Source organism: Aestuariimicrobium sp. Y1814, from assembly GCF_050113895.1.
Lineage (GTDB): Bacteria > Actinomycetota > Actinomycetes > Propionibacteriales > Propionibacteriaceae > Aestuariimicrobium.
In genome coordinates this window covers 279,734-335,808 of the sequence record NZ_JBNJRW010000003.1, presented here as the reverse complement: position 1 = coordinate 335,808, position 56,075 = coordinate 279,734, and the positions used below count along the sequence as shown (strand labels likewise).

Genomic DNA, 56,075 nt, shown 5'->3' with positions numbered 1-56,075 from the left:
ACTCCCTGGGGCGGTGTGTGCAGCATGCTGGCGGTGCGTCGGTAGGACAGGACGAATCGGGCAATGTCATGGACCCAGTCGCGGTCGGTCCGCAGTTGGATGTGGCCCACACCTGCCCGACGCAAGGACACCTTCACGCGTTCCCGCTGCGCCCTGCTGGCAGCGTTCATCCGCGCCCTGGCCGCGTCGTCCGATGTGTTGACATACCGGGCGAAGTTTGACTCCGGGTCTTTGATAAGCATCTCTCCCACATCGGGAAAATCAAGCTCGCGGGCGTCGACGACCTCCACGGCGAGCACCTGGTTGCGGACCGCGAGGCGTCGCAGGGCCCGCTCCCACTCGGGTTCGACATTGGGGTCGAGCTCGGAATCGCCGGGGGTCAGGAAGTCGGAGACGACCACCCTCATGCCGCGGCGCCGCTGGGTGCGGGTCAGTTGCTCGATGCCGGCTTCCAGGGTCATGTCGCCGGGGGCGTGGTCGGGCACGATCGGTTCGTCCAGCATCTTGCGCAGCAACCCGTACAGGGCGGTGCGGCCCGAGCGGGCCGGCAGCCGGCGGATCGAGTCCTGCCGCATGATCATGCCGCCGAACCGGTCGCCCATCTTCTGGCTGAGGAAGCCGATGGTGGCGATCGCGGCGATGCCGAGGTCACGCTTGGTGATGCCCTCGGTTCCCCAGTTCATCGACGGGGTGACGTCGAGCAGCGCCCAGACCTCGAGTTCCCGGTCGGCCATGGTGTCGCGCACGTGCGGTTCGGTGGTTCTCGCGGTGACCGCCCAGTCCATCTTGCGGACGTCGTCCTGGCCCGGCTGGTAGACGCGGGCGTCGTTGGTGTCCGAGCCGGGGCCTGGCAGCAGGCCCATGTGGTCGCCGTGGAGGAAGCCCTCGAGCCGCCGGACCACGGTCAGTTCCAGTCGCCGCAGCGCGGCCTCGGGGGCCAGCTTCGACAACGGGACCGAGGGGCCCTTGGGGGGCTCGATGACCGTACGGGCCACCCCGAGGTCGGGCTTGGGCCCGAACAGTCCCCCACCCTGCTGGGGTGGCACGAACTGCGGCTGCCCCTGCGGGGGCGGTGCCTGGGCCGGACGACCCTGCGGCGGCGGCGGGCCCTGCACCGGACGTCCCTGCGGGGGCGGCGGGCCCTGGACCGGACGACCCTGGGGCGGCGGGAAGGACGGGTTGCTCATCGCGCTCCGGGTCAGTTCCGGAACTCAGGGGCGTGGCGCTGCTGGCCGTGGCTGGCCTGGCGCTGCTGCTGGTTCCACACGGGCGTGGGCGGGGGCACCATGGCCAGGATGCGTTCGACGACCTGGGTCGGCTGGATGTTGTCGGCGACCGCGTCGAAGCCGAGCACCAAGCGGTGGGCCATCACGTCCTTGGCGACGGCCTGCACGTCGGTCGGCAGCACGTAGTCACGGCCGTGGATCAACGCCAGGGCGCGGGCGGCGGCGGTCAGGCCGAGGGTGGCTCGCGGCGAGGTGCCGATCTGGATGACATTGCCCAGGTCGGGCATGCCGAACTCGGCCGGGGTGCGGGTCGCCAGCACCAGCCGCACGATGTACTCGGCGACCAGGTTGTGGACGAAGACGTTCGAGGCCAGGTCCTGCAGCTGCAGGACCCGGTCGGGGTTCAGGACCGGGTTCGCCGTGGGCGGGGTGACGCTCATCCGGCGCAGGATTTCGAACTCCTCGTTGCCGCGCGGGTAGGGCACGTCGACCTTGAGCAGGAAGCGGTCACGCTGTGCCTCGGGCAGCGGGTAGACACCCTCGGACTCCACCGGGTTCTGGGTGGCGATCACGATGAACGGCTTGGGCGCGGGATAGGTCTGGCCGGCAATCGAGACCTGCTTCTCGGCCATGATCTCGAGCATCGCCGACTGCACCTTGGCAGGGGCACGGTTGATCTCGTCCGCGAGCACGAAGTTGACGAACACCGGGCCGAGCTCGATGTCGAAGGTTTCCTTCGAGGCCGAGTAGATGCGGGTACCGACGATGTCGGAGGGCACCAGGTCGGGGGTGAACTGGACGCGGGCAAAGGAGCCGCCGACCACGGTCGCGAAGCTTCGCACCGCCAGCGTCTTCGCGACGCCGGGAACACCTTCCAGCAGGATGTGGCCCTTGGCCAGCAGCCCCACCATGAGCTGCTCGACCATGTGCTCCTGGCCGACGATGACCCGCTGCACCTGCCCGATGGCCTCGCCGATCAGCTTGGCTGCTTCCTGGGGGGTCATCGAACCCGACGACGGTACGGACGTGCTCAAAGTCAACTCCTGTGGTGTGGGTTCGCAGCCGTTCTGGCCAGAACTTGCCTGTGCGCCACGATACAGTCCCCGTGGTCACCGGCCACACAACCGCGACCTGCTTCGGTGATGTGGTGAACTAGGGGGGATGTCTGACCAGTCTGCCGCGCCCGGCCAGGGCCAGTTCCCGGGTTCACCACAGGGTGGCCCCCAGGTTTTCGCGACTCCGCTGGTGTCGGCCGACCCTCCCCGCATCGACGGCTACTGGTTGGATGCCCGGCTGGCAGCCACCCCGAGTGGGGTCGCCTACGCCGCCCATGACGACGACGGCACCTCGGTGATGCTGGTGGTGCTGGCCGCCGGCGCGGCCGGGGATGCAGCGGCCCGCGACCGGTTCGCCGGCGAGGTCAACATGATGCACCTGGACACCGTGCTCGCCCGCGGCGGACAGGGCCAGGACTCCGGTCGGCTGGCCGAGAAGTACGTCGCCGAACAGGCCCCCGCCGCGAGCCGTCCGCAGGCCCCCTGGGTGGTGCTGGCCTATGACGGCTCACCGGCCGCGGTCGCCGAGGCGAACCGGCTGCTGAGCGCGGTCGACCTGTCCCGGACGCGGCTGATCGGCGCCCCCACCGGCCCCGGCTACCAGTTGCACTGGCTCTCGAACACCAACCCCGGCACTTCGCGGCTGTGGCCGCTGCCGTGGCCTGGTCGCCACGACCGGGCCGGCTGGGTGACCACGCTGGTCTCCTGGTTGCTGGCCCTGCTGTTGGCGGCGATGGCGCTGCTGATTGCGGTGCTCGCCTTCCAGAACACCCCGCCGAGCCAGGCCCCGCCCCCCATCCCCACCGAGAACACCGAACAGTCACCCCAGTCGCCGCAGTCACCCGAGTCGTCCCAGTCCGGCTCCCCCGACTCCCAGTCGCCGTCGAGTGACGGGTCCGACGGGACGCCCTCACACTCGCCGAGCATGGACTCCCCGCAACCATCGGGGTCGGAATCCGGCGGTGGCTCCCCCAGCCCGAACCAGAGGTTGATCCTTGATCAGGGCGATCGCTAGCGACCTGGACGGCACCTTCCTTGGCGCGGACGGCCGGCCGAGTGAGCGCAATGTGGCGGCGGTGCTGCAGGCTGCCGAGCGCGGGGTGCGCACCATCTTCGCGACCGGTCGACCCTTCCGCTGGCTCGAGGTGCTGCGTCCGCTGCTGGAGGCCGACCCACTCGTCCTGGCCAGCAACGGTGCCGTGCGCTACGACCTGCACCACGGCCGGGTGATCTCGGCCGACCTGCTCGACGTCGAGTCCACCCTGGCGGTGATGAGTGACCTGCGGGCCACCGACCCGCGGCTCGTCCTCGGAGTGGAACTGCTCGAGGGCTATGCCATCGACGAGCGGTTCCCGCTCAAGGAGGAAAGTACCCACCTGCTGTTGGACCAGACCGTCGAGGCCGCGGTGGAGACCCGCTCCCCGGTCAAGCTGCTGGTGATGGGGCTGGGGGTGCCCAGCGACATCCTGGCCGCCGAGGTGACCCCGGTGATCGACGACCGGATGACCACCACCTGGTCGTTCAGCTCTGACCACGGCCTGCTCGAGGTCTCCCGGGCGGGGGTCACCAAGGGCTCCGGGTTGGCGAGCCTGCTCGACGAACTCGGCATGACCCCGGACGAGGTGGCCGCCTTCGGCGACATGCCCAATGACCTGCCCATGCTGGAGCTGGTCGGCCATCCCTTCCGGATGGACAACGCCCACCCGCTGCTGGAGCAGGCCGGGTTCCCCAGTGCCGGCGACCACGACGACTCCGGTGTCGGGCGACAGATCGAGGACCTGCTGCGTGGGGCCGGGATCACCCCGGTGGCACCCTGACCCCCCGACCTGGAGGGGACGATGCGGGTCCTGAGCTGGAACATCCTGTTCCGTCGGCGCGACGAGCGAGTGCCACTGCTGGCGGCACACATCCGCGCCAATCGACCCAGATGCGGTGTCGGTGCCCGGCATCCTCACCCGGCTGCCTTCTCGGATTCCCGGGTGCACCTGCCCAGTGAGACCGAGGAGCGCTTCTACTGGATCGTGGAAACCATCGAGGGCAATCGGGCGACGATCCTGCAGTCGAACCCCCTGGTGGCCGGCGGCACCGACGCGTATCGCCCAGGCGCCGCACAGCAGCACCCGGGCACGGCCGGGCCCCTCGACTACACCCTGGACTACATGTTCACACTCCCGGGCTGGTCGTCGGTGACAGTTGGACACTCGGGCGCCCCGTCGACGGCGGTGAGTGGCCCAGCGACCACCTGGGGGTTGCGGTGGAGGTCGACCAGCCGGCCTCCTGACCCGCCGCCAGGAATCGTGCACTCCTTGCACGGATGTAACGAATACACCTCGTCCGGGCCGATCGAGCTGCATTCCTTGCGCTGGCGCAGGGATTGCAGCCAGGCGGCCCCCTCAGCGGTCCGGGGGCGGCCGTCGACGGGAACGACGGGCCAGCACCAGCAGGGTGGAGGCGATCATTCCCGCCGAGACCACCATGCCGGTGACCAGGCGGTTGCTCATCGTCTCGAGCCGGTCCAATGAGGTGGCCAGCAGGTCCTCGGCCATGTCACCCATGGGAATCTGGTCGACCCGCTCGGAACGCAGCGAGGCGGCGATCGCGCTCACATCGGTGCGCAGGCGTTCCTTGTCGATCCGCGCCCGCGGGGGTGCCAGGTTGAGCAGCGCCGACAACAGCAGGGTGTCATTGCCGGACGCGAACGCCGCGACCAGGCGCATCAGCCGGTCCTGCTCGCGGCTGCCCAGCAGGCCGACCATGCCCCAGTCGATGAAGGTGAGCGTGCCGTCGGGGGCGACGACCACATTGCCGGCGTGCGGGTCAGCGTGGAAGGTGCCGAACTCGAAGACCATCCGCATCAGGGCGTCGAGGTAGGTGTGGGCCACGGCCGCCGGGCCCAGGCCGGCGGCGACCAGCGCGTCGGCATCGTCCAGCCGCAGGCCGCTGACCCGCTCCTGGGTCACCACCTGCGAGGTGGTCAGGGACTGCTCGATCCACGGGATGTGCACCGTGGGGTCGTCGGCGAACTTGTCGGCCATGGCGTCGCAGGCCCGCGCCTCGGTGGTCAGGTCGACCTCGGCACGCAGGCTCTTCGCGAAGACGTCGTAGACCTCGACGAAGCCGAACTCCTTGATCTGGCGGCTATGGCGTTCCAGGGTGTGCACCAGGTCGCCGAGTAGCGCCAGGTCGTCCTCGACGAGTTGGACGACGCCGGGCTTGCGCACCTTGACCACCGCGGCCCGCTCGTCGGCGAGGACGACGGGGTGCACCTGCCCGACCGAGGCCGAGCCGAGCGGCTTGTCCCCGAAGGTCGGGAACAGCGTGCCGGGGTCCTCGTCGAACTCGTCGCGGATCACCTGTTTGATCTCGTCGACCGGGGTGGTCGGCGTCGAGTCGGTCAGCGTCGCCAGCGCATCGCAGTACTCCGGGGGCAGCAGGTCGCGGCGGGTGGCCAGCACCTGGCCGAACTTGACGTAGACCGTGCCGAGTTCCTGCAGGGTCGAGACCAGCAGTTCCGGGCGCGGGTTGGAGTCCTCGGGGCCTGCGTCGACCTCGTCGCTGGGCGGCAGCAGCGTGCCGAGGCCCATCTGGCTCGCCCAGGCGCAACCCGTTGCGGCTCAGGGTGGTGGCGACCTGCCGGGAGCGGACCAGGCGACGCTTCAATACAGTCCCACTCCCGCTGGTGACAGGTCCTCATTGGCCATGGCGCCGATGCTAACCGGCCCCCCGACCCGCGGATGTGCCAGTTCCTCACCGGATCCTTCACTGGCGGCGTGCACTCTGCACTGGAACCTGCGCAACGGCGACCACGAGGGCCACGATCTGGGTGGAAGCAATCGAGCGCTGCGGGAACAGACGACCACGGGTTGAGAGGCTTGTCTCCGCGTGGAATCAGGGCAATCGTGGGGATGTCGAGCGCGAAGACGAGGCCGAAGACCCGCTGTTCGACGTGTCGAAAGAGCCAAAGAGACGCGCTCGAACACGCCTCACCGAGGAGGAAGTGGACGCTATGCGAACAGCCCACGCACAAGGTGTAAGCGTGAACGCGCTGGCTCGCCAGTTCAGAGTGCACCGGAGCACGATATGGGCGAAGACGCGGTCAAGGTGAAGATGGTTGGTCGTCACGGGCGACCCCGCCTTGGCTCCACCGTCGATCCAGAGGACGACCCGAATCTGGTGGAATGCGGCATGCCAGCAGGCATGTGGTACCTCAGCCTCCCTGGGGCTCCCGCAGGTCAGGCCCGCCAGCATCGGCGAGTTCGTCAATCACGCTGAATGCCTGGTCAGCGTCCTCGGCTACGTCTCCTTCGATGTCAGAGAACCAAGCCGAGGAATCCTCGGTCTGGAGTTGCGGGTACTTTTCGATCAGCAGACGGCGACGGTACGCGACATCAGCGGCGTCGACGATGGACTCCAACGTGGTCCAGTTGAAGGCGCCACCAACTACGATCCCGATTGCAGGGATGGCCTTCCCGAGGCCCTTCTTGGTGAGGCGGAAGCTGAAGACCTTCGCGACCTGCTGCGAGACCTTGGAGATGACTGACTCATTGAGGACTGCCCAGGTCTTGCCGCGCACGAGAGCCTGAGTGAGGCGGGAGACATCGGCCATCGCCGCGGTCTTCGCGGTCGCGGACATTGCGGTCCCGGCGTTGACGACGGACAAGATGAAAAGCTTCTCGGCAGGATCTTCGGGGTCATACCCGTAGTTCAGGGCGACTTGACCGACGACGCGCGAGGAGAGTCCAAGCACGATCGCGGCATCACCAGCGAACGCACCGACGATCGCGCCGCCTGAAGGTGCTGCCGCAACGCCCGCTGATGGAATGACGGCCAACTCGCTACCTGAGATCACAAAACCAGCGCCAGCCCCGGACAGCGCAGCGAGCGCGGGGTAGTACCAACTTGCTCCCCGCCCGCGCACCTCGTCGATTTGCTCAAGGTCCAGTCGGCGAACGTCAGCCAGCCTAGACACCTCGTGGCCGCGCTTCTTGTGCCGACCTACAACTCGCCTCGGCGAGAGCCCCGCTCGTGAGATGCGCGTGAGTGACCGCTTGGTTGCCTCAATGGCCTCGCCGCTCCAGTCGGGGAGGGCGCTGGCGGCCTTGCGGAACCCGGTGCCGATGGCCTTGGCTCCTTTGGTGGCTACCTCTTTGCCCCGCGAGACAGCCAGCTCGGCTTTGGGGTGACTTTCGAGGAACTTATCGGCGTTGTCGCCGAGCGCCGCGAACCCGTCAGCCGCCTTGTCGCCAGCCCATCGCATCCCTTGGGACAGCGGTCGTCCCTTGAACCGCTGGACGGCTTCCCATGCTTCGAGTTCGTACTCCGAGGGTCCCATGGCTTCCAGAGTAGTGGTCGGGACCGACACGAATCAGGGACCGGGCGGAGTTCGCGGTGAGTCAGATCCTCACTCTCACGGACGCGGAAGTGGACGCTATACGAACAGCCCGCCGGCAGGGAGTCAGCGCGATCGCGCCGACAAGCAGTGCGGTGTTCACCGGGGCACGGTGTGGGTGAGGACGCGCCCGTCGTGGGCGGCCTCTACTCGTGGGGCGAGTAGTCGTAGGTGTCGCGCACCGCGTGGAAGTCGGTCTCGTTCAGGTGGTGGCACCACGGCTGCTGCGTGCCAGGGAAGCGGACGCGATGAGCGCCCGACCACGAGGCAACCTCGACGTGGCACTGCGGCATGCCCCAAAGGACTTCGACGGCGGGCATGAGGTCGTTGTCCGAAGAGAACAAGATCGCGGCGTTCATGTAGCCGGACATGCCGAGGCGGATCATGTCCACGGCGATCGCGACATCGATGCCCTTCTCCGAGGCGCGTGATGCCGGGTAATCCGAGGGGTACTGAAGGTTGCGCCTGACCACAGTGACCCGATCGGAGCGTTCCCACATGGCGGCCTGTCGGTCGTTCGCTGCTGCGGCACCGGGCTGGCGTTCCGGGTTCGGACGGCCCCGGTAGACGCGAACCTCCATCAGTTCGCTCTCACGCCGTCGGCGCCCGGTGAGCAGTTCGCCGATCTTGAGCGGGAACACGTGCCCGTCGCTGGGGTCGGCGCCGAACGGGAGGAACTGGCGGCGTGCCCAGCCGTGGACGTTCTGGTAGTCCATGAAGACCACTACGCGATCCACGTCGTCGCTCATCTGTCCCTCCGTCGGGTAGAAAAATCCCCGCCAATCCCTGAGGACGGCGGGGCGTAATACGCCTAGCATACACGACGATGGGTCGGCGGTTACTCAGGAGTTCCCTCGTCGAAGTAGTCGCACTGGTCATACTCACATGTAGCAACGTCGCAACGTCCGGCCTTGTCTTCGATGCGGAGGGTCAAGTTGCCGCACCTCGGACAGCCCCAGTAGTCGCTCCAGTCACTCATCCTGACACCCTATCGGCACCGCGCGCCCGTGCTGGACCTGATGCGGTGAGCTCAAGTGAGATCGCGACGGGCTTACAGGCAGACTGGACGCCGTAGGGGTCGTCCGTGCTCAGGACTCGTTCGGACGTCCGTCCTCCCTCCGAACAACGTGGAGCGCAAGGCACTCCCCTCATCTACTGCTCTCAGTTCGGCGGCTACCGATGCCCGCGCGATGGTCGAGCGCTTCGGACAGAACTCTGGCGTGAAGGTGGAGACTCTCGAACTTTGGTTGGCCGGGGTCGTACGCCTTGCGGCTGCTGTCTCGCACAAGCGCGGTGAGCGTCCAGATCACTGAGACCATGAGGTCGTCATCAGCCAGCACTGCGTTGATGCAGTCACTTCTCGGATGAGGTACCTCGATGAGGCGCTCTCGCACCTCAGTGACGAGCTTCTCCACGACCTGCACCTTGACCGCACCGTCGCGGTGGGCGCGGCGGTCTTCGTAGGCGGCCTTACGGCAGGCGGGCGAGCAGTACAGGCGCGGCCTGCCCGTAGGCTTCACTTCTTTGAGCTTGGTTCCGCACCGTGCGCAGGTGGTCGGCAGCTCGACTCGGCGCTCAACACGTACCGTTCGGTCGCGGCGGCGCTGCTCCGCCTGCTTCCGTTCACGGAGGCGTGCGGCCTGGTTTGCGTTCATCTCGCTGAGCAGCACGAGCACGCGCTTCCGCTCCGCACGCACCGTCGAGTCGGGCTCGTCGCGATCAACCGCTGCAAGCTTCGCCAGCACGCGCTTGTTAAGCGTCGGGAGGGCCACGGTGGCTTCGAGTAGCTCGGCTTCGGTGCCGGATTCGAGTGCGGCGACCCAGCGCGCGTAGCGGCCGTTGAAGTCGGTCGCTGTGGGGTCGTAGCGTTTGGTGGCCATGTCTTACGGTACGTCGGTTTCGTCACCGACGTAAGTGGCGATTCCTCGATCTGCAAGAGGCGTGTGACCTCAAAGTGGGGGTAGGGTGGACGGGCGAAAGTGTGCATCGCGAAGGCCAGTGCACCTGTCTGTTATGCGAGGCGACGAGAGGAATCTGCGGCTGCGGGTGACGCGGCGTCATGAGCCTGACCTCGGGAAGCTGATCGAGTGGGTGCTGGGCATCGCTGAAGCCCGTTACCGCGCCTGGGTGAGCGGCGATCCCGATCCCTACGGGCTCCCACCGCCCGACGACCTGGCGTCCGCGCGCCACTGAGCTCTCCGGTTTGTCGGGGGTGCGCGAGAAGATCGACACCAAGAAGCATCCCGGCACGGAGGTCCCATCATGAGCACCGCGACACTCGACACAAAGACCTCCGAGCACGCGGCCGACGACCTCCGAGCACGCGGCCGACGCGCCCGTGCTGCTGGCGGTCTCGTACCTGCGGGTGTCGACGCGGGAGCAGGCCGAGCGCGGCGGCACCGACGAAGGGTTCTCGATCCCCGCCCAGCGTGAGGCCAACGCCCGGAAGGCTGACGAGTTGGGAGCACGGATCGTGCGCGAGTTCATCGACGCCGGAGAGTCCGCGCGCTCGGCAGACCGCGACGGTCTACAGGACATGCTGGCGTTCATCGCCGGCGCCCGTACCACCTTCTGCATTGTTCACAAGCTCGACCGGCTCGCCCGCAACCGCGCTGACGACGTGAAGATTCACGAAGCCCTCATCAACGCCGGAGTCACCCTCGTGTCGGCGACCGAGTCCATCGATCAGACGCCTTCGGGGATGCTCGTCCATGGCATCATGTCGTCCATTGCGGAGTTCTACTCCCGGAACCTCGCTACCGAGGTCACGAAGGGGCTGACGCAGAAGGTGTCTCAAGGTGGCACCCCAGGGCGCGCACCCATCGGCTACCTCAACGTGCGCCGCACCGACGAGCAGGGCCGCGAGATGCGCACGGTCGAAGTCGACCCCGAGCGCGCACCGCTCATCACCTGGGGGTTCGAACAGTACGCAGGCGGTGAGACCTCCGTGACCGCGCTGCTGCGCGACCTCACCGCTCGCGGACTGCGGTCGGTGCCGTCGCCCAAGCGTCCATCCGGGCCGCTGGGGAAGAACGCCCTCTACCGCGTGCTGACGAACCCGTACTACGCCGGAGTCATCCGCTACCGAGGTGCCCTGCATCCCGGCGCGCACGAACCCATCGTGGAGCGGGTGCTCTTCGATCAGGTGCAATCTCTGTTGAAGGCGCGCAACGCGCACGCAACCCGGCACGTTCAGCACGCCCACCACCTGAAAGGGCTACTGCATTGCGGAACCTGCGGCTCGCGGATGCTGCTGGACTTCGCCACCAACCCGCGCGGCACGACCTACGCCTACTTCGTCTGCTCCGGCCGAGCATCCAAGCGCACGGCCTGCACTCGACGGGCGGTGCCCGTCCAGGTTGCGGAACGACTCGTAGCGGACTCCTACGCCAACATCACGATCAGCGAAGACGGCTACCGCCACCTCGCCGCCGAGCTCGACACCGCGTTCGACCAGCGCGGAGCGGGACGCGATCAGGAGTTCACCGACCTGACCGCAAGCCGGGCACGCCTGGAAGCCGAGAGCGACAAGCTACTCGCCGCACACTTCGCCGACGCCATCGACCTGCCAACTCTGAAACGGCACCAAGACCGTATCCGCGCCGGACTCGCCGACATCGAGCACCGCCTCAGTGAGCACGACCAGCAACACGTCGGAGGGCGGGCATTCCTCCACGACTCGCTGCGGCTCCTCGCCGACGCTCACCACGCCTACGCCTACTCCGATGACGGGAGCAGGAGGCTCGCGAACCAAGCGTTCTACACGCGGTTAGAGATCACTGAGGACGAGCAGCTACGCCCGCGCCTCGCAGAACCGTTCGCGACCATCATTCGAGAGACGACCGGAGGCAAGGAAGCCAGACGGGAACACTCCACATCTTCCGATGTCGCGTGTTCCCGTAAGACACTCTGGGTGGGGCGTGCGGGGCTCGAACCCGCGACCCAGGGATTATGAGTGCTCAGCCTCTTACCCTTGTGCGTCACCGCTCGTCAGGCGCTGGTTTCCGATCCTTCACCGACCGAATCCCCCTCTGTCGAAAGGACCCATCGTATGACCACCTCACCCAAGACCGCCGACCGGCGTGTCATCCGCATCACGGACACCATCACCGGCCTGCAGGCGGCGTTCACCAACCCGACCGCCGGCGAGATCTCCGAACACCTCGGCCGCTGGTTTGACCAGGCTCACCCCGACGTGGTCGAGGCCGTCGACGCGCTCGCGGTCGCGGTCGTGACCCGCGTCGACACCAGCGAGCTCGAGGCGTTCCTGGCCGTCGACGTGCAGCTGGTCGAGGACCTCGAGGTCGACCAGTGACCCCGACCAACGCGGCCAGGTGGGATGCCGCGCTCACCACGATCACGCCCACCCTGGCCAGCCACTACAGCCCGGCCACCCGTGACCGGCTCCTGAAAGACCTACGCCGGTTCGCCCGTGAGGTCGACACCAGCCCCTGGCTGGTCGCTCCCGGCCACGTCGACCAGTGGCTCGAGCAGTTCACCGGCCGACAGCTGTACGTGTACCGCACCAGCTTGCGGACGTTCTACCGGTGGGCGTTGAACACTGGTCGGGTCACCTTGGACCCGACCGCGCATGTCGACGGCCGGGAGCGTCTCAAGCGGAAGGTTTCGGCCAAGTGGCACGCGAGTATCTCGGCGTGGATCGACTACCTGAGGGCGGCCAGTGCTGCGCCGGCCACGGTCCGGGTACGCCGCAAGCAGCTGCAGGTACTCGCCGCTGAGTGCCCGGTCACGGACCCGTGGCAGGTGAGTGCGGCTGACCTGGTCGAGTGGCAGGCCGGGCACCGGTGGGCCAGGGAGACCGCCCGGTCCTACCGGTCCGCGGTGACGGGGTTCTACGCCTGGGCGCTGCGGTCGGGGTTCGTGCTCGAGTCGCCGGCGGACGGCCTGCCCGTGGTCCGGCAGTCGCCGCCGATGCCCCGACCATCACCGGAGTGGGCTTACGCCAAGGCCCTCGAGGCCGCGTACCCCAGGGAAGCGCTGATGTTGCGGTTGTCGGCCGAGCTGGGCCTACGCCGCGGGGAGGTGGCCAGGGTCCACACCCGTGACGTGGTCGCCACCGAGGACGGTTGGTCGCTGGTCGTGCACGGCAAGGGCAACCGTGACCGGCTCCTGCCGCTGCCGGAATCGATCGCCGTGCAGCTGCACACCCGGGCACCCGGGCACGTGTTCGCCGGGCAGGTCGAGGGGCACCTGAGCCCGGACACGGTCGGGAAGCTGGTTTCCGCGCTGCTGCCGCCGGGCGTCACCATGCACCAGCTGCGCCACCGGTTCGCGACCAAGGCCTACGCCGTCGACCGTGACGTCCTGACCGTGCAGCAGCTCCTCGGCCACGCCTCGGCCGCGACCACACAACGCTACGTCCAACTCCCAGACCACGCCATGCGGCGACTCGTTGACCAGGTCGCCACCCATTCCCCCAGGAGCCCACAATGACCCGTCAGACGATCCCACCGTGCCCCGACTGGTGCTGCTGGCCGGCCGGCCACCCCTACGACTCGACCCTCACAGACGGCCGCTCGACTCCGGTCCGCAACCACGAGTCGGCCGAGGCCACCCTCGACCGCAGCCCCAGACCCGACCCGCGCCACCCCGACCAGCTGGCACCCCGCCAGCTCGGCGTCACCATCTCGATAGAGGAACTGGCCACCCCGGCCGGCCCACTGTCGACACCGACCCAGGTGAACATCTGCGGCCTCGATTTCTGGGACAACGGCCTTACCCCCGACGAAGCCCGCCAACTGGCCAGGCTCCTGAACCACGCAGCCGACCACGCCGAGGCGCACGGCCGGAATTCGACCGCTGACGGCTCCGGAGCCCCTGACCTGACCTGACCCCCACCCCCGCACCCAAACGGCCCAGGATCGCGATTACTCGCGTCTTCTGGGCCGTTCTGTGGTGTTTCGCGGGAGATACCGAACGGAGAGAGATATTTACCCGACGCGTGGGCTGCGGTCGGGGTCGCCCCGCCTGAAAAAACGGCCCCCTGGGCCGGACAAGCCGAGTAGCGGCCAGCTAAGCCGGATAGCGGAGCGCCAAGCCGAATAGCGCTACCAGTCTCGGGATGGGTTGAGCTTGCCTAGCTTGTTGCGGGCCTTGGATCCGGCCGAGCGGTTGCAGAACGGGTGTTCGGGTTCGACGTCGTGGGTTTCGTGGGTGCGGCTGGGGTCGGCATCGGCTGCGTGGCCGAGGTCGTATGGCTCGCCTGGTCGGATGGGCTTCTGGCATCGGCGGCAGGTCCATCCTTGGTTGTTGGCGATGATCACGTTCCAGATGGGTCGGAGTCGTCGGGTGTTGTCGCGGTTGCCCATGGTTCTTCCTGGTGTTCCTCGAGCTCGGCTGCATCGTCGTCGAGGTCGTCGAGCTCGTCGGGGGTGGTGTGGTGCGGGCGAGTTGTTGGTTGCACCAGCGCCAGGCGGCGTCGGCGGTGATGGTGGCGGCTGGGGTGGGGTTGGCGGTGAGTAGTTCGGTGATGGCGGTGAGGGTGGTGTTGGTCTCTCGGTGGCCGTGGTGGTGTGCGCAGCTGGGGCAGATCTGGTGGTTGTCGTGGAGGATGGCGCGGGGTCGGCGGGGTTGGGGTTGTCCGCACAGGGGGCAGGGTCCTGGGTGTCCGGTGCCTGCGGTGAGGTGGAGGGGCTGCGGCTCTGGGGTGTCGGTGTTGGTCAGGGTGTGGCGGAGGGCGCGGAGCTCGGCGCGGTCGGGGTTCACCACTGGTGGGCGGGGTGGCGCTTGAGGGTGAACGTGGTGTGGGTGGTGACGGTGATGGGGTGGCCGGTGTTGTAGGTGTGGCTCTCGATCGGGTCGAGGCGTCGTTGGTGGCGGCCGCTGGTCTGCCAGGTCTTGTTGCAGGTGGTGCATGTGGCGGTGATGCCGGCTGCCTTGATGCCGACCGGCTTGATCGCGCCGAAGCGGACGATGTTGCTGAAGAGGGGCAGGAGGTTTCGGCGGGTGAGGCGCTCGAGGTACTTGGTGATGAGGATGTCGTCGGGGTTCATGTCGGCTCCTTTGCGGGCTGCTGGGGTGGGAGCGATCCCCCGGTGGCCCTTGGGGGATCGCTCCCGGCTTGGGGGGAGGCCCGGCCTCTCGGGCCTCCCCGGTCCCGGGTCGCGGCTGGCGCGGCCGCGGTCTCCGGGTGATGGTGGGGCCTCAGCCCACGTGGGTGATCTGCGCCCCTGGGTAGGCGGGGGCAGAGACGATGGAGACCTCGAGCAGTCGGACGTTGGCCCGCCGGGTGATCCAGATGGTGTCGTTGTCGTCGAAGGTCACGTCCTGGTCCTCGAGGGGGCTTTGGAAGCCGACCGACAGGCCGGTGGCGTAGCCTTCCTCGACCTTGCGGTACGCGTCGGCGGCCGCGGGGTCCTTGTGGTCGATGCGCCAGCTGCCCTGGAGGCCGGTGGTGGCACGGGTGGCGGCGTGGGCCCAGCCGGTGGAGATCCCAATCGGGAGCGCCTGGTAGTCGTGGGCGACGAGCAGGGGTAGCGGGGTCTGGGCGCGGATCAGGTCGGTGAAGGCGCTGGGCAGGAAGCGTTCCATGACTCCGGGGGCCACCTGGCTCCATTCGTCGTAGGGCACGGCGATGCCGGTCATGGTGCTGGTCTTGGTGTCGGTGGCGGTGCGCAGGGTGGCGGTGAAGCCGCGGTGCTGGGTGCCGGTGGTGTAGCGGCGGTGTTGTGCGCCGGTGTTGACCAGGTCGGCGTAGCGCGGCTCACTGGGGCTGAGGGGCCGATCGCCGCGGGGGTTGATCGGGTAGAAGTCGCGATAGCGGGTCATGGTAGGGGTTCCTCGGGGTCGATCGGGACGAAGATTTCACGTGACGGGATCCAGACTTGGCCCGTGGGGCCGATGAATGCGGTGGTGATGAGGACGCGGCCGGTCGGGCAGGTCGGGTCGTCGTACACCTCCGCTTCGGGTGAGGCCGTCGCGGGGTAGCAGCGGGTGACGAATGCGCGCACTCGTTCGGCGTAGTCGGGGTCGTTGAGGTAGCGGTCTGGGTCGAGCTTCCAGACCAGTACCGGGGGCGGGATCGGCTGGAGTTCTGGGGGTTCGTGGCCCGCGGTGGGGACCCGCTCGATGGCGCGAGTCATGCGCTGACCGGTCCGTGCGGCTCGGACGTGGCGACCAGGGAGCCGTAGCCGGCCAGCGTGCCGGTGACGGTGACGGTGACATGGGTGTCTTCGTCGCTGGCGGTGAGGGTGTAGGTCGGGTCGGTCGCGTCATCGATCGGGTCCCCGTCGCGGTTCCACTGGTAGGTGAACACGATGCCGGCTGCTGCTGGGGTCCAGGTGCCGGGGTCAGCGGTGAGGGTCTCCGCGACGGTGGGGGTGCCGGTGATGGTGGGGGTGTCGGCGGTGAACGGTCCGGGAGCGACGTGGACGAGCTGGACAGCGCCGGCCATGCGGAGATGTGCGCGGCCGTAGCGGTAGGCGGCGATGGTCTTCCCGAACGTCGACGGCTCGTCGACCGACATGAACTCAGTGCCGCTGGCCTCGGCCCAGACCGCACCGGTGGCCATGACCAGGGCGATGCCCCGGGTTGCGCCCCCGGTGGCCAGGATCGACGGACGGTCGGCGGGGTCGATGCCCTCGGCCGCGTAGCTGCGCACGATCTTCGGCTTGTCCTTGGGGTGGCACACGATGAGGTCCGCGCCGGCCGGCCAGATGCCGGCGCCTTCCTCGGCTGCGGCGAAAGTGGCTGCGGTCGGGGCGTCGGTGGCGAGGTCGGCCAGCAGTTGGCGTTCCAGGCCGATCGAGGCGACGGTGGCCATCGCTGCTTCGGCGTCGAATGCCGTGGCGGTGTTGTCGAACTGCTGGCTCGAGGCGGACAGCAGGATGCTCGAGGTGTGCCAGGGCTGGCGCGTGCCGGTGACGGTCAACCGTTCGGCGTGGTGCTCGTCTCCCATCGGGGCATCGATGACCGCTTCGGGAAGCTCCCAGGCGTCGGGCACCATCTGGGCCACTCCGAGCTCCTCGGTCTTCGGGGTGGCGTAGGTGTCGAGGAAGGGGGTCGCGACGGGGTACGGGCTGAGCCGTACGGGGCCCGCGGTGGCATCGGTGAACGGGTCCAGGTTGGGCCAGGCTCGCAGCTGCACGGCCAGGCTGCGGTGCTGGGCGTCCTGGTCGAGGCGTTCGCGGGCTGCGAGGGGGTCCCCGTCGCCAATGATCGGGTTGTTGCAGGTGACCAGGTCCGCGATGCGGCTGTGCTGGCGGGACGCGTAGGGGGCCAGGGTGGGCAGGATCGCTCGGATGTCGTGGGCGGCTTCGGCGGCCTTCCCGGCTCGGCTGACTCGTTCGGCTCGGCCGAGTCCGGGTGCGGTGACGGTCGCGGCGAGGTCGGGCAGGGAACTGGCGAGGTCGTCCGCGGTGCGGGTGTCGATGACGATGCGGTTGCTCATCGGGGGTTCCTTCGGGTCGGTGGTGGTGTGGTGGCTGCGACCAGGTAGGCGCGGCCGGGGCGTGTGGTGGGGATTCGTCCGGTCTTGGCCCAAAGTCGCGCTGTCCTGGGTTCGATGTAGTTCTTGCTTGCCCATTCAGACAACGTGACGAGACTCGGTTCGGGCAACAATTGACCCGAAAGTGTTCCGCTAGCGGCAATTGCGCGGTTGAGTAGCTGCTCCAGGTTGCGGATTGGGAGCGATGGGAACGGGGTGCTCCCGGCCGGTAGGTGTTTCTCGGCCTGGAGCTTTTCCCCGAGTCCGACGCCGATCACGTCGGCCAGGAGCTCGAGGGGTACTTCGAGGCCGGCGACGCGCAGCACGGGGCCGGTCATCGTTTTGCCTGCGCTTTCCAGGCGTCGCGGGTGAGGAATGGGTGTCCGTCGCGTCGGCTCATGGTCTGGTGTCGGTTCCCGTGTTCCTCCCCGTGGCAGTAGACGCATTGCGGGCCCCGGACAGGGGCGGGGCCCGCGGTTGGGGTGGCCTTCGGTGATTCTCGCCAGTGTTCCCCGGGGGATGGGATGAAGGCCGGCGTCCGCTGGTCGGTGCGTTCCGTGGCGTGGATCGCGGCCATGGCCACGTCTGCCAGCGGTTTGTGTTCGAGCTTGCGCAGCGCGGCCAGGATCCCTGGTTGGCCCCAGTCGGGGCGGATCGAGGCGACGATGAAGGCGAGGGCTCGGTTCTGCTGCTCGCGGCTCTCGGTGGTGTTCTCGGGGGTCTCGTTCATCGTCGGCCCCCATGGCATGGCATCCGTCGCCATGGCGCGCGACAGCTAAGTGACGATGCCATGCATGACGCAACCAGCAGCCCAGTAGAGAGACCCAGGTTTGGGCAGTGAAGTGAGGTCACGCTTCTTGCTCCTTGCCCTTGTTCCTGTTGCTCCTCTTATGAGACCCGCCACTGGTGGCACACGTGAGTGTCCGATCTGGCACACGTTCGTGTGCCACCAGTGGCACACGTTCACCCTCGGAACGTGTGCCATGGGTGGCATACGTGAGGGTGGTGATTTCCCATTCGGCCGGTCGACCAGGTGACGCGCCCCTGACTCTTCGGATGGCGCCCTTCTCGACCAGGCCAGCCAGTGCACGCTGACAGCTCCGCTGGGGCAGGCCGGTCGACTCAATCAGCGCTGTGGTGCCGGCGTAGTAGCGGGCTGGGGTGGTGTCCCTCTTCGAGCCAGGATCGATCGCCACAGCACTCATGGCGATCAGCACCAGTCGTTCGGGTGCGATCAGGGTCTGGGGCCACGGCTCCCTGAGGGCGAGCTTGACTAGCTGGATGCCCATCATCGCCTGCCCCTCACGGGGTCGACGCGCTGACCAGCTCCCCAGTTCTGTCGGGTCGGTCGCATACACTTGGCGCTGAGCGACACCGTCGCTCCCGGGAAACAAGGCTCGTAGGCCTGTCCTGAATGCCGCTCCGTCCACCCCGGAGCGGCATTCACCTTTCCCGGGGCATTCATGACTTCGCCCGCTTCTCCCTGCGAGCCTTGGACGCCGCCAGGGTCATCCGCAACATGTGGGCCTTCATCAGCTGGTCGACTCGGTAATCAAGTTCGGCCTGCGGGAGTTTCCCCTCGGGGTCGGCTTCTCGCTCGAACTTTCGGCGCAGGCCCTGGCGAGCGGGTTTGGTTGCCTGGGCGCGGTCGGGTTCCTTTGCCCACCGCGTCGAGGCTGCAATCTGGGCGCGCATCACGCGCTCTGAGGCTGGCATTTCGGCCATGACAGGATCTCCATTGCTGGAGAGCGACCCCGCGTAGGGGGTCACTCGACTGTCATGGCCGGCTGTCCAGGGTTTGGCTCACCTACGTTTTGTCGCTGATCGGTCCCCCGCACCACCCCTCGGGGTGGCCGGGACTTCAGCGGGTTGTGCAACCTCCGGCCGCTCTGGGCCTTCGGGGATTTCCCTCGCAGTTGTCCGCCCCCGGGAAGGGGTCGAACCGTGTCCCACCCTCGGACTCCGGCGTCACCCGGATTCCGGCACATGTTCCGTCTCTCGTTCCGGGGCCGTCGTGGCGGCTTCCCGAGTGGTACGCCACGAGAAAGGGCGACTGTGCAGTGCATGGCCGGAGTCACGAGCTCCGGGGTCGACCTGGGAGTCGAGCCACGCTGGGTTCCCCTATGCTAGGCGACCCGATATCGGATTCAAGGCCGCGACGCGCCGGTCAGAATCGATCCCCTGGGGCCATCCGCCTGTGAGCCTCACGAGCTCGTTCGTCCGCGGCGCTGGCAGCGTAGCGGCCCACCATCTCACGGGTCCGCCACCCGGCAAGGCGCATGAGGTCGTTCTCCTGCCCTCCGTCCGCCAGCCACAGATGAGCGAACGTGTGCCTGAATCGGTGCGGGTGCACGTTCGGCACACCAGCATCCTTGGCGCGACGTTCAAGCATCTGCCGGACTCCCGAGTCGGTCATCTGCCCCTTGACCCCCAGCCAGAGGGCCGGGAGCGCGTGGAAGGTGTGGGTGCGCCGGGCCCGGACGTAGCGGCGCAGGGCCTCGGCCGTCTTCACACCGAAGGGGCAGGCGCGGCCGCGGCCCCCCTTGCCCATCACGTTCGCCACCATCGTCTCGAGGTCCAGGTCCTCGACGTCGAGCCCGGTCAGTTCCCCAGCCCGCATCCCTGTGTCGATGAACAGGCGGATGATGGCCTGGTCTCGGCGGGCCTCGAACGTGTTGCCCTTGCATGTCGCCAGTAGCGCGGTCACGTCGCCCTCGGCCAGGACTGCCACCGGCTGCTCAGGAACCGAGGGCGCGGTCATCCGCTCCATGGGTGAGCGCGAGATCTCCCCATCGTCCACCAGCCATCGGAACAACTGCTGGAGGGACCGGTAGTGCTTGGCCGTGGTCGCGGGAGAGACCCTGTCCCGGAGGTCTGCCAAGTAGTGCTCGATGTGCTCGCGCGCGACGCTGGATGCCCCGGTGGGCATGCCCTGGGCGGTCAAGTACTCCACGAACGTCGTCCCGACCCGCAGGTAGGAGTCGATCGTCCCCTTGCTGCGACCCTTCGCCCGCAGGTGCACGCGCCAGTCCTCAAGCAGGCCGGCCAGAGCGTCGAGGTCGACCTCCTGGGTGGCTGGCGGGGTCGTTTTGGTGTCGTTCTGGGTGCTCACGAATCCGAGGATACCCGGCTGTGTTACCTTTGTGCGGGATCCAGTACCAGTGTTTGGCCTAGTGGTGGGGCGTGCGGGGCTCGAACCCGCGACCCAGGGATTATGAGTCCCCTGCTCTGACCGGCTGAGCTAACGCCCCGAGCATGAAATGCCTTGTCACAACACAGTTGTCGGCAGACGTCACGCGCAGGAACATTACCGCGTCGGCTGACCGGTTGGCTACTGCACACCCCGCCCCGCGGGGAGAGCGCGCCCCCCACCGCGGGCCCCGCCGCCCTGCAGCGGACGCCAGAAAACTCCCGACCATCCGGGAATATCCTGCCGGTGGCCGTGTTTGGCCACAGGTAGCGGCCGAGCCCCGCCCGACCCGCACCACCGTTTGCACCAACGATGCTGCCCCGGCGGCACCCCACAGGAAGCGAGCCCATGTCCGACATCACCACCGCCGCCCGCGACGCTGCCTTCGCAGCCTTCACCGGCGGCTTCCGCCTGGTCGACCTGACCGACGTCCTCGGCCCCGACACCGTGCTGTGGCCCGGGGCCCCCGCCCTCGAAGCCACCGACATCATCACCCACGGCCCCGGCGCATACCACGCCCGCGTGTTCACCACCTTCGAGCATGCCGGCACCCACTTCGACGCACCTGAGCACTTCGTCCCCGGTGGCGTTGACGCGGCCGGCGTGCCGCTCGACGACCTGGTCGTGCCGGTGGTCGTGATCGACATCACCGAGCAGGCCGCCGCCACCCCGAACTACACCCTCCAGGTGGCCGACGTGGAGGCCTTCGAGGCCGCCAACGGCACCATCGCCGCCGGCAGCGCCGTCGTGCTGAACACCGGCTGGGCCCACAAGAAGGACTCGGTGGAGAACTACGCCGGCAGCGCTGACCCCGACCAGCTGAAGTTCCCGGCCTTCGGTGTGGAAGCCGCCCAGGTGCTGGTCGAGCGTGGCGTCGTGGGCCTGGGTGTCGACACCCTGGGCATCGACCCCGGCAACGAGCCCACCCACCCGGTGCACCGCAACGTCACCCACATCAACGGCCTGTGGCACCTGGAGAACCTCATCAACGTCGACCAGCTGCCGCCGACCGGCGCCGTGATCGTCGTGGGTGTGCCCCGCATCGCCGGCGGCACCGGCTTCCCCAGCCGCGTGTTCGCCTTCGTACCGAAGAACTGAGGCGCGCATGGGAACCGAGCAGTACTCCCCCATGCTGCCGCTGATCAGCGATGAGGACGCCTCACCCGAGGTGAAGGCCGTCTTCGACGACATCCGCGAGACCCGCAACACCGACTTCATCAACAACTTCTGGCGGGTCCTGGCCAACGACCCCGACAACCTCGCCCGCACCTGGGACGAGCTGAAGAACCTGATGGGGCCGGGCACCTCGCTCGACCCAATGGTCAAGGAGCTGATCTACGTCGCGGTGTCGACGGTCAACAACTGCACCTACTGCGTGCGCTCGCACACCGCGGCCGCCCGCCAGAAGGGCGCCTCGGACGAGCAGTTGGCCGAACTGCAGTCCATCGTGGCGGCAGCCAACAAGACCAACCGGCTCGCGATCGGCCTGCAGGTGCCGGTCGACGAGGCCTTCCAGTAGGTCCGGCCACCAGGCACCACAACACGTACGACCACAGGGACGACTCGGGACTGGGGCTGCTCAGCTCCCCGCTCCCGGGTCGACCTCTGCCAGCCCCTGGGCCGTGCCGTCGTCGGGCACCAGTCGCAACTGCGGACGAGGACGCGGCGCGCCGTGGGTCATCGCCCGGTCCCCGGTGAGCTTGTCGGCCAGGTCGACCACCTCGGCGGTGTGCTGGTTGATCAGCACCCGGTCGCCGACCGTCGGCCGGTACGACGGCAGGGTCGCCGCAGCCCCCGGCCCGGCGAGGTCCGGGTAGGGGGTCCCACCGGCACCGGGGGCCCGGTAGCCCTGCTGGAACTGGTCGAGCCAGCCGGTCAGCCCGGCGGTGGCGGTCCGGAACCGGATCCAGCGGTGGTTGTCCCAGCCGGCTGCCGGCACCACCCCGGGCTGGTCACCGGCGAACGCCGCCACCAGCTTGGCCGCGGCGTCCTTGCCCCGCAGCGACAGGTTGGTCACCACCTCGGGCGCCATGTTGAGGTTCATGCCACCCTCGGCGTCGTCGTGGTGCACGGTGACGATGCGGTCGCGGTAGCCGGCCATCACCAGCTGTTCTCCGTCGACCCAGCTGCGGGTGGTGGCGAACATCAGCAGGAAGAAGTCCACCCACGACCCCGCACCACCGGTGGGCAAGCCGAACCAGGGCCGGGTCATGGCGCTGGCATTGCGGTCGGGCAGGAAACTGTTGCGCGCCTCGTCCGGGCTCTTGGGGTATCCCGGCGGGAAGGCCGCCAGGTTGAAGGCGAACGTCGGGTGCTTCGGCAGCGGCGTGTCGAAGAAGTGCACCGGCAGGTTCGAACACAGCCCACCATCGGTGAACCACACGTCGCTGAACTCGGGCGGCTCCAGGTCGGCCAGGGCCTGTTCGAGGGTGCCGCCGGGGTGCGCCGCCCGCCAGGCCGGGACGGCATCGCGGGCTCGGCGGTTGACCGGCAACACCCAGTCGATCGCCTGCAACCGCACCGCCTGGATCAATACCGGGAAGCTCAGCGACATCCGGGTGGCGACCACCACCGGCAGGTGCTCGGCCGGCGGCCACGGGCGCAGGTGCCCGGCCTGGGCACGCAGCAGTTCCGCGTCAAACCTCGCCGCAGCACTGGTGGGCAGCGCCGGCGGGTGGTCGACCATCCAGGTGACCACCGTCTCGGGGAACAGTTCAGCCATCGCGACCGGGTCGAAGAAGAACTCCTCGGTGCGCCACGGCATCGTCATGGGTTGGTGCCGGGTGAGGTTGGTGGTCATCATCTGCAGGGTGATGTCGTGCTCGGCGAGGTCACCGAAGGTGACCGGCCGGTCGCTGGGGCGCCCGGCCAGCGACTGGATCTTGGCGTCCAACCACGGGGTCAGCGCCGCCGCGTCGCCGGAATCGACCCCGGGCATGCCGGTGCACAGGCCGAACTCCTCGCCGGCGACCCGGCCGGCGGTGCGGGAAATGCCCAGCAACACCGAGGCGACCAGCCCGAACAGGGCCAGCAGCACCCCGGCGACCACGCAGGTGACCAGGGCCGCGGTGACCCAGGGCGGCGAGCCGGACCCGGCCTCACCCAGCCTGACCATGGCCACCACCCCGGTCAGGACGACGCCCACCCCGACCAGGGCCCCCACCAGTGCGCGCAGCCAGTAGCCGCGCAGCAGGGTGGTGACCGCGGCCAGCGCCGCCCCGGCGCCGGACTTCCCGTCCACGGCGTGCAGCACCCGGAACAGTGGTGCCGCGGCGCGGGTCGGTTGGAAGAAGGTGGCCAGGGTGGAACGACCGTCGGGGCCGGGGGCGGTGAGGTCCTGCGGCATCCGGTCGAGCTCGGCGAACCCGCCGGCACCGGCACGCGGGTCCTGGCGGGCCAGTTCGGCGGCCGCAGCCGCGGCGGCGGCGATGGCACCTGCCGAGGCCCCGCCCACCTGCCGCAGCCGGTAGGTGTGGGCCAGTTCGGCGATGGCCCTGGGGTAGATCACACCGCTGGTGATGCCTCCCTTCATGACGATGTCGCAGTCGAGGGGTGGGGTGGCTGGGGTGTTCATGGCGGGCTCCTAGTCTCCGAAGAGGCGGCGGTAATAGGCCGTGACGACCTGGCGGCACATCGCGGCGTACTTGTCGTGGTCACCGAGGTACTTCTTCACCTCGGCGAGGTTGCGTTCGTACTGGGTGACCAGGCGCGGGTCGTCGGGGTGGGCGGCGATGTTCTCGACAGCTTCCCGCACCCCTTCCAGCGCGCCGAGCAGGTACTGCAGGTGGGCCCTGCGGTTCTCGACCAGGCCGCGGCGCTGCAGGGCGCAGACCTCGATGGTGGCCTGTCCCTTCGGGCTCGGCCTGCCACGGCTGGACGGGGTGGGCACCACCCAGCCGTCGTCGATGGTGCCGGTGTCCCAGGTGAAGGTGAGGTGCTTCTCGGGGTGGTCGAGGTAGGGGTGCAGCACCAGCCGTTGCTCGTCGCGTTCCTGGCCCGGTTGGGCGGCGCGACCGGTCTCGCCCTTCGCCAGTGGGAACGCGTTCGCCTTGCCGGCGGTCCTGGTGCCGGTGGGCAACTCCTGCCGGCGGGGGCTGTTGCAGTCGGTGCAACTGGGCAGCAGGTTCGTCCATTCACTGGCCAGCCAGTAGTAGCCGGGTGGGGTGAGCGTGCCGTCGATGGTGACCCCGCCCTTGGGCCGGTAGTGCTCGATGGCGACCGGCTGGGTCGCCCCGTAGCTCGACTCGCAGTAGGCGCACTTGCGACCGAAGGCGAGCTCCAGCGCAGCCCGCACGTCGGGGTTCTTGTAGGCGGTGTACTTGTCGTACTTGCCGGTGCCGTCCCAGGTGGCGTAGAAGTCCAGCGCCGCCTTGCGTTCGGCCAGGGTGCGCTCCGACGACAGGCTCGCCGGGGCTTTGGGGGTGGCGACGCGGATCATGGTCCCACTCCCGGCAGGTGTTGGGCCCACAGCTTCTTCAGGTCGGCGGTGACCTGCTCGGGGGCCCGCACGGCGGCATCCCCGCGCTGGCGACGTTCGGCGATGTACTCCGCAGCGGCGTTCAGGGTGAGCCGCTCACGTTCGGTGGCGCCGAGCTGGTCGAGTTCATCGAGCCGGGCGCGGACCCGGTCGAGTTCCTGCTGCTGGGCCCCGGTGCGGGTGGCCAGCGGCTGCAGCGCGTAGTAGCTCTCCCACAGGTCGGCCACCTCGGGGTCGTCGGTGCTGCCCAGCCCGAAGTGCTCGGAGGTGAGCAGCTGGTCGATGCGCATTCCGGTCACCGGGGGCAGGTCGGTGATGGCGACCACCTCACCCTCGCTGTTGCGGCGCACCACGACCACCTCGCCGTCGAGCACCCCGCGCAGGCACAGCGGCTCATGGGTGGTGACCACGAACTGCACCCGCGGCATCAGGCGCCGGATCGCGCCGACCACGCGCATCCGCCAGCGGGGGTGCAGGTGCGCCCCGACCTCGTCGATCAGGACGATCCCCTCGGCCAGCGCGGGGTGCGACCAGGAACCCAGCACGGTCCGCAGGATGTCGCAGCTCATCACCACCATCGACTGGTAGCCGTCGGACAGGGCCTGCAGGGGTGACTCGTCCGACCCCTGCCGCAGGACGACCCGGTCGCGCCGGCGCACCAGTTCGGTTTCGGGGCCCAGCGCCAGCAGGTCGGCGATGCCCTCACTGACCAGGTCGAAGGTGTCCTGGTCGAGCCCGGCCAGCCAGGACGTGGGGTCGGTCAGCGCCAGCAGCGGGTTGAACAGGTTGTCGACCCGGACGAGCCGGTCGTCGCCGGCCGGGCTGCCGTAGCGGGGCAGCAGTCGGGTCGCGCCGTAGCCGAGCAGCAAGGTCGGGATCTGCTGGGGCCCACTGAAGTGGGCATCACCGCGTTTCCAGGACAGTTCCAGCGGCTCGTCCAGCCCGGACAGGTGGACCCGGACCAGTCCCTTCTGGGCGCGTCGGCGCAGGTACTGGCGGGCGTCGATCTCGAGGTCCCCCCGCTGCCGGCCGCCCATCAGGGTCAGCGCGATGGCGTGCAGCACCGAGCTCTTGCCCGACCCGTTCTCGCCGAGCAGCACCGTCCAGGGGCCCTGGTCGCTGGTGGATCGGGTCAGGTCCAGGTCGAGGTCACGGATGGGCCGGAAGTTGGTGATCTCGACCCGCTCGATCCAGCGTGCTGCCGAGAAGTACTCCGGCAGTCCCGGTTCGGCGCCGGTGGTGGTGGGCGGCAGCGTGGGCCCGACGAGCTGCATCGCAGCCTGCGACACCCGGCCACCGAGGTCAGTGGGCAGGGCAGGCCAGGCAGGCCGGAAAGGACCGGCGGCAGCATCGGCGTCGGCGGCGAGCTGGCGGCGCAGGCTCTCAAAACCTGCGGTGGGGTCGTCGCGGTCAGGGTGCCACTGCTGGCGGAGCAGCAGGCGGGCCGTGACCAGGGCGTCGCGGTTCAACGACAGCAGGTCGATGGTGGTCTGGCCGCGCCGCGACAGCGCGCTGAGCCGGCCGTCGGGTTCATGGCGCAGGTGCTGGTCGGCGTCCTCGAGGCCGGGGTCGAGCAGCAGGGGTTCCTCCCCGCCGAGGCCCTCCCCCACCCCAGCACGCGGGCCCTCCACCGGGAACCGGCTGCCGCGGGTGCGCACGCAGTCGGCGCAGGCCGGGTACAGGTTCTGCCACTCGTAGGTGCACCACCAGTAGGCGGGGGCATCCACGCTGCCGTCGGCCCCGACGGCACCCCAGGTGGGTCGGTGGTGGGCGACCACCGCGGCATCCGAGCCCTGGGCCGGCAAGGGGCGCTCACAGTAGGCGCAGCAGCCGAAGGTCATCTCCAGCAGGGCGGCGATCACGTCCGGGTGGTGCAGCACGGGGTCGAGGTCGACCCCCCGGGAACGCTTGTGGCGCCACGCAGCGGCCAGGTCGTCGTAGAGCCGGTCGCGGGCCTGGTTGAGGACGGTCGGCTCGGTTGGTCGTTCCCACATGGTCACCACCCCAAACGGACGGGAATGCCGTAAGCCCCAGTATCGCCCCGAAACCGCGCCGCCGGAAGGTATCGAAACGATGTCAGGCGGGACTATGCTGCCGCTGTGGCACCGCTGCCGCACCCGCCGACCGGGTCAGCGGGGCCCGGGGAGGCAGTCATGTCCACCACAGTTCCCACGGCTTGGCGTCGCCGGGTCGCGGCCCTGGCCACCAGCCTCGCCCTGGTCGCCACCCTGCTCGTGCAGGTGGCCCCACCCGCGCGGGCCGCCTACGACGAACGCAAGGGCCCCAACAACACCAATCGGGTCACCCTCACCTATGACGACTGCCCCACCTCGTTGAGCGCGTTCCGTGCGGTGGTGCTGGCGGCCGAGCAGCTGGACATCGGCCTGGCGCTGCTGCCGACCGGCAACTGCATCAGCGCCGGCCGATTCGATGCCGCCTTCGCGCGGGCCCACGGCCACTACGTGTTCAACCACTCCATCAACCACCCCGACCTGACCACCCTGAGCTTCGCCGGTGTGCAGCGTGAGCTGGGCTCACCTGGGGTGGTCACCAGCTTCGGTCGTCCGCCCTATGGTGCGATCAACTCGACGGTGCGTTCGGCCTACGCCTCGGTCGGGATGCAGCCGTGGCTGTGGAACGTCGACACCAACGACTGGCAGGGCAAGTCGCAGTCTCAGGTGGTCAGCTACGTGGTCAACAACACCCGGGCCGGCAACTCAGTGCTGATGCACATGCAGTGGAACGGTTTCTCGGCCTCGGCGCTCAGCCAGATGAAGGCCGGGCTGAATGCGCGCGGCATCGGGGTGTGCCGCAACTTCCCGGGCACCACCCCGGTGCGCCCGGCGACCATGGACTGTGATGCCGGCGGCAGCACCCAGCCCCCGCCGCCACCGCCTCCCCCGGCCCCGGTGTTCGGGGACGAAAACGGTGACCAGCGCGCTGACGTACTGGCGGTCGGTGCCACTGGGTCACTGCTGCTGTACCACACCAATGCGAACCTGACGCTGGGCCCGGCGCGGGTCACCGGCCAGGGGTGGACCCAGATGAACTGGATGAGCCGGGTGCCCGATGTCACCGGCGACGGCCTGCACGACCTGCTGGCGCGGCGCAGTGACGGCAACCTGTTCTTCTACCCCGGGCGCGGCGGTGGCCACTTCGGTGCCGCCGTCCAGGTCGGCAACGGCTGGGGAAGTTTCTCCAAGCTGGTGGTGATGCCGGACGTCACCGGTGACGGTCGCCCGGAGCTGTTCGCCGTCGATTCGGCCGACCGGCTGCAGTCCTACCGGATCACCGCCACCGGCCTGTCCCACCAGGGCCAGCTGGGCACCGGCTGGGGCGACAACATCCGCTTCCTGACCACGGTGGGCAACTCCTCGGGCGGCACCAATGCCGACCTGCTGGCGGTGGCGTCCAATGGTGACCTGCTCAGCTACACCACCGGGGCGGGCGGGGTGATCGTGGGCGTCAACAAGGTCGGACGAGGCTGGACCACCTTCGATGCAGCCTTCTCGCCCGGTGACCTGAACAATGACGGTCGTCGAGACCTGGTCGGGCGCCGCGCCGACGGGCGGCTGTTCGCCTACCGCCACCTGGGTGGGGGCCAGTTCAGCGCCGCCACCCAGATGGGCACCGGCTGGTCGGCGATCCGGATGTTCGCCTAGCGGAAACTACGGCCGACGGGCCTCGATGGCCTCGGCCACGGCGTCCAGCCAGGCGGCCACCCCCGCGGGCCCGTCGCACAGCACGTCGGCGCTCTCGGCCACCACGGGCTGCTCCCCGTCGGAGGCCGAGGCCACCGCAGCCACCCTCATGCCCCGGCCCTCGAGTTCGTGGAGCCGGTCGAAGGCGGTCACGTCGGCCAGGTCGTCGCCGATCATGACGGCGACCCGGCTGCCGTGCAGGTCGAGCACCGCGTCGAGCGCCTGGGCCTTGGTGCCGGGGGTGGCGCGCAGTTCCCACACCAGCCGACCCGGTTCGAGGTGAAGGCCCAGGTCGGCGGCCAGCGCCACGACCGGTTCCCGGAGTCGTTCCAGGGTGGCGTCCGGGGTGGCGGTGCGGCGGGTGTGCACGCCCAGCGCCCGGCCCTTGTCCTCCAGGCCGATGCCCTCGACGTCGACCCCGTCGGCGGCCCACTGCTCCAGCAGGGCTGCCATGGCCTCACGGGCCTGGGCGACCTGCGGCGGCAGCGGGGGTTCGGTGATGGTGTCGGTGCTTGCGTCCCAGGTCTCGACCCCGTACTGGGACTTGACCAGCAGCCGTTCGAGGCCGGGGGTGTTGTCGAGTCGTCCGAGCCGGCGCACCGAGGCGAGGCCGCGTCCGGTGATGATGGCCGGCTGCCCGACCAGGGCGGCGACGCGGGCGAAGGCCCGGTGCGCCTCGGGGTGGATGTGGGCGGCCTCGGGGTCGTCCACGATCGGCGACAGGGTGCCGTCGAAATCGCTGGCCAGCAGCGTGCCCGAGGGGTCGTCCGCAATGGCCTCGATGATCGTCTCGCCGCGTTCGGTGATGGGCCGGAAGGGGGAGTTGTTCATGGCTTCACCCTATGCGGCAGTGGGCCCTCGCTAGGGTGGAGGTGGCGAAAGGAGTCCCCCATGCCCGCACCCACACCCTCGACAGCGACGTTCCTGGTGGTGGCCAACAGGCTTCCGGTCGACCGCAGCATCGACGAGGCCGGCAATGTGTCCTGGCGTACCTCCCCCGGTGGTCTGGTGACCGCGCTGGAGCCGGTGATGCGCAAGCACGGTGGTGCGTGGGTGGGGTGGCACGGGGCACCCGACGAGGTGGTGGAGACCTTCGAGCATGATGGGTTCACGATCGTCCCGGTGCCGCTGTCGACCGATGAGGTCGAGGAGTACTACGAGGGGTTCAGCAACGCGACCCTGTGGCCGCTGTACCACGACTCGGTGGCCTTCCCCGAGTTCCACCGGGAATGGTGGGATGCCTACCAGTCGGTGAACCGGCGCTTCGCCGAGAAGGCTGCCGAGATCGCCGACGAGGGTGCCACGGTGTGGGTGCAGGACTACCAGTTGCAGCTGGTGCCGCAGATGCTGCGGGAGCTTCGTCCGGACCTGAACATCGGCTTCTTCCTGCACATCCCGTTCCCGCCCATCGAGCTGTACCTGCAGTTGCCATGGCGCCGCCAGATCCTGGAAGGACTGTTGGGTGCCGACCTGGTCGGCTTCCAGACCGTCGGCGGGTCGCGCAACTTCCTGCAGCTGGTCAAGACGCACACCCCGCTGAAGGTGAACCGTGATGCCGTCGAGATGCCGGACGGTCGCCAGTCGGTCTCGCGGGCCTTCCCGATCTCGATCGATACCCAGGGCTTCCGTGACCTGGCCAATTCCCCCGAGGTCATCGCGATGGCCGAGGAACTGCTGGACGACCTGGGCCACCCCGAGACGATCTTCCTGGGGGTCGACCGGCTCGACTACACCAAGGGACTGCGCCAGAAAGTGCGGGCGTTCGGGGAGCTGTTCGACTCCGGTGAGCTCGACCCGTCGAAGTCGGTGTTCATCCAGGTGGCCACCCCCTCACGGGAGCGGGTCGAGGAGTACGTGAGGCTGCGCAATGACATCGACCTGCTGGTGGGCCGGATCAACTCGCACACCGAGTCGCTGGGGCGGGCGCCGATCGTGTACCGGCATGCCTCCTTCGGGCGTGACACGCTCGCGGCGATGTACCGGATCGCCGACGTGATGGTGGTCACCCCCCTGCGTGACGGGATGAACCTTGTCGCCAAGGAGTACATCGCCTGCCATGCCTCCGACGACGGGGCGCTGGTGCTCAGTGAGTTCGCCGGCGCCGCCCGGGAGTTGAAGCAGGCCTACATGGTCAACCCCTACGACCTGAACGGGTTGAAGAGCACGCTGGTGAAGGCTGGTTCCGATGACCCGGCTGAGAAGCGGCGGCGGTTGCGAGCCCTGCGCAAGCAGGTGAACACGCACACGATTGATGCCTGGGCCGACAACTTCCTGACCGCCCTGACAGCAAACAGGGCCCTGTAAGAGGGCCCAGTCAGTGGTGTGGCTCCCCCGGCTGGACTCGAACCAGCAACCCTTCGATTAACAGTCGAATGCTCTGCCAATTGAGCTACAGGGGATTGCTCCCGGGCCTTGGCCCGGCGCGAGTCACTACGTTAGCAGACCCCTCACCGAGGACACCAATCGACGCCCGCCCGCGTGTGCCGCGGCGCTATACCTCGTAGTCATAGCGCAGTTGGGCGGCCTTCGCACGGGCCAGGTCGGCGACCCGGGGGTCACTCAGGCGGGCTGCGCCGAGGGTGGAGACCTGCCAGACCAGGCCTTGGTCACCGGCCAGCTTGCGTCGTCCGGAGATCACCACGTGCCCGCCCCCGGGGGCCGGGAAGGACTGCTCGACCACGATCGAGGCGCGCACCCGGTCACGGAAGACATCGGGGATGTTGCCGGGCTCGGTGAGCGTGACGAAGGTGGTGGTGTCATCGGCCAGGGTCCAGCGCAGCTTGCTCGCCTTCTGGTTCCAGCCGCCCCGGGTGATCAGGTGCCAGCCGATGAACTCCCACTCGTCGTGGCCCTCGTCGGGGTCGGGGCGGTGCAGGGCCAGGCATTCGGTGGTGGCCACCAGGGTGAGCCCGTCGCCGTGGCCGACGGCCATCACGGTGCCGGCCTGCGGACGACGCCGCTTCAGCTCGGAGGCGACCTCCTTGGCCAAGGCGGGTTTCGACGAGAACAGTCCCATGGGGTCCATTCTCCCCCATCTGCCCGGTCGCCATGACCCCGGCCGGCCCCGGCCTCAACTCGCCCATGCCAGGTAGGCCTCCCGTGCGCGGCGGGCGGCCCGCTCCTCCACCCGGCGTGCGGTCGACAGGCTGAGCCCGAACTCGCGGGCCACGTCGGCCTGCCGCTGCCCATGGGCGCGGGCCAGCAGCACCCGGCGCTCGAGTTGGGACAGCGGCGCCAGCAGTCCCCGCAGGTACGGTTCGTCGTCGTCCAGGTCCGGGTGGGGGCGGTCGGGCACCTCGGGGGTCGTCCGGGCCTCCCAGGCGCTGCGCTCCCGCATGACGTGGGCGAGGTGGTGCTTGACCCAGTGCCAGGCATGGGTCGACAGCCGCGCCCCGCGGGTCCAGTCGTAGCGCATCAGCGCCCCGGCCAGGGCGACCCAGCCCTCCTGGATCAGGTCGTCGACCAGGTCGGGGTCCCGGCGCCCGTAGCGGGTGGCGAGCACCTTCACCATGCCCACATTGGCCAACCACAGCTCCTGCCAGGCCCGGCGCCCGTCCTCGACGACGACCTCGAGGCCGGGTCTGTGACGTCCGCTGGTGATGAGGTGGCCGGCGTAGACCCCGGCCTCGACCTGCCGGGCGAGGTGGGCCTCCTGCGCGGCGTCCAACAACTGTCCCTGGATGGTTCTCATGGGCCCACCCCACCCCGGTCACCGCCGGGCGCCAAGGGGCTGTGGACGACACGACGGCCGCGTGAACAAACAACACTTTCTCGTCCACAGCCCTTGACGGGCGCCGCGGTGGTGTGGCTGGCGCCGGGGTCGGGGCCCTCAGCCGACCAGGCCGGCGCTGAGCTGCTGCAGGTGTTTGCGGCTGGATTCCAGGGCCAGCAGCTCGCTGAACATGCGCTTGTGCTCGGCCTCCTGGTCGACCGGGTTCGTGCGTTGCAGGCGCGACTTGAGGTTGCTGATGTCACGGGTGACCCCGATCAGCTGCAGCCGGGCCGCGTAGCTGGTGGCGTAGGCCTCGTCGGGGGTGACCGGCAACGGTTCGACCAGCAGCTCGACCACCAGGGCCTGGACCTGCTCGTCGTCGATGCGGTCGAGCAGCTCGTCGGTCCAGCGCTGGCCGCTGTAGGGCTCGCGGGTGATGGCCGCGGCGATCATGCGGTAGGCGGGCTGGGTGAACTGGCCGGGCCCCACGGTGTTCCAGGCGTCGTCGAACAACAGGGGGTGCTGCAGCATCAGCTTGAGGGTGCCCCGTTCCACCTCGAACCCACGGTCATCGGCCCGCGGGATCTCGACGCTGCTGACCAGCGCGGGCGCCTCGTCCGCTGCCGGTTCGGGGCCTGGTTCGCGGCGTACCGGTTCGGGTTGCACCGGACGACGGGCCGCGCGGGAGACCTCGCGGCGCACCTCTTCGAGGTCCATCCCGATCAGGGCCGCCAGTTCGCGGATGTAGCCGTTGACCAGGGAGGTGTCGCGGATGCTGCTGACCAGCGGGGCGGCGGCCCGCGCGGCAGCCAGTCGTCCGTCTGCCCGGTCGAGGTCGAACCCGGCGATGGTGTTGCTCATCACGAAGCGGTACAGCGGCACGCGTCGGGCGACCAGTTCCCGCACGGCGGCCTCACCGTGCTCGAGGCGCAGGTCGCAGGGGTCGAGGCCGTGAGGTTCGACGGCCACGTAGGTCTGGGCGATGAAGTTGCGGTCGCCACCGAAGACCTTCAGGGCGGCCTTCTGCCCCGCGGCGTCACCGTCGAAGGTGAACACGACCTCACCGTTGAGGGCCCCCTGGTTGCCCATCAGGCGCTGTAGCAGGCGGGCGTGGTCGTCGCCGAAGGCCGTGCCGCAGCTGGCGATGGCGGTGTCGACGCCCGACAGGTGGGCGGCCATCACGTCGGTGTAGCCCTCGACCACCACCGCCTGGCCCTTCTTGCCGATGTTCTGGCGGGCCAGGTCGAGCCCGTAGAGCACCTGGGACTTCTTGTAGACCGGGGTCTCGGGTGAGTTGATGTACTTCGCGGGCAAACGGTCGTCCTCGAACAGTCGCCGCCCCCCGAAGCCGAGGGTGGACGACCCGGAGTCGCGGATCGGCCACAGCAGGCGGCCCTGGAAGAAGTCGAGACCGTTCTCGCGCACCAGGCCGGCCTTGACCAGCACCTGGTCGGAGAAGCCCTTCGACTGCAGGTGGCGGCGCAGTTCGCGGCCCCCGCGCGGGGCGTAGCCGACCCCGAAGTGCTCGGCAGCGGTCTTGTCGAAGCCTCGTCCGTCGAGCAGCTGGCGGGCGGGCAGCGCCTCGGGGCTGACCAGTTGGGTGGCGTAGTACTCGGCGGCCGCCGCGTTGGCCTCCAGGATCTGCACGCGCATGCCGGGCGGCAGGCCGGGCCGTGAGCTGCCGTCCTCGATGATGCGCAGCTGGACGCCGGACTTGTCAGCGAGGTACTGGACCGCCTCGGTGAAGGTCAGGTTGTTGTGCTTCTGCAGGAAGGTGATGGCATCGCCGCCCTCACCGCAGCCGAAGCAGTGGTAGAAGCCGCGGGCCGGGGTCACGTGGAAGCTGGGGGTCTTCTCGTCGTGGAAGGGGCACAGGCCCTTCATGGAGCCGCCGCCGGCGTTGCGCAGCATCACGTACTGGCCGATCACTTCGTCGATGCGGGTGCGTTCCCGCACCAGCGCGATGTCCTCGTCGTTGATGCGCCCAGCCATGGGATGAATCGTAGCCACTGTGCGCAATGATGGGCCGGTGAGTGTTGACCCGAGCTGGCAGTTGTTGGCCGCGCTGGTGGCCCTGGTGGTGCTGGCGGTGCTGGTCTCGTGGCGGGCCGGCCTCGGCCAGCAGAAGGGCATCGTCGTGGCCGCGGTGCGGGCGGCGCTGCAGTTGACGCTGGTCTCGGCGATCATCGTGGCCGCCATCGCCCAGGTCTGGTCATCGCTGCTGTTCGTGGGATTGATGTTCGGCATCGGGGTCTACACCACCTGCAAACGCACCGGGGTGAGGGCGGCCTGGCCGTGGGCTGCGCTGGCGATGGCCGTGGGCATCGTGCCGGTGCTGCTGGTCATCTTCGGGTTCCGGGTGGCGCCGTTCGAGGGGGTCTCGATCATCCCGATCGCGGGCATCATCACCGGCAACATGATGAGCGCCCACACCCTCACCGGACGACGCCTGTTCCCGGCGCTGCGCGAGGGCATCGGCACCTACGAGGCGGGCCTGGCGATCGGGTTGGTGCGCTACGACGCGCTGCGGATGGTGACCGGCAGGCAGGCGGCCGAGGCCGTGATCCCCAACATCGACACCACCCGCACCGTCGGCCTGGTGACCCTGCCGGGGGCATTCATCGGCGTCCTGCTGGGCGGCGGGTCACCGCTGCAGGCCGGGGCCGCCCAGTTGCTGGTGCTGGTGGGCATCATGGCCGGCCAGGTGTTCACGGTGGCCACCGCCCACGAACTCATCCTGCGGGCCAAGCTGCTGCCCCCGGACCTGAAGCAGCGCCTACGACCCTGACCCCCGAAATCCGCGTCTGCAGCGCGGGGCTGAGTCTGCACGTCGTACAGACGTGCAAACTCAGGTTCGGGCTGCAGACACGAGTTTGGGGGTGCTGGTTTTCAATCGCGGACGAAGCCCTGGGGCAGGTCGGTGGGTTTCCAGTCCAACAGCCGGACCGCCTGCTCGAAGGCGAACCGGTCGGTCATCCCGCCGACGTAGGTCACCGCTTCGCGCACCGGGTCCTCCCCCAGCCGGTAGTCGGCCGGCATCAGGCCGGGGTGGGCGGCGTAGTGCTCCACCAGGGCCCGCAGCACCGCCACCACCGCCTTCGACTGGGCCAGCGATTCGGGACGGGTGTAGATCCGCTCGTAGTTGAATGCGCGCAGCGCCGCCAGGGCGGCGGCGGTGTCGGGGTCCATGCCGACGCGGCCGGTCTCGACGGTGCAGCCGACCACGGCCCGGATGAAGGCCGACAACTGCGAACGCCGGTCCACCCCCACCACCTCGACGATCTCGGCGGGCACCTCGTCGGCGGTCACGATGCCGGCGTGGATCGCGTCCTCCAGGTCGTGGGCGCAGTAGGCGATCCGGTCGGACCACGAGCAGATCTCGCCCTCGAGCGTCATCGGGGCCGGCCGCGACCAGGAGTGGTTGCGGATCCCGTCCAGGGTTTCGGCGCACAGGTTCAGGCCACTCAGCACCACGTCCGCGCCCCAGGGGCCGTGGTCATAGCCCTCGGGCAGGTAGATGTCGAAGGCGTCCTCCGAGGCATGCCCGCCGGGGCCGTGGCCGCAGTCGTGCCCCAGGGCCATGGCATCGGCCAGCACATCGTTGGCGCCGATCCCCCGGGCGATCGAGGTCGCGACCTGGGCCACCTCGAGGGCGTGGGTGAGCCGGGTGCGTTGGTGGTCGCTGGGGTGGACGACGACCTGGGTCTTGCCGGCCAACCGCCGAAAGGCGGTGGCGTGAACGATGCGGTCGTGGTCGCGTTCGAAGCAGGTGCGCAGTGGGTCGGGTTCCTCCTCGACGGCCCGGTTGCCGGCCCCCACGGCCAGGCTCGCCCCCGGACGAAGCAGCATCGCCTCGGCCTCCTCGCGACGTTCTCGTCCCCAGGCCTGTTGCCCGGGTTCGGCGAAGGCCGCGAACGTGTCGGCGTGGGCTAGCACCTGGCGACCGTCCCCATGACCCCGGTGGGTACGGGCCCAGGCCCTGGCCCGCGGGGGGATCGGCCGGTCGTCGGCCGGCTGTTGTGCTGACACCTGGGCTCCTGTCTGGCGTGGTCCGACCGCGCCAGCCTAGGGCCTCGGACGACCAGGGGTGCGGGGGCCTGCACCGCACCCACGTAGACTTGGCCCCGACGAAAGGCAGCAATGAGCAATCAGAATGACCAGTGGGGCCAGCCGCAGCAGGACTACAGCCAGCAGTCCTACCCCTCGCAGGACTCCTACTCCTCGCCGGGCTCGTACTCCTCGCCGGGTTCCTACCCCTCCCAGGACTACGGGCAGCAGCAGGACTACGGGCAGCAGCAACAGCTGCCCTGGGATGCGCAGCAGACCCAGCCCTGGGATGCGCAGCAGCCCCAGCCCTACGCCGCGGGCGGCTACACCCACCCCTACGCCATGGTTCCCCAGCAGCAGGAGAAGGGCACCGGGCAGATCTCCCTGATCCTCGCCTCGCTGGCGCTGCTGATCTCGCTGGTGATCTCGTACTTCAACGCGCAGGCCTACATCGAGGTCTTCCAGATCGCCGGCACCACCGACATCAACTCCGATTCGCTGCCCCCGGGCGCCGAAGAGGCCGTGACCACGGCCGGCCTGCTGATCATGGCCCAGGGCATCCCGACCGTGATGGGCATCATCGCCCTGATCACGGGCTTCATGTCCATGGGCAAGCAGACCAGGACCGCCGGCATCTGGGGTGTCATCATCGCCTTCGCTGCACCGGTGATCAGCTTCATCGTGTTCATGATGCTGATGATCGGCCCCATCGCGGAAATGGGCTGACCCCGGGCTGACCCCGGGGGGCCTCAGTGGGGCCCTCAGCCCCCGCTGGTCTCCAGCTCGGCCTCCGACAGGTCGATGTCGAGGCCGCTGGTGTCCTCGAGCCAGCCCTGCGGCATGGCCACCTTGCCGCGCGGGCTGCCCTGGCGGCCACGCGGTCGTCCGAGTTCGGTGACCGGGAACGGCGCGTCGTGGTCGAGCTGGGCCAGCAGGCTGTCGAGTTCCTCGAAGCTGGAGATCATCGCCAGTGACTGGCGCAGGTCACCGCCGACCGGGAACCCCTTGAAGTACCAGGCCATGTGCTTGCGCAGGTCGGTCAGGCCGTGCTTCTCACCCATGATCGCGGCCAGCAGCTCACCGTGGCGGCGGACCATCGCGGCCACCTCACCCAGCGTCGGCAGGGCCAGCGTCTCCCTGCCGGCGAAGGCGTCGGCCAGGTCACGGAACAACCACGGACGCCCCAGGCAGCCGCGGCCGACCACGACCCCGGCAGCACCGGTCTGCGCCATCATGGCCGTCGCGTCGGAAGCCTCCCAGATGTCGCCGTTGCCGAGCACCGGGATGTCAACGTGGTCGACCAGCCGGGAAATGTGGTCCCAGGTCGAGTGGCCGGCGTAGGCCTCGGCGACCGTGCGGGCGTGCAGCGCCACCGCAGCGCAGCCGCTGTCCTGGGCGATGCGGCCGGCATCGAGGTAGGTGTGGTGCTCGTCGTCGACACCGACGCGGGTCTTCATCGTGACCGGCACCCCGTAGCGGTCAGCGGTCTCGACGACCGCGGTCAGGATCTCGGCGAGCCGGTCGCGCTTCCACGGCAACACCCCACCGCCACCCTTGCGGGTGACCTTGGGCACCGGGCAGCCGAAGTTGAGGTCAACGTGGTCGACCTCGTACTTCTCGCACAGGATCTCGGTGGCATCGGCCACCATCCGTGCCTCCACCCCGTAGAGCTGCACCGAGCGGATCTTCTCCTTGTCGGAGAAGGCGAGCATGTCGTGGGTGCGGTGGTCCTTGTAGACCAGCGCCCGCGAGGTGATCATTTCGCAGACGTAGAGCCCCGCGCCCTGCTCCAGGCACAGTTCCCGGTAGGCAGCATTGGTCACCCCGGCCATCGGCGCCAGGACCACGGGCGTGTCGATGACCACCGGCTCGGTGCTGCTGGGGGCCTTCAGGGTCAGCGGGGCGTACATGAGTCCTCTCAGGGGTCCTCTCGGGGGGGTGCTCCCCGGGCCCACCCCGGGACGAACAGGTGGGCGGGCCAGCGCTCAACTGTACCCGCCCACCCCGTTCGTCCCGGAATCTTGACCCCGTGGGGGTGCAGGGGTCACCCCCCCCGCGAACAACTCGCGAAAACTCAGCAGCCGACCAGGCGCTGGGCGAGCCAGCCTTCCACCTGGTCGAGGCCGACCCGCTCCTGCTGCATCGAGTCACGCTCGCGGATGGTGACCGCCTGGTCCTCGAGGGTGTCGAAGTCGACGGTGATGCAGTACGGGGTGCCGATCTCGTCCTGGCGGCGGTAACGCTTGCCGATCGCCTGGGAGTCGTCGAAGTCGACGTTCCAGTTGCGGCGCAGCTGCGCGGCCAGGTCGCGGGCCTTGGGTGAGAGGTCCTCGTTGCGCGACAGCGGCAGCACCGCGGCCTTGACCGGCGCCAGGCGGTGGTCCAGGCGCAGCACGGTGCGCTTGTCAACCCCACCCTTGGTGTTGGGGGCCTCGTCCTCGGTGTAGGCCTCGACCAGGAAGGTCATCAGCGAACGCGACAGGCCGGCGGCCGGCTCGATGACGTACGGAACGAACCGCTCGTTGTTGGGCTGGTCGTAGTACGACAGGTCGTTGCCCGAGTGCTCACTGTGGGTCTTCAGGTCGAAGTCGGTGCGGTTGGCGATGCCTTCCAGCTCACCCCACTCCGAGCCGGCGAAGCCGAAGCGGTACTCGATGTCGACGGTCCGCTTGGAGTAGTGCGACAGCTTCTCCTGCGGGTGCTCGTAGTGGCGCAGGTTCTCCCGGGCGATGCCCAGGTTCACGTACCAGTCGGTGCGCTCGTTGATCCAGTACTCGTGCCATTCCTCATCGGTGCCGGGCACGACGAAGAACTCCATCTCCATCTGCTCGAACTCGCGGGTGCGGAAGATGAAGTTGCCCGGCGTGATTTCGTTGCGGAAGCTCTTGCCGGTCTGGGCGATGCCGAACGGTGGCTTCTTGCGGGTGGTCTGGACCACGTTGGCGAAGTTCACGAAGATGCCCTGCGCGGTCTCGGGACGCAGGTAGTGCAGGCCCGACTCGTCCTCGATGACACCCAGGTAGGTCTTGAGCATCATGTTGAACTCGCGCGGCTCGGTCCACTGGCCACGGTTGCCACAGTTCGGGCAGGCGATCTCGCTCAGCGGGATCGAGTCGGGGTCGACGTCGTCGCCCTTCTTGGCAGCCAGCGCCTCCTGCATGTGGTCGACACGGAAACGCTTGTGGCAGCTGGTGCACTCGGTCAGCGGGTCGGTGAACTCACCGACGTGGCCCGAGGCCACCCAGGTCTGGCGCGGCAGGATGATTGAGGAGTCCAGGCCGACGACGTCCTCGCGGCTGGTCACCATCGAACGCCACCACTGCCGCTTGATGTTCTCCTTCAGTTCCACGCCCAGGGGTCCGTAGTCCCAGGCGGCGCGGGTCCCGCCGTAGATCTCACCGGAGGGGAACACGAATCCCCGTCGCTTGCACAGGCTGACAACACTGTCGAGTTTGCTCACAGCGGCCACGATCAACTCCAAGTCCTCATTGGTACGCGACACCCGGCTGGTGTGCGCATCAATGGCTCAGCCTAGCCCGCGTGGCAGGTTGATGCCCACGTGGGCCGGGTCGTCGTAGGCGGAAGCCTCGTCGATGGCCAGGCTCAACATCGGGACGATCACGGTCTTCGACTCGAAGCCGTTCAACGCCCGCCGGTACGAGCCGACCTGGTCCCAGTGGCTGACCAGTGCCCAGAGGTCGGGTTCGTCGAGGTTCTGGACGAGGTCGACCGACTGCACCCCCGGTTTGGTTCGCAGCAGTTCGACCGCGGCCTGGGCCTGGGCCAGGAAACCGGCCCGCTGGTCGGCGGGCACCCGGAATCGGTTGAGCACGATCATGGGAACAGCCCCCTCATGAGAACAGTCCCTGCGCCACGATGCCCCCGGGTTCCCAGCCGCCCGGGACCGCGAAGACCGCCGAACCGATCGCGGTCGTCCACTCGTTGAGGGCGTCGGCCTGGTCGAGGCGCTGCTGGACGGGGGTGAACACCTCGGGGATGGAGTGCTGGAAGGCCAGGAAGACCAAGCCGGCGCTGGTCACCGCCACCCCGTCGGCGTACTCGTGGTGGGTGTAGTTCATCGAGCGGCGAAACATCGTCCTGCCCCGGTTCTGGCTGGGGTGCGCGAGCCGGGCATGGGCGTCCAGGGCGATCACCGGTTGGCCGTCGTCGGTGGTGGCCGACAGGTCGAGGTCGTCGGACTCGACCCCGCCGCTCAACGGTGCCCCGTCGGCCAGGGTGCGCCCCATCACCGCCTGCTGGCGGTCGCGGACGAGTTCGTCCCAGGTGGTCAGGTTCATCTCGATGCGCCGCACCACCAGGGTGGTGCCGCCGGCGAACCAGGGCTGCGACCCGTCGGCCCAGATCACCTCGGCAGCACCGGCGACCGTGTTGCCGGTGCCGTCGACCTGGCCGAACAGGTTGCGGCCGGTGATCGGGGTGCCCTCGGCGTCGACGCCGCGCCAGGAGGCGGGTTGGGTCCAGCGCACGGTGGTGAAGGTGCGGGCGTCGCGGGTCAGGATGCGCACGGCATAGGCGACCGTGGTCGCGTCGTCGGCCGAGACCATCAGCAGCAGGTCTCCCCCGCTCCAGCGCGGCTGCAGCTGGTCGTGGGCCATGGGCGGCACCTCGGCGAGCCCGTCGGGCACCAGGCCGGCCAGCCCCGGGATGCGGAAGACACCCGGACCCAACCCGACGGTGACGGTCAACGAAACATTGGCCTGGGCGAGGTCGGGCAGCGGGTCGCCGGGCACGGGACGACCGGCCATCAGGGCCTCAATGTCGTGGCTGAGGATGGTCAGCAGTCGTCGCAGCGCGTCGGGGGTGGTGCCCGGGTTCAGGTCGAGCGCGACCAGGGTGGTGGCAGCGGGGACGGGGGTGATGATGCCGCTCTGGTGGGTTTCGTGGGGGCTGTAGCTGCGCCCACGCGGGTCACCGCCGTCGGGGGTCTTCGCCGAGGCCTGGCCCTGGTTGCCGCCGCGGGCCGCCACGGCCCCGAGCGCGACCGCACCCGCGGCACCGGCGCCGGCCAGCCCGAAGAAGCCGCGTCGTCCGAGCCCGGGGTAGCCCTGCTCAGTCATGGTCGGTCAGGGTGTCGCCATCGGCGTGTGGTAGTGGTCTTCTTCCTCGGTGAACTCCTTGACCATGGCCGTGATCGTCTCGACCTGGCCGTTGTCGAAGGTGAGCACCAGCTCGACCTCGTCACCGATGGGCAGTTCGCGGGTCAGCCCCATCAACATGATGTGGTAGCCGCCCGAGACCAGGTGGCGGTGCGACCCGGCCTCGATGACGATCCCGTCCTCGGCCTTCTCCATGACCTTCTTCCCCTCGACCTCGGTCATCCGGTGCAGTTCGACCATGGTGGCGAAGTCGGCACTGGCGCTGACCAGCGTCACGTCCTGGTCGCCGGGGTTGGTGAGGTCCATGAAGGCCGCACTCATGCTGGTGTCGGTGGCCCCGTCGGTGGTGCGCACCCAGGGCTGGGCGATGAGCACCTTGGGCTGGTCACCGTCAGCGGGAGCGGCGTCGCTGCCGCACGCCGCCAGTGCCACGGCGGCCGCAGACAGCGCAGCGGTGGACAGGAATCGACGTCGGAGCATGCCCGGAGCCTATCGCCTACCATGGAGGCACCATGACCACGCCCATACGCCAGACCCGCCAGCGATCGGCCATCCGCGCCCTGTTCACCGGCAGCGACGAGTTCCGCACCGCCCAGCAGGTGCACTCCGAGTTGGCCGCCGCCGGCGACAAGGTCGGCCTGGCCACGGTCTACCGCACCCTGCAGACCATGGCCGATGCCGAGGAACTCGACGCTGTGCGTTCCCCCGAGGGTGAGATGACCTACCGGGCCTGCTCCTCGGGCAGTCACCACCACCACCTGATCTGCCGCAACTGCGGCAAGGCCGTCGAGATCGAGGCCACCGCGGTCGAGGCGTGGGCCGCGCAGGTCGCCGCCCAGCACGGCTTCCGCGACGCGGGCCACGAACTGGAGATGTTCGGCCTGTGCCAGGACTGCTGACTCAGTCCCCCCGCTGTCAGTCCCCCGACTCGCCCGATTCGTCGGGGGTGGCCGGGCCACTCCAGCTGCGTTCCAGGTAGCCCATCGTCCGCAGCCCGTGGTCGAGGTGCCACTGGGTGTAGGCCGCCACCAGCCCGACCGCCTCCTTCTGGGTGCGCTCGTCGGCGGCGGCGACCGCCGGCCAGTCACCGGTCAGCAGCGCCACCAGCAGGTCGCGGGTGGGCAGCGACACCCGCCCGGCGCCGGGTGGGCGGTGCAGTCGGCAGACCAGCCCACCGGCCATCGGTGAGAACCACATCAGCAGGTCCCCGCCGGTGCTCGCCTCGGGCAGCGCGACCTCGCAGCGGGCGCAGGAGTCCAGCACCGGCGCGTAGCCGGCGATCGCCTGGGCCCGCAGCAGGTAGGAGTGCAGCACCATGGTCGGGGTGCGCCCACCGTCCGGGTCACCGGCCAGGGTGCGCACGGCACCGGCCAGCAGCAGGTACTGCTGCAATGCCGGCTCCTTCTCGACCGGCACCAGCTTGTCGGCGGTCTCCAGCAGCACCTGGCCGGCGGTGAACAGTTCGTAGTCGCCCGACAGCGGTGCGGCCCACGCGTGCAGTTGCACCGCCTGGGTGATGATGTCGAGGCTGCGGCCCTCGGCGAACTGCAGGTCGACGTGGCTGAACGGTTCGAGCCGACCCCCGAACTTGGACGAGGTCCGCCGCACCCCCCGGGCCACCGCCCGGACCTTGCCGTGGACCCTGGTGAACACCGTGATGATGCGGTCGGCCTCACCCAGCTTGTGGGTGCGCAGGACGATCCCCTCGTCACGGTAGGTGGGCATGGGCACAGTCTCCCACCGTCACGCGGACGAGCCCGGCATCGTGGGTTTTTGCGTTCACTTGTTGACTACAACAGGGTCGCCGTTCAGGATTGCTGTCATGGCGCGGCCCAGTCAGTCCCCCCGAGGACACCGCAACCCCGGGTCGCAGCCTGCCCTCAGGCGCCAGAACACGCTGCGGGTCATCGAGGTGCTGGCCCAGGGTGGGCCCACCACGCAGGCCAAACTCGCCCGCGCGACCGGGCTGAGCACCGGCACGATCTCGAACATCGTCAAGGACCTGCATTCCGAGCAGCGGATCAGCACCCGCGCGGTGGTCGACTCCGGCCGCCGGGCGATCGAGATCTCACTCAACGACGACCGGATCAGCATCGGCCTCGACATCGACGCCACCCGGATGCGCATCGTGGCCACCAACATCGACCACGACCTGGTCGGTGAGGTGGTCTCCCCCCTGCCCTACGGGCACGACCCGACCAGCACCCTGCGGACGGCCCGGCGCGAGGTCGACGCCCTGCTGTCGGCCCACGGGCTCGCCTTCCCTGACGTGGTCGCCGCCGGCGTCAGCCTGCCGATCATCCTCGACCAGGACCGACGCCCCCTGATCGACGACCCCCGCTTCCCCAGTTGGCACGACCAGGACCTGGCCGGCATCGCCGAGGCGGTCTTCCCCTTCCCGATCATCTTCGAGAACGACGCCAACGTGCAGGCGCTGGCCCACGTGACCTGGGGCCCATACTCGCTCAACAGCGTGCTGGCCGCCGTCAAGGTCGACTCCGGCATCGGCGCCGGGTTGATCGTCAACGGCAAGATCCTGCGGGGCGCCTTCGGCGGCTCGGGAGAACTCGGCCACCTCAACATCAGCCCGCTGGGTGAACGCTGCCACTGCGGCAACCGCGGCTGCCTGCAGACCGTCGCCTCGGTCGACAAGGTGCTGTCCGACGTGCGGCGCGCCCGGCACCTGCACCAGGTGCCCACCGTCGCTGACATCGTCGACCTGACCCGGCGCCGCGACCCGGCCACCATCCGGGTGCTGGACGAGGCCGGCCAGGCCATCGGCCTGGCCCTTGCCAGCCTGGTCACCCTGGTCAACCCGCACGCGGTGGTGATCTCCGGACCGCTGGCCCCGGTCGGGGCTCCCCTGCTCGACCCGATCAGTCGCGCGGTCTCGCGCCACGCCCACCCGGCCATCGGGCCGCGGACGGTCATCTCGATGTCCCAGCTGGGTGAGCGGGCCGAGGCCCTGGGTGCCTCCGCACTGGCGGCCCACGGCGCCACCGTCCCGATCTGACCTGCCCAAGGTCACGATTGCGACACGGCGACACGATCCTTGTGTTCAAGTGTTGACGACAAGGCTTCGGCTTCCTAACGTGTACCCCGAGGCTGCGCCCCAGCCGACGACGAAGTCACAGGAGGCGATTGATGACCGACCCACATGTCATCTTGTCGATGCGCCACATCACCAAGACCTTCCCGGGCGTGAAGGCACTCGATGACGTGAACCTGACCGTGCGCCGCGGCGAGATCCACGCCATCTGCGGTGAGAACGGGGCCGGCAAGTCGACCCTGATGAAGGTGCTCTCCGGGGTCTACCCCCACGGCAGCTACGAGGGTGAGATCGAGTTCGACGGCCGGGTCGGTGAGTTCCAGGACATCCGGCAGTCCGAGGCGGCCGGCATCGTGATCATCCATCAGGAACTCGCGCTCGTCCCCGAACTGTCGATCACCGAGAACATCTTCCTGGGCAACGAGGTGACCCGGCGCGGGGCCATCGACTGGAACCTGGCCACCCACCGCGCCACCGAACTGCTCGCCCGGGTCGGGCTGGCCGAGAACCCGGCCACCCCCATCAAGAACCTCGGTGTCGGCAAGCAGCAACTCGTCGAGATCGCCAAGGCCGCCAGCAAGAACGTGAAGCTGCTGATCCTGGACGAGCCGACCGCCGCGCTGAACGAGACCGACTCGGCCCACCTGCTCGACCTGCTGCGCGGGCTGCGCTCGCGCGGCACCACGTGCATCATGATCAGCCACAAGCTCAACGAGATCACCGAGATCGCCGACACCATCACCATCATCCGCGACGGCCGCACCGTCGAGACCCTCGAGGTCACCGCCGACATCGACGAGGACCGGGTGATCCGCGGCATGGTCGGGCGGCCGCTGTCGTCCCGGTTCCCCGACTACACCCCCAACATCGGTGAGACCTTCTTCGAGGTGCGTGACTGGACTGTGGCCCACCCGCAGAACCCGGACCGGCTGGTCTGCAAGGGCTCCAGCTTCCACGTCGGACGAGGCGAGATCGTGGGTTTCGCCGGGCTGATGGGCGCCGGGCGCACGGAGCTGGCCCGATCCCTGTTCGGCCACAGCTACGGAGCCTTCCGCTCGGGCACCGTGCTGATGAACGGCAAGCCCATCAACGTCTCGAACGTCTCGGCGGCCATCAAGAACGGGCTGGCCTATGTCACCGAGGACCGCAAGGTGCTCGGCTTCAATGCCCTGGACACCATCGAACAGACCACGGTCGCTGCCGGGCTCGACCGGATCAGCAACCGCTTCGGGGTGATCGACGAGAACGCCCAGTTCAACGCCGCCGAGGACTATCGCCGCCAGCTGCGCACCAAGACGCCCAGCGTGAAGGCCCTGATCAACAAGCTTTCCGGCGGCAACCAGCAGAAGGTCGTGCTGTCGAAGTGGCTGTTCACCCAGCCCGACCTGCTGATCCTCGACGAGCCCACCCGCGGCATCGACGTCGGCGCCAAGTTCGAGATCTACGGCATCATCCAGCAGCTGGCCAGCTCGGGCAAGGGCGTGGTGGTGATCAGCTCGGAGCTGCCCGAACTGCTGGGTCTGTGCGACCGGATCTACACCATCGCCGAGGGCGCCATTACCGGCTGCCTGGCGCGCGGCGAGGCCGACCAGGAATCACTGATGCGCCTGATGACCATCGGCACCACCAAGACCTCGGAGAACATCGACCCCGAGGAACTCCTCGAACAACCCGTTGACAGGAACGAAGAATGAAATACCTCAAGGAGATCTTCAAGGGCGATGTCCGCCAGTTCGGCATGCTCTTCGCCCTGCTGGCCCTGATCGTGTTCTTCCAGTGGCAGACCGGTGGCTACGTGCTCACCTCGACGAACCTGATGAACCTGCTCAACGGCAACTCCTACATCCTGGTGCTGGCCATCGGCATGGTGCTGGTCATCATCGCCGGCCACATCGACCTGTCAGTGGGCTCGGTCGCGGCGGTGGTGGGCATCGCGGTGGCCCTGATGATGCGCGACTGGAACGTGCCGTGGTGGCTGGCGATCGTGCTGGGCCTGCTGCTGGGCGCGGTGATCGGCGCCTGGCAGGGCTTCTGGGTGGCCTATGTCGGCATCCCGGCGTTCATCGTGACCCTGGCCGGCATGATGCTGTTCCGCGGCATGAACCAGTGGATCGGTGAGTCGAACACCATCCCGGTACCGGCCGCGTTCCAGAAGATCGGCGCCGGCTACCTGCCCGAGGTCGGGCCCGACACCGGCTACAACAACCTGACCCTGCTGCTCGGCGTGATCACCTGCGCAGTGCTCGTCTGGATGACCTTCCGACGCCGCGCCACCCAGGCCCGCCTCGGCGCCGAGGTCGCCCCGCTGTGGGCAGACCTGGTGCGACTGGGCCTGATCCTGGCGGTGCTGGTCTACCTCACCCTGCAGTTCGCCAGCGGACGACGCGGCACCTCCTTCCCCATCTCGGGGCTGATCCTGGTCGCCCTGGTCATCGTCTACAGCTTCGTGTCCCAGCGCACCATCACCGGTCGCCACGTGTATGCGGTCGGCGGCAACAAGCACGCCGCCGAACTGTCCGGCGTGAAGACCAAGCGGGTCAACTTCCTGGTCATGATGAACATGTCCATCCTGGCCGCGCTGGCCGGCATGATCTTCGTCGCCCGCTCCACCGCGTCCGGCCCCTTCGACGGCGTCGGCTGGGAGCTGGACGCGATCGCCGCCGTCTTCATCGGTGGCGCCGCAGTCTCCGGCGGCGTGGGCACCGTCACCGGGTCGATGATCGGTGGCCTGGTGATGGCGGTGCTCAACAACGGCCTGCAACTGATGGGCATCGGCGCCGACGCCACCCAGATGATCAAGGGCCTGGTGCTGCTGATCGCAGTCGCCTTCGACGTCTACAACAAGTCCCAGGGCAAGCCATCCATCCTCGGCTTGATCACCCGGAATTTCGGCAGCAGGAAACCCCCGGCGACCGCCGCAGCCGAATCGCAGTAACACCTCCACGACGGCCAACGACGGCCCTCACCAGGAAGAAGGAACCATGAAGAAGTTCACCAAGGCGCTCGTCGCCCTGGCCGCAGCGGGCGCACTGATGCTGTCCGGTTGCGGTACCGAACGCGAAGGCGACACCGGCTCCAACGGCGACGGCGGCGGCTTCGAGAAGGGCGCCCTGATCGGCGTCGCCCTGCCCCAGAAGACCTCCGAGAACTGGGTGCTCGCCGAGCAGCTGTTCAACGACGGCCTGAAGGATGCCGGCTACGAGGCCGACGTCCAGTTCGCCAACGGCGGTGTCGCCGAGCAGCAGAACCAGATCCAGGCCATGGTCACCAAGGGGGCCAAGGTCATCATCGTCGGCGCCATCGACGGTTCCCAGCTGGGCACCCAGCTGCAGGCCGCCAAGGATGCCGGTGCCACCGTCATCGCCTACGACCGCCTGGTCAAGAACACCCCGGCCGTCGACTACTACGTCGCCTTCGACAACTTCAAGGTCGGCGAGCTGCAGGGCACCGCACTGCTCGAGGGCCTCAAGGCCCGCAAGGGCGGCGATGGCCCGTGGAACATCGAACTGATCGCCGGCTCCCCCGACGATGCCAACAGCCAGGTGTTCTTCGACGGTGCCATGAGCGTGCTGCAGCCCGAGATCGACAAGGGCACCCTGGTCGTGAAGTCGGGCCAGACCACCTTCCAGCAGGTCTCCACCCAGGGCTGGAAGGCCGAGAACGCCCAGAAGCGCATGGACACCATCATGAGCTCGACCTACTCCGGTGACACCGAGCTGCACGGCATCCTGTCGCCCAACGACACCCTGGCCCGCGCTGCCATGACCTCGGTCAAGGCCGCCGGCAAGGACCTGCCGGTGGTCACCGGCCAGGACTCCGAGGTGGAGTCGGTGAAGTCGATCATGGCCGGCGAGCAGTACTCGACCATCTACAAGGACACCACCGCCCTGGTCGAGCACTCCATCACCATGGTGAACAACCTGCAGGAGGGCAAGACCCCCGAGATCAACGACGACGAGTCCTACGACAACGAGGTGAAGGTCGTCCCGGCCTACCTCCTCGAGCCCAAGATCGTCACCAAGGAGACCGCGGCGGAGATCTACAAGGATGACAAGACCCTCGGCCCGCTGACCAAGGGCTGAGCCTTCCCACCACAACCTTCCCACCACACCGCTGCTGGCGGTGACCCACCGGGGTCACCGCCAGCAGTTGTTCGTCCGGCACCGATACTCTGGGGCGGACGGACAACCACCCGGGAGGTGCCATGGCAGGGTTCGGCGCTCGGCTGCGCCGCACGATCGTGCTGCTGCTGGCGACCCTGCTGGCGACCACGTCACTGGCCGGCTGTTCGGAGACCAAGGTCACCAGCGCCGAACTGTCCCTGCCGGTCATCGACGGCAGCGTGCTCGCCCTGCTCGACCCGGGCGCCGAGCGCCCGCCGGGCACCACCAGCCTGGCCGGAGCCCTGGCCGCCGCGCTGCCCGCCGCCGAGGTGGTCGAGACCCCCACCCACGACGAGCAGGACGCCCGGGTACGTGCGGCCGCCGACGCCGGGGTGGCGATCCTGCTGGTGCAGGCGATCGACGCCGAGCGCATCGGCAGCGCACTGTCCGCCGCTGCGAAGACCGACATGCTGGTGGTCGCGGTCGGCGTCATCCCCCACGACTTCGGCAGCATCGACCTGTTCATCGGCTGGGACGAGTTCAGCGCCGGTGAGCAGGAGGTCGCGGCCTTCGCCCGGGCCGTGGGCATCGAGGAGGGCCGGACGAAGTACCTGGAGCTGCTGGCCGGCGACGAATCCGACCTCGGCGCCCGGGCCCGTTTCCACGGTGCCCTGTTCGCACTGAAGGCGTTCACTGAACAGGGCACCCTCAGCGTGAAGTCTGGCCGGACCTCCTTCGAGACCGCTGCGGTGGACCCCGGCGACGTGGCCGCGGCCCGCAAGGCGCTCGGCACCACCTATGCGGTCACCTACCCGCGCCACGAACTGCAGGGGGTCATCATCCCCACTGACGACCTGGCCCCGATGGTGCGCGAACTGGCCGACGAGCATGATCAGCCGGCCCCGCTGCTGATGTCGTCCGGGGCCAGCGCCGCGGGCATCACCGAGCTGATGGCCGGGACCCTGCTGACCACCATGTACCGCGACCCGGCCACCCTCGCCGGGCGCATCGCCGACGCGGTGACCACCCTGCAGGCCGGCGACCCGGTCACGGTGAACCCGCAGGGGTCGCGTCGCAACCGGCTCAAGCGCAAGCCCGCGCTGCTGGTCCCACCGGTCCTGGTGAGCGCGGACAATGCCGCCGCGGTGCTCGCCGACAACCCCGAACTCGCCCCACTGACCAAGGCCTGAGCAGATGAGCACGACCAACCCCGTCCCCCCGCCGCCCCACCCCAGTGGCGCACGCCCACCAGGCATCCCGCCAGAGCAGCTGCCCCAGCATGTCGCGATCGTGATGGACGGCAACGGCCGGTGGGCCAAGGCGCGCGGCCTCAAGCGCACCGACGGCCATGCCCGCGGTGAGGACGCGCTGTTCGACGTGGTCTCCGGTGCGATCGAGCTGGGCATCCGGCACGTGTCGGCCTACGCCTTCTCGACCGAGAACTGGAAGCGTTCCCCCGACGAGGTGCGCTGGCTGATGGGCTTCAACCGTGATGTGATCCATCGTCGCCGCGACCAGATGGAGGCCATGGGCGTGCGGGTGCGCTGGGCCGGGCGCCGGCCGAGGCTGTGGCGCAGCGTCATCCGCGAGCTGGAGGAGGCCGAGGAGCAGACCAAGGACAACACTGTGGTCACCCTGCAGTTCTGCGTGAACTACGGCGGGCGCGCCGAGATCGTCGATGCGGCGCGCGAGCTCGCCCAACTGGCGGCCGAGGGCAGGATCGACCCGAGCCGGATCACCGAGCAGAGCTTCGAGCGCCACCTGTACAACCCCGACGTGCCGGCCGTCGACCTGTTCCTGCGCTCCTCGGGTGAGCAGCGCACCTCGAACTTCCTGCTGTGGCAGTCGGCCTATGCCGAGATGGTCTTCCTGGACACGCTGTGGCCCGACTTCGACCGGCGTGACCTGTGGCGGGCGGTGCAGTTGTACGTCGACCGCGACCGTCGCTTCGGCGGTGCGGTCCCCAACGAGGTCACCCCCGGCGCCTGAGCCATTTTCCGCACTGTGTGCCCCACCTGTGCGTCCCTGCCTCACTTGCACGCGGCGCAAGACGTCGAACTGAGGCAAGGACCGCGATTATCCGAGGCTGCTGGCTAGCCCACCGGTGGGACGAAGTCCCGGGCCACCACCGTGGCCATCGCGACCACCAGCAGCAGGCAGACCACCGGCATCCATGACCGGCGGCGCAGCCGCCGCCGGAAGGAACTGAGAATCGCCCACCCCAGGCCCAACCCGGCGACACCGGCGGCCACCGCCCAGGCCAACTGCCCGGGGCTGTGGGCCACACCACTCAGCACCGTGCCGTCGGCCTCGGGGTAGTGAACCTCGGTGCGGAACTGCCCGGCCAGCGTGATCACCATCAACGTGGCCCACACCATGGCGACGGCAAGTACCGCCCGCACCACCCAGCGCTGCCAGGCAGGGCTGGGTGCCGGGGCGGTACCGTCCGGGTGGTCAGGCACGCGACCTGTTCACCGCCGAGACCACGGCCTTCAGCGAAGCGGTCAGGATGTCGGGGTCAATGCCCACACCCCAGAACACGTCGGCGTTGTCGTCCTCGCCGGTTTCGGCCTCGACGTAGGCGGCCGCCTGGGCGTCACCGCCGGCGGTGAGGGCGTGCTCGGAGTAGTCCAGCACCTTGACCTGGATGCCCAGCTGGCCCAGCGCGTCGATGAACGCCGACAGCGGGCCGTTGCCCTCACCCGAGATCGTCTTCTCTTCACCGTGCCAATTGACCACGGCGTCGATCTGGTAGTTGCCGCCGTTGGACACCTGCCGCGACTTGACGACCTCCAGCGGGGTGTTGGCGTCCAGGTACTCCTTCTTGAACTGCTCCAGGATCTCGGCCGGGGCGATCTCGCCGCCCTCGGTGTCGACATGGCGCTGGACGACGCGGCTGAACTCGATCTGCAGGCGGCGCGGCAGGTCCAGCTTGTACTCCGACTTCATGATGTAGGCCATGCCGCCCTTGCCGGACTGCGAGTTGACCCGGATCACGGCCTCGTAGGTACGGCCCACGTCGTAGGGGTCGATCGGCAGGTACGGGGCCTCCCAGTCGATCTCGTGCAGCCCGCGTCCCTCGGCCTCGGCCTGGCGTTCCAGCGCCTCCAGGCCCTTCTTGATGGCGTCCTGGTGGGACCCGGAGAAGGCGGTGTAGACCAGGTCACCGGCGTAGGGGTGGCGGGGGTGCACCGGCAGGCCGGTGCAGTACTCGACCGTGCGGCGGATCTCGTCGATGTCGGACAGGTCGACCTGCGGGTCGACGCCCTGGCTGAACAGGTTCAGCGCCAGGGTGACCAGGTCGACGTTGCCGGTGCGTTCGCCATGGCCGAACAGGCAGCCCTCGACCCGGTCGGCCCCGGCCATCATGCCCAGCTCGCTGGCCGCCACCGCGGTGCCGCGGTCATTGTGCGGGTGCAGTGAGACCGCGACATTCTCACGGTTGTTCACATGCCGGGTGAAGTACTCGATCTGGTCGGCGTAGGTGTTCGGGGTCGAGCGTTCGACGGTGGCCGGCAGGTTGAAGATGATCTCGCGACCCTCACCGGGCTGCCAGACGTCGGCGACCGCGTTGCAGACCTCGACGGCGAAGTCGGTCGGGGTCTGGGTGAAGATTTCGGGGCTGTACTGGTAGCCGAACTCGACATCACCCAGGTTGGCCTCGGCGTGCTTCATCACCAGTTCGGTGCCGCGGGTGGCCAGGGCGACGGTCTCGGCGGCGCTCATCTTGAACACCACCCGGCGGAACAGTTCGGCGGTGGCGTTGTACATGTGGATGGTGGCCCGGCGGGCCCCCACCAGCGACTCGGCGGTGCGCGAGATCAGGTCTTCCCGGGCCTGGGTCAGCACCGAGATGGTCACGTCCTCGGGGATCGCGTCCTCGGTGATCAGCTGCCGGACGAAGTCGAAGTCGGTCTGCGAGGCCGACGGGAACCCGACCTCGATCTCCTTGTAGCCCATCTTGACCAGCAGGTCGAACATGCGGCGCTTGCGGGCCGGGGTCATCGGGTCGATCAGCGCCTGGTTGCCGTCGCGCAGGTCGGTCGAGAGCCAGCGCGGCGCCTTCTCGATGCGGCGGCCCGGCCAGGTGCGGTCCGGCAGGTCGATCGGCTGGAAGGGGGTGTAGCGGTGGAACGGCATCGGGCTGGGCTGCTGGGTGGGCACAGGCTGCGGGCGCGTCCCGAACGGGTTGGTGGTGGTGCTCATGGGTGGTTCCTCACTGGGTTCCTCGGCTGGCGCGATGGTCATCGCGGTGGCGGGCACGACAGGACTCCGCAGCGAGGGGGCCGCCGGTGATCAGTCACTGGGCCTCGCTGCGGCAGTGAAGGAGCCGCAGGCCGAACATGGGGACAACATACACCACACCCGACCACCGGTTGGACCGACTCACACCCGGGCGGGTGGGACGGATTGACTGGGACCATGCCGCGACCGCTCACCCTGACCAATGTGCACCGCCTCGACCTGGACACCGGGAGCCTGTCCCGGCTGGCCGACCTGCATCTGGTCGAGGGACGCATCGCGCGGGCGCCGGGCGAGGGCGCCGAGGTCGTCGACGGCGGCGGGGGCGTGGTCATGCCGGGCTTGTGGGATGCCCACACCCACCTGGCGCAGTGGGCGATGAGCAGCCGGTGGGTCGATGTGTCGGCCGCGACCTCTCCGCAGCACGCGGCCAGGCTGATGGCCGCTGCCCTCCCCGCGGCTACCGACGACGAGCAGGTGCTGGTCGGTTTCGGTTTCCGGGACTCTACCTGGGCGCAGTCGCCGACCGCAGCCGACCTGGACGCGCAGGTTGCCGATCGTCCGGTGGTGGTGATCTCGAACGACGTGCACTCGACCTGGCTGAACAGTGCCGCACTGGCCCATTTCGGGGTGGCAGACGAGACCGGCCTGCTGCAGGAGCAGGCGGCGTTCGACCTGCAGACCAGGCTGGCGACCGCGCCGGACGAGGTCGTCGACCGGTGGGTCGACCAGGCTGCCCGGCAGGCCGCCTCGCGGGGGGTGGTCGGGGTGGTCGACCTGGGCATGGCCTGGAACCCCGGTGAGTGGCGGCGGCGCTGTGCGGCGGGGTTCTCGAACCTCCGGGTGCGGGCCGGGGTCTACCCGCAGCACCTCGGGAGGGTCGCCGACGAACGCTTGCGCGGCGGGCAGCGGCTCGACGAACTGGGCCTGGTCACGCTGGGCCCGCTGAAGATCATCACCGACGGTTCCCTCACGGCCCGCACGGCGTGGTGCCGGGAACCGTACCGGGCGACCGGCACCGGTGACCCGCTGCCGGGCCAGGAGCACGGGGTGTGCAGCGTCGAGCTCGAGGAACTGGTCTGGCTGATGCACCGCGCCACCGGCCTGGGGTTGGAGTGCGCCGTGCACGCCATCGGCGACCGGGCCGTCGCGCAGGTGCTGGACGGGTTCGCCGAGACCGGCACCCCCGGCAGCCTCGAGCACGCCCAGCTGGTGGGACCCGAGGACATCACCCGGATGGCCGCCCTAGGGGTCAGGGCCAGCGTGCAACCGGCGCACCTGCTCGACGACCGTGATGCCATGGATGCGCTGTGGGCCGGCCGCACCCACCACGCCTTCCCGCTGGCGCAGATGGCGGCGGCCGGGGTCGAGTTGGCGCTGGGCTCGGATGCCCCGGTGGCCCGGTTGGACCCGTGGCTGGCGATCGAGGTGGCGGTGCGCCGCACCCTGGGCAGCCGGGAGCCGTGGCACCCGGAGCAGGCGCTGGGCCTTTCGCAGGCGCTGAAGGCCTCCACCGGGGGCGTGGGGTCGCTGGTGGTCGGCGCGGAGGCCGACCTGGTGGTGCTGCCGGTGAACCCCTTCGAAATGCCCGCCGACCAGCTGCACGCCATCACTCCGACGCTGACGATGCTGGCCGGGCAGCTCACGTGGCAGTAGGACTCACCGGGCAGTAGCGCCCACCCGGGGAGGCTCAGCAGCCCTCGGGACCGCAGGCCTCCCCCGCCTCACCCTCGACGCTGATCAGCGCCGGCTTCTGCTGGGGCTTGAGCTCGTCCCAGGTCTGCTGCAGGGCCCGGGCGAACACCTCGGGCGGCTGCGCGCCGGACACGGCGTACTTCTCACCGAACACGAAGAACGGCACGCCGGTCACCCCGATCTGGCGGGCCAGGTCGAAGTCCTGCTGCACCTCGGCGTGGATGCCCTCGTCGGCCAGCCCCTCGGCGACCTGCTCAGCGCTGATGCCCGACTCGACGCCGATGCGGGTGAGCACCTCGACGTCGCTGATGACCTCACCCTGGGCGAAGTGGGCCGAGAACAGCTTGTGCTCGGCCGCATCCACGTCACCGCCGTGGCGTCCGATGGTCTTGAGCAGGTGGTGGGCCTTGAGCGAGTTCGCAGGCCGCACGGCCCCGAAGTCCATCGGCAGGCCCTCACCGCTGGCAGCCTGCTCGACGCCGGCGGTCATCGCCACGATCTGCTCGCGGGGCAGGCCCTTGCGTTCGGCCAAGTAGTCGATCTCGGTGCCCTCGTAGGTTTCGGGCAGCGAGGGGTCGAGCTGGTAGCTGTGCCAGACGACCTCGACATCCTCCCCGAAGGCTTCGGCCCCCTTGGCGAAGCGGGACTGGCCCACGTAGCACCAGGGGCAGGCAATGTCGGACCAGATGTCAACACGCAGACTCATGAACAAATCCTTTCACGTTCAACAAGGGCCAACGTCGGTGGGGCCGCTGTTGTTCCACGCCGCGCTTGTTCCACCCCGGGCATGGCCGGTAACCCGACACAATGGGTCCATGCGCCCGATGCTCGCCACCCACTCCCCCAGCGGCGGTGTGCCCACCGGCCCCGGGTGGACCCATGAGGTCAAGTGGGACGGCATCCGGCTGATGGCCGAGGTCCTCGACGGGGTGCTCCGGCTGCGCAACCGCAACGACATCGACGTGACGGTCACCTATCCCGAACTGCACAACGCCGCACACCTGCCCCCTGACGTGCTGCTCGACGGCGAGGTGGTCGCCGTCACCCGCGACGGCATCGCCAACCTGCAGTCCCTGGCCCCCCGCATGCACCAGCGCAACCCGCACCGGGTGGCCCGGCTGGCCGCGACCACCCCGGCCCGGTTCATGGTCTTCGACCTGCTGCGGCTGGACGGACGCCCGCTGACCGGGCTGGCGCTGGAGCAGCGCCGTGACCTGCTCGAGGGCCTGGACCTGGAGTCCAACGGCCCCGGCTGGCAGGTGCCGCCGCAGTACCACGACGGTGACCTGCTCGCCCACGCCACCCTGGCCCAGGGCCTGGAAGGGGTGATCAGCAAACGGCTCGGCTCGACCTACCAGGCCGGGGTGCGCAGCCCCGACTGGGTGAAGGTGCCCCACCGGGCCGAGTTCGTCGGGGTGATCGGCGGTTGGGTACCCGAGACCGACAACGACCGCCGGCTGGGGTCGTTGTGGATCGGCCACCCGCACGACGAGACCACCTTCGCCGAGGACGGGTTGCTCTACCCGATCACCCGGGCCGGTTCGGGCCTCGGCCATGGTGAGCGCGAGCAACTGCTCGAGGTGCTGCGCTCGATCGAGACCGACCACTGCCCGTTCGTCCCGGCATT

Annotated in this window: 54 protein-coding genes and 2 tRNA genes (2 of these 56 running past the window's edge); 22 read left to right on the top strand and 34 right to left on the bottom strand. The window is 68.9% G+C overall.

Annotated features, from left to right (window positions below; translation table 11 throughout):
* Positions 1-1,187, bottom strand: the 5' portion of a protein-coding gene (locus ACQE3C_RS05770; protein ID WP_434538219.1) for a DUF58 domain-containing protein. 10 nt of this gene lie to the left of the window's left edge; 1,187 of the gene's 1,197 nt are visible here — the first part of the coding sequence; it begins with the start codon at positions 1,185-1,187; its stop codon lies off the left edge, out of view.
* An 11-nt stretch (positions 1,188-1,198) separates the two neighbouring features.
* Complete coding sequence (locus ACQE3C_RS05765) at positions 1,199-2,230, bottom strand: AAA family ATPase (protein WP_434538242.1); 1,032 nt, start codon at positions 2,228-2,230, stop codon at positions 1,199-1,201.
* Positions 2,231-2,387: 157 nt separating this feature from the next.
* Between ACQE3C_RS05765 and ACQE3C_RS05760 the strand changes: the two genes are divergently transcribed.
* Positions 2,388-3,296: a hypothetical protein gene (locus ACQE3C_RS05760; protein ID WP_434538218.1), complete on the top strand. Its 909-nt coding sequence runs from the start codon at positions 2,388-2,390 to the stop codon at positions 3,294-3,296.
* The gene (locus tag ACQE3C_RS05755; RefSeq protein ID WP_434538217.1) at positions 3,277-4,098 is read left to right on the top strand and encodes an HAD family hydrolase; all 822 of its coding nucleotides are present in this window, start codon (positions 3,277-3,279) and stop codon (positions 4,096-4,098) included. The genes ACQE3C_RS05760 and ACQE3C_RS05755 overlap by 20 nt, the downstream gene beginning before the upstream one ends.
* Positions 4,099-4,674: 576 nt before the next feature.
* Here ACQE3C_RS05755 and ACQE3C_RS05750 read toward each other — a convergent pair.
* The 4 genes from ACQE3C_RS05750 to ACQE3C_RS05735 form a co-directional block, all read right to left on the bottom strand.
* A complete protein-coding gene (locus ACQE3C_RS05750) occupies positions 4,675-5,865 on the bottom strand; it encodes an ABC1 kinase family protein (protein WP_434538216.1) in 1,191 nt (396 codons plus the stop codon).
* Between the two features lie 623 nt (positions 5,866-6,488).
* Positions 6,489-7,613, bottom strand: coding sequence for an EcsC family protein (locus ACQE3C_RS05745; protein WP_434538215.1), 1,125 nt, complete (start codon positions 7,611-7,613; stop codon positions 6,489-6,491).
* 203 nt (positions 7,614-7,816) lie between these two features.
* Complete coding sequence (locus ACQE3C_RS05740; RefSeq protein ID WP_434538214.1) at positions 7,817-8,419, bottom strand: NYN domain-containing protein; 603 nt, start codon at positions 8,417-8,419, stop codon at positions 7,817-7,819.
* A gap of 399 nt (positions 8,420-8,818) precedes the next feature.
* Positions 8,819-9,550 carry a hypothetical protein gene (locus tag ACQE3C_RS05735; protein WP_434538213.1) on the bottom strand — a complete coding sequence of 244 codons (732 nt, stop codon included), beginning with the start codon at positions 9,548-9,550 and terminating at the stop codon, positions 8,819-8,821.
* 166 nt (positions 9,551-9,716) lie between these two features.
* On the opposite strand from ACQE3C_RS05735, the gene ACQE3C_RS05730 reads away from it, so the two are divergent.
* The 5 genes from ACQE3C_RS05730 (at position 9,717) to ACQE3C_RS05710 (ending at position 13,522) form a co-directional block, all read left to right on the top strand.
* Complete coding sequence (locus ACQE3C_RS05730) at positions 9,717-9,863, top strand: hypothetical protein (RefSeq protein ID WP_434538212.1); 147 nt, start codon at positions 9,717-9,719, stop codon at positions 9,861-9,863.
* 145 nt (positions 9,864-10,008) lie between these two features.
* Positions 10,009-11,625, top strand: a complete 1,617-nt coding sequence (locus ACQE3C_RS05725) for a recombinase family protein (protein WP_434538211.1) — start codon at positions 10,009-10,011, stop codon at positions 11,623-11,625.
* 96 nt (positions 11,626-11,721) lie between these two features.
* Entirely contained in the window at positions 11,722-11,985 is a 264-nt protein-coding gene (locus ACQE3C_RS05720; protein WP_434538210.1) for a hypothetical protein, read from the top strand.
* Positions 11,982-13,124: a tyrosine-type recombinase/integrase gene (locus tag ACQE3C_RS05715; RefSeq protein WP_434538209.1), complete on the top strand. Its 1,143-nt coding sequence runs from the start codon at positions 11,982-11,984 to the stop codon at positions 13,122-13,124. The genes ACQE3C_RS05720 and ACQE3C_RS05715 overlap by 4 nt, the downstream gene beginning before the upstream one ends.
* Entirely contained in the window at positions 13,121-13,522 is a 402-nt protein-coding gene (locus ACQE3C_RS05710; RefSeq protein ID WP_434538208.1) for a DUF6907 domain-containing protein, read from the top strand. The genes ACQE3C_RS05715 and ACQE3C_RS05710 overlap by 4 nt, the downstream gene beginning before the upstream one ends.
* 216 nt (positions 13,523-13,738) lie before the next feature.
* Here ACQE3C_RS05710 and ACQE3C_RS05705 read toward each other — a convergent pair whose 3' ends face one another.
* The 10 genes from ACQE3C_RS05705 to ACQE3C_RS05660 form a co-directional block, all read right to left on the bottom strand.
* Complete coding sequence (locus ACQE3C_RS05705) at positions 13,739-13,999, bottom strand: hypothetical protein (protein WP_434538207.1); 261 nt, start codon at positions 13,997-13,999, stop codon at positions 13,739-13,741.
* 393 nt (positions 14,000-14,392) lie between these two features.
* On the bottom strand, positions 14,393-14,683 hold the full coding sequence (locus tag ACQE3C_RS05700) for a hypothetical protein (RefSeq protein WP_434538206.1): 291 nt from the start codon (positions 14,681-14,683) through the stop codon (positions 14,393-14,395).
* Positions 14,684-14,834: 151 nt separating this feature from the next.
* Entirely contained in the window at positions 14,835-15,458 is a 624-nt protein-coding gene (locus ACQE3C_RS05695; protein WP_434538205.1) for an HK97 family phage prohead protease, read from the bottom strand.
* Entirely contained in the window at positions 15,455-15,772 is a 318-nt protein-coding gene (locus tag ACQE3C_RS05690) for a hypothetical protein (protein WP_434538204.1), read from the bottom strand. Before ACQE3C_RS05690 ends, ACQE3C_RS05695 begins: the two co-directional genes overlap by 4 nt.
* A complete protein-coding gene (locus ACQE3C_RS05685) occupies positions 15,769-17,079 on the bottom strand; it encodes a hypothetical protein (RefSeq protein WP_434538203.1) in 1,311 nt (436 codons plus the stop codon). Before ACQE3C_RS05685 ends, ACQE3C_RS05690 begins: the two co-directional genes overlap by 4 nt.
* A gap of 370 nt (positions 17,080-17,449) precedes the next feature.
* Positions 17,450-17,845, bottom strand: coding sequence for a hypothetical protein (locus ACQE3C_RS05680; protein WP_434538202.1), 396 nt, complete (start codon positions 17,843-17,845; stop codon positions 17,450-17,452).
* Between the two features lie 118 nt (positions 17,846-17,963).
* Positions 17,964-18,407: a hypothetical protein gene (locus ACQE3C_RS05675; protein ID WP_434538201.1), complete on the bottom strand. Its 444-nt coding sequence runs from the start codon at positions 18,405-18,407 to the stop codon at positions 17,964-17,966.
* Between the two features lie 169 nt (positions 18,408-18,576).
* The gene (locus ACQE3C_RS05670; RefSeq protein ID WP_434538200.1) at positions 18,577-18,840 is read right to left on the bottom strand and encodes a hypothetical protein; all 264 of its coding nucleotides are present in this window, start codon (positions 18,838-18,840) and stop codon (positions 18,577-18,579) included.
* 442 nt (positions 18,841-19,282) lie between these two features.
* The gene (locus tag ACQE3C_RS05665; RefSeq protein WP_434538199.1) at positions 19,283-20,227 is read right to left on the bottom strand and encodes a tyrosine-type recombinase/integrase; all 945 of its coding nucleotides are present in this window, start codon (positions 20,225-20,227) and stop codon (positions 19,283-19,285) included.
* Positions 20,228-20,289: 62 nt separating this feature from the next.
* A tRNA-Ile gene (locus ACQE3C_RS05660) sits at positions 20,290-20,366 on the bottom strand.
* Between the two features lie 287 nt (positions 20,367-20,653).
* Here ACQE3C_RS05660 and ACQE3C_RS05655 point away from each other — a divergent pair.
* Both ACQE3C_RS05655 and ACQE3C_RS05650 read left to right on the top strand, forming a co-directional pair.
* On the top strand, positions 20,654-21,403 hold the full coding sequence (locus tag ACQE3C_RS05655; protein ID WP_434538198.1) for a cyclase family protein: 750 nt from the start codon (positions 20,654-20,656) through the stop codon (positions 21,401-21,403).
* Positions 21,404-21,410: 7 nt separating this feature from the next.
* On the top strand, positions 21,411-21,824 hold the full coding sequence (locus tag ACQE3C_RS05650) for a carboxymuconolactone decarboxylase family protein (protein ID WP_434538197.1): 414 nt from the start codon (positions 21,411-21,413) through the stop codon (positions 21,822-21,824).
* 60 nt (positions 21,825-21,884) lie between these two features.
* Here the strand turns inward: ACQE3C_RS05650 and ACQE3C_RS05645 are convergent, their stop codons facing one another.
* Genes ACQE3C_RS05645 through ACQE3C_RS05635 form a run of 3 tightly spaced genes read right to left on the bottom strand, consistent with a single transcriptional unit; the run spans position 21,885 to position 26,776 of the window.
* The gene (locus ACQE3C_RS05645) at positions 21,885-23,879 is read right to left on the bottom strand and encodes a hypothetical protein (protein WP_434538196.1); all 1,995 of its coding nucleotides are present in this window, start codon (positions 23,877-23,879) and stop codon (positions 21,885-21,887) included.
* Positions 23,880-23,888: 9 nt separating this feature from the next.
* Entirely contained in the window at positions 23,889-24,743 is an 855-nt protein-coding gene (locus tag ACQE3C_RS05640; protein WP_434538195.1) for a hypothetical protein, read from the bottom strand.
* A complete protein-coding gene (locus ACQE3C_RS05635) occupies positions 24,740-26,776 on the bottom strand; it encodes an AAA family ATPase (protein WP_434538194.1) in 2,037 nt (678 codons plus the stop codon). Before ACQE3C_RS05635 ends, ACQE3C_RS05640 begins: the two co-directional genes overlap by 4 nt.
* Before the next feature lie 159 nt (positions 26,777-26,935).
* Between ACQE3C_RS05635 and ACQE3C_RS05630 the strand changes: the two genes are divergently transcribed.
* Entirely contained in the window at positions 26,936-28,444 is a 1,509-nt protein-coding gene (locus tag ACQE3C_RS05630; RefSeq protein ID WP_434538193.1) for an FG-GAP-like repeat-containing protein, read from the top strand.
* Positions 28,445-28,450: 6 nt separating this feature from the next.
* Here ACQE3C_RS05630 and otsB read toward each other — a convergent pair whose 3' ends face one another.
* Complete coding sequence (gene otsB / locus ACQE3C_RS05625; protein WP_434538192.1) at positions 28,451-29,314, bottom strand: trehalose-phosphatase; 864 nt, start codon at positions 29,312-29,314, stop codon at positions 28,451-28,453.
* 60 nt (positions 29,315-29,374) lie between these two features.
* Between otsB and ACQE3C_RS05620 the strand changes: the two genes are divergently transcribed.
* Positions 29,375-30,787 carry an alpha,alpha-trehalose-phosphate synthase (UDP-forming) gene (locus ACQE3C_RS05620; RefSeq protein ID WP_434538191.1) on the top strand — a complete coding sequence of 471 codons (1,413 nt, stop codon included), beginning with the start codon at positions 29,375-29,377 and terminating at the stop codon, positions 30,785-30,787.
* Positions 30,788-30,806: 19 nt separating this feature from the next.
* Here ACQE3C_RS05620 and ACQE3C_RS05615 read toward each other — a convergent pair.
* From ACQE3C_RS05615 to dnaG, 4 genes are all read right to left on the bottom strand, one after another.
* Positions 30,807-30,882 (bottom strand) — tRNA-Asn (locus tag ACQE3C_RS05615).
* Positions 30,883-30,974: 92 nt separating this feature from the next.
* A complete protein-coding gene (locus ACQE3C_RS05610) occupies positions 30,975-31,499 on the bottom strand; it encodes a hypothetical protein (RefSeq protein WP_434538190.1) in 525 nt (174 codons plus the stop codon).
* A 54-nt stretch (positions 31,500-31,553) separates the two neighbouring features.
* Entirely contained in the window at positions 31,554-32,174 is a 621-nt protein-coding gene (locus ACQE3C_RS05605; RefSeq protein ID WP_434538189.1) for a sigma-70 family RNA polymerase sigma factor, read from the bottom strand.
* 138 nt (positions 32,175-32,312) lie between these two features.
* Complete coding sequence (gene dnaG / locus ACQE3C_RS05600) at positions 32,313-34,187, bottom strand: DNA primase (protein WP_434538188.1); 1,875 nt, start codon at positions 34,185-34,187, stop codon at positions 32,313-32,315.
* A gap of 37 nt (positions 34,188-34,224) precedes the next feature.
* Here dnaG and ACQE3C_RS05595 point away from each other — a divergent pair, with 37 nt between their 5' ends.
* Positions 34,225-34,983 carry an ABC transporter permease gene (locus tag ACQE3C_RS05595; protein WP_434538187.1) on the top strand — a complete coding sequence of 253 codons (759 nt, stop codon included), beginning with the start codon at positions 34,225-34,227 and terminating at the stop codon, positions 34,981-34,983.
* A 101-nt stretch (positions 34,984-35,084) separates the two neighbouring features.
* On the opposite strand, the gene ACQE3C_RS05590 is transcribed toward ACQE3C_RS05595, so the two are convergent.
* On the bottom strand, positions 35,085-36,131 hold the full coding sequence (locus ACQE3C_RS05590) for an HD domain-containing protein (protein ID WP_434538241.1): 1,047 nt from the start codon (positions 36,129-36,131) through the stop codon (positions 35,085-35,087).
* A 204-nt stretch (positions 36,132-36,335) separates the two neighbouring features.
* On the opposite strand from ACQE3C_RS05590, the gene ACQE3C_RS05585 reads away from it, so the two are divergent.
* Positions 36,336-36,968, top strand: a complete 633-nt coding sequence (locus tag ACQE3C_RS05585) for a hypothetical protein (protein ID WP_434538186.1) — start codon at positions 36,336-36,338, stop codon at positions 36,966-36,968.
* 35 nt (positions 36,969-37,003) lie between these two features.
* Here the strand turns inward: ACQE3C_RS05585 and dusB are convergent, their stop codons facing one another.
* The 5 genes from dusB to ACQE3C_RS05560 form a co-directional block, all read right to left on the bottom strand.
* Positions 37,004-38,152: a tRNA dihydrouridine synthase DusB gene (gene dusB, locus ACQE3C_RS05580; protein WP_434538185.1), complete on the bottom strand. Its 1,149-nt coding sequence runs from the start codon at positions 38,150-38,152 to the stop codon at positions 37,004-37,006.
* 164 nt (positions 38,153-38,316) lie between these two features.
* Positions 38,317-39,711, bottom strand: a complete 1,395-nt coding sequence (locus ACQE3C_RS05575) for a glycine--tRNA ligase (protein WP_434538184.1) — start codon at positions 39,709-39,711, stop codon at positions 38,317-38,319.
* Between the two features lie 57 nt (positions 39,712-39,768).
* Positions 39,769-40,080: an antibiotic biosynthesis monooxygenase family protein gene (locus ACQE3C_RS05570; RefSeq protein ID WP_434538183.1), complete on the bottom strand. Its 312-nt coding sequence runs from the start codon at positions 40,078-40,080 to the stop codon at positions 39,769-39,771.
* Positions 40,081-40,093: 13 nt separating this feature from the next.
* A complete protein-coding gene (locus tag ACQE3C_RS05565; RefSeq protein ID WP_434538182.1) occupies positions 40,094-41,320 on the bottom strand; it encodes a Dyp-type peroxidase in 1,227 nt (408 codons plus the stop codon).
* 6 nt (positions 41,321-41,326) lie between these two features.
* Entirely contained in the window at positions 41,327-41,839 is a 513-nt protein-coding gene (locus tag ACQE3C_RS05560; protein ID WP_434538181.1) for a copper chaperone PCu(A)C, read from the bottom strand.
* A 32-nt stretch (positions 41,840-41,871) separates the two neighbouring features.
* On the opposite strand from ACQE3C_RS05560, the gene ACQE3C_RS05555 reads away from it, so the two are divergent.
* Positions 41,872-42,258, top strand: coding sequence for a Fur family transcriptional regulator (locus tag ACQE3C_RS05555; protein WP_434538180.1), 387 nt, complete (start codon positions 41,872-41,874; stop codon positions 42,256-42,258).
* 16 nt (positions 42,259-42,274) lie between these two features.
* Here the strand turns inward: ACQE3C_RS05555 and recO are convergent, their stop codons facing one another.
* Entirely contained in the window at positions 42,275-43,084 is an 810-nt protein-coding gene (gene recO / locus ACQE3C_RS05550) for a DNA repair protein RecO (protein ID WP_434538179.1), read from the bottom strand.
* Positions 43,085-43,181: 97 nt separating this feature from the next.
* On the opposite strand from recO, the gene ACQE3C_RS05545 reads away from it, so the two are divergent.
* The 6 genes from ACQE3C_RS05545 to ACQE3C_RS05520 all read left to right on the top strand — a co-directional run bounded on the left by ACQE3C_RS05545 (position 43,182) and on the right by ACQE3C_RS05520 (position 50,500).
* Positions 43,182-44,372: an ROK family transcriptional regulator gene (locus tag ACQE3C_RS05545; RefSeq protein WP_434538178.1), complete on the top strand. Its 1,191-nt coding sequence runs from the start codon at positions 43,182-43,184 to the stop codon at positions 44,370-44,372.
* Between the two features lie 131 nt (positions 44,373-44,503).
* On the top strand, positions 44,504-46,102 hold the full coding sequence (mmsA, locus tag ACQE3C_RS05540) for a multiple monosaccharide ABC transporter ATP-binding protein (protein ID WP_434538177.1): 1,599 nt from the start codon (positions 44,504-44,506) through the stop codon (positions 46,100-46,102).
* Complete coding sequence (gene mmsB, locus ACQE3C_RS05535) at positions 46,099-47,343, top strand: multiple monosaccharide ABC transporter permease (protein ID WP_434538176.1); 1,245 nt, start codon at positions 46,099-46,101, stop codon at positions 47,341-47,343. Before mmsA ends, mmsB begins: the two co-directional genes overlap by 4 nt.
* Before the next feature lie 46 nt (positions 47,344-47,389).
* On the top strand, positions 47,390-48,490 hold the full coding sequence (locus ACQE3C_RS05530; RefSeq protein ID WP_434538175.1) for a substrate-binding domain-containing protein: 1,101 nt from the start codon (positions 47,390-47,392) through the stop codon (positions 48,488-48,490).
* Between the two features lie 122 nt (positions 48,491-48,612).
* The gene (locus ACQE3C_RS05525; RefSeq protein WP_434538174.1) at positions 48,613-49,701 is read left to right on the top strand and encodes a substrate-binding domain-containing protein; all 1,089 of its coding nucleotides are present in this window, start codon (positions 48,613-48,615) and stop codon (positions 49,699-49,701) included.
* A gap of 4 nt (positions 49,702-49,705) precedes the next feature.
* Positions 49,706-50,500, top strand: a complete 795-nt coding sequence (locus ACQE3C_RS05520) for an isoprenyl transferase (RefSeq protein WP_434538173.1) — start codon at positions 49,706-49,708, stop codon at positions 50,498-50,500.
* Positions 50,501-50,604: 104 nt separating this feature from the next.
* Here ACQE3C_RS05520 and ACQE3C_RS05515 read toward each other — a convergent pair whose 3' ends face one another.
* The gene (locus ACQE3C_RS05515) at positions 50,605-50,973 is read right to left on the bottom strand and encodes a hypothetical protein (protein WP_434538172.1); all 369 of its coding nucleotides are present in this window, start codon (positions 50,971-50,973) and stop codon (positions 50,605-50,607) included.
* Positions 50,966-52,717, bottom strand: coding sequence for a 2-isopropylmalate synthase (gene leuA / locus ACQE3C_RS05510; RefSeq protein ID WP_434538171.1), 1,752 nt, complete (start codon positions 52,715-52,717; stop codon positions 50,966-50,968). The genes ACQE3C_RS05515 and leuA overlap by 8 nt, the downstream gene beginning before the upstream one ends.
* Before the next feature lie 216 nt (positions 52,718-52,933).
* Between leuA and ACQE3C_RS05505 the strand changes: the two genes are divergently transcribed.
* Positions 52,934-54,409 (top strand): amidohydrolase, encoded by a 1,476-nt coding sequence (locus tag ACQE3C_RS05505; RefSeq protein ID WP_434538170.1) that lies wholly within the window; start codon positions 52,934-52,936, stop codon positions 54,407-54,409.
* 34 nt (positions 54,410-54,443) lie between these two features.
* Here ACQE3C_RS05505 and ACQE3C_RS05500 read toward each other — a convergent pair whose 3' ends face one another.
* The gene (locus ACQE3C_RS05500) at positions 54,444-55,154 is read right to left on the bottom strand and encodes a DsbA family oxidoreductase (RefSeq protein WP_434538169.1); all 711 of its coding nucleotides are present in this window, start codon (positions 55,152-55,154) and stop codon (positions 54,444-54,446) included.
* Between the two features lie 109 nt (positions 55,155-55,263).
* Here ACQE3C_RS05500 and ACQE3C_RS05495 point away from each other — a divergent pair, with 109 nt between their 5' ends.
* Positions 55,264-56,075 carry the 5' portion of a DNA ligase gene (locus ACQE3C_RS05495; RefSeq protein ID WP_434538168.1) on the top strand. 208 nt of this gene lie beyond the right edge of the window, so the window shows 812 of its 1,020 coding nt (coding positions 1-812); its start codon is at positions 55,264-55,266; its stop codon lies beyond the right edge, outside the window.

Coding starts and splice junctions, on each gene's coding strand:
- ACQE3C_RS05765 (WP_434538242.1), bottom strand. CDS start 2,230: ATGACCCCCCAGGAAGCAGCCAAGCTGATCGGCGAGGCCATCGGGCAG.
- ACQE3C_RS05760 (WP_434538218.1), top strand. CDS start 2,388: ATGTCTGACCAGTCTGCCGCGCCCGGCCAGGGCCAGTTCCCGGGTTCA.
- ACQE3C_RS05750 (WP_434538216.1), bottom strand. CDS start 5,865: ATGGGCCTCGGCACGCTGCTGCCGCCCAGCGACGAGGTCGACGCAGGC.
- ACQE3C_RS05745 (WP_434538215.1), bottom strand. CDS start 7,613: ATGGGACCCTCGGAGTACGAACTCGAAGCATGGGAAGCCGTCCAGCGG.
- ACQE3C_RS05740 (WP_434538214.1), bottom strand. CDS start 8,419: ATGAGCGACGACGTGGATCGCGTAGTGGTCTTCATGGACTACCAGAAC.
- ACQE3C_RS05735 (WP_434538213.1), bottom strand. CDS start 9,550: ATGGCCACCAAACGCTACGACCCCACAGCGACCGACTTCAACGGCCGC.
- ACQE3C_RS05720 (WP_434538210.1), top strand. CDS start 11,722: ATGACCACCTCACCCAAGACCGCCGACCGGCGTGTCATCCGCATCACG.
- ACQE3C_RS05710 (WP_434538208.1), top strand. CDS start 13,121: ATGACCCGTCAGACGATCCCACCGTGCCCCGACTGGTGCTGCTGGCCG.
- ACQE3C_RS05705 (WP_434538207.1), bottom strand. CDS start 13,999: ATGGGCAACCGCGACAACACCCGACGACTCCGACCCATCTGGAACGTG.
- ACQE3C_RS05700 (WP_434538206.1), bottom strand. CDS start 14,683: ATGAACCCCGACGACATCCTCATCACCAAGTACCTCGAGCGCCTCACC.
- ACQE3C_RS05695 (WP_434538205.1), bottom strand. CDS start 15,458: ATGACCCGCTATCGCGACTTCTACCCGATCAACCCCCGCGGCGATCGG.
- ACQE3C_RS05690 (WP_434538204.1), bottom strand. CDS start 15,772: ATGACTCGCGCCATCGAGCGGGTCCCCACCGCGGGCCACGAACCCCCA.
- ACQE3C_RS05685 (WP_434538203.1), bottom strand. CDS start 17,079: ATGAGCAACCGCATCGTCATCGACACCCGCACCGCGGACGACCTCGCC.
- ACQE3C_RS05680 (WP_434538202.1), bottom strand. CDS start 17,845: ATGAACGAGACCCCCGAGAACACCACCGAGAGCCGCGAGCAGCAGAAC.
- ACQE3C_RS05675 (WP_434538201.1), bottom strand. CDS start 18,407: ATGATGGGCATCCAGCTAGTCAAGCTCGCCCTCAGGGAGCCGTGGCCC.
- ACQE3C_RS05670 (WP_434538200.1), bottom strand. CDS start 18,840: ATGGCCGAAATGCCAGCCTCAGAGCGCGTGATGCGCGCCCAGATTGCA.
- ACQE3C_RS05655 (WP_434538198.1), top strand. CDS start 20,654: ATGTCCGACATCACCACCGCCGCCCGCGACGCTGCCTTCGCAGCCTTC.
- ACQE3C_RS05650 (WP_434538197.1), top strand. CDS start 21,411: ATGGGAACCGAGCAGTACTCCCCCATGCTGCCGCTGATCAGCGATGAG.
- ACQE3C_RS05645 (WP_434538196.1), bottom strand. CDS start 23,879: ATGAACACCCCAGCCACCCCACCCCTCGACTGCGACATCGTCATGAAG.
- ACQE3C_RS05640 (WP_434538195.1), bottom strand. CDS start 24,743: ATGATCCGCGTCGCCACCCCCAAAGCCCCGGCGAGCCTGTCGTCGGAG.
- ACQE3C_RS05635 (WP_434538194.1), bottom strand. CDS start 26,776: ATGTGGGAACGACCAACCGAGCCGACCGTCCTCAACCAGGCCCGCGAC.
- ACQE3C_RS05630 (WP_434538193.1), top strand. CDS start 26,936: ATGTCCACCACAGTTCCCACGGCTTGGCGTCGCCGGGTCGCGGCCCTG.
- otsB (WP_434538192.1), bottom strand. CDS start 29,314: ATGAACAACTCCCCCTTCCGGCCCATCACCGAACGCGGCGAGACGATC.
- ACQE3C_RS05620 (WP_434538191.1), top strand. CDS start 29,375: ATGCCCGCACCCACACCCTCGACAGCGACGTTCCTGGTGGTGGCCAAC.
- ACQE3C_RS05610 (WP_434538190.1), bottom strand. CDS start 31,499: ATGGGACTGTTCTCGTCGAAACCCGCCTTGGCCAAGGAGGTCGCCTCC.
- ACQE3C_RS05605 (WP_434538189.1), bottom strand. CDS start 32,174: ATGAGAACCATCCAGGGACAGTTGTTGGACGCCGCGCAGGAGGCCCAC.
- dnaG (WP_434538188.1), bottom strand. CDS start 34,187: ATGGCTGGGCGCATCAACGACGAGGACATCGCGCTGGTGCGGGAACGC.
- ACQE3C_RS05585 (WP_434538186.1), top strand. CDS start 36,336: ATGAGCAATCAGAATGACCAGTGGGGCCAGCCGCAGCAGGACTACAGC.
- dusB (WP_434538185.1), bottom strand. CDS start 38,152: ATGTACGCCCCGCTGACCCTGAAGGCCCCCAGCAGCACCGAGCCGGTG.
- ACQE3C_RS05570 (WP_434538183.1), bottom strand. CDS start 40,080: ATGATCGTGCTCAACCGATTCCGGGTGCCCGCCGACCAGCGGGCCGGT.
- ACQE3C_RS05565 (WP_434538182.1), bottom strand. CDS start 41,320: ATGACTGAGCAGGGCTACCCCGGGCTCGGACGACGCGGCTTCTTCGGG.
- ACQE3C_RS05560 (WP_434538181.1), bottom strand. CDS start 41,839: ATGCTCCGACGTCGATTCCTGTCCACCGCTGCGCTGTCTGCGGCCGCC.
- ACQE3C_RS05555 (WP_434538180.1), top strand. CDS start 41,872: ATGACCACGCCCATACGCCAGACCCGCCAGCGATCGGCCATCCGCGCC.
- recO (WP_434538179.1), bottom strand. CDS start 43,084: ATGCCCACCTACCGTGACGAGGGGATCGTCCTGCGCACCCACAAGCTG.
- ACQE3C_RS05545 (WP_434538178.1), top strand. CDS start 43,182: ATGGCGCGGCCCAGTCAGTCCCCCCGAGGACACCGCAACCCCGGGTCG.
- mmsA (WP_434538177.1), top strand. CDS start 44,504: ATGACCGACCCACATGTCATCTTGTCGATGCGCCACATCACCAAGACC.
- mmsB (WP_434538176.1), top strand. CDS start 46,099: ATGAAATACCTCAAGGAGATCTTCAAGGGCGATGTCCGCCAGTTCGGC.
- ACQE3C_RS05530 (WP_434538175.1), top strand. CDS start 47,390: ATGAAGAAGTTCACCAAGGCGCTCGTCGCCCTGGCCGCAGCGGGCGCA.
- ACQE3C_RS05525 (WP_434538174.1), top strand. CDS start 48,613: ATGGCAGGGTTCGGCGCTCGGCTGCGCCGCACGATCGTGCTGCTGCTG.
- ACQE3C_RS05520 (WP_434538173.1), top strand. CDS start 49,706: ATGAGCACGACCAACCCCGTCCCCCCGCCGCCCCACCCCAGTGGCGCA.
- leuA (WP_434538171.1), bottom strand. CDS start 52,717: ATGAGCACCACCACCAACCCGTTCGGGACGCGCCCGCAGCCTGTGCCC.
- ACQE3C_RS05505 (WP_434538170.1), top strand. CDS start 52,934: ATGCCGCGACCGCTCACCCTGACCAATGTGCACCGCCTCGACCTGGAC.
- ACQE3C_RS05500 (WP_434538169.1), bottom strand. CDS start 55,154: ATGAGTCTGCGTGTTGACATCTGGTCCGACATTGCCTGCCCCTGGTGC.